At 64.0% G+C, this 45,124-nt stretch carries 51 protein-coding genes, 1 tRNA gene, 1 pseudogene and 1 riboswitch (1 of these 54 only partly in view); of the genes and pseudogenes, 34 read left to right on the top strand and 19 right to left on the bottom strand.

Annotated features, from left to right (window positions below; genetic code table 11):
* From FJ978_RS28585 to FJ978_RS28570, 4 genes and pseudogenes are all read right to left on the bottom strand, one after another.
* Positions 1-664, bottom strand: a pseudogene (locus tag FJ978_RS28585) (cobaltochelatase subunit CobN); the annotation flags it as partial.
* A gap of 18 nt (positions 665-682) precedes the next feature.
* Positions 683-1,735 (bottom strand): cobalamin biosynthesis protein CobW, encoded by a 1,053-nt coding sequence (cobW, locus tag FJ978_RS28580; RefSeq protein WP_013894805.1) that lies wholly within the window; start codon positions 1,733-1,735, stop codon positions 683-685.
* A 2-nt stretch (positions 1,736-1,737) separates the two neighbouring features.
* Positions 1,738-2,166 carry a DUF1636 family protein gene (locus FJ978_RS28575; RefSeq protein WP_140576010.1) on the bottom strand — a complete coding sequence of 143 codons (429 nt, stop codon included), beginning with the start codon at positions 2,164-2,166 and terminating at the stop codon, positions 1,738-1,740.
* 38 nt (positions 2,167-2,204) lie between these two features.
* Positions 2,205-2,410: riboswitch (cobalamin riboswitch) on the bottom strand.
* Between the two features lie 29 nt (positions 2,411-2,439).
* Positions 2,440-3,639: a winged helix-turn-helix domain-containing protein gene (locus FJ978_RS28570; protein ID WP_140576008.1), complete on the bottom strand. Its 1,200-nt coding sequence runs from the start codon at positions 3,637-3,639 to the stop codon at positions 2,440-2,442.
* 333 nt (positions 3,640-3,972) lie between these two features.
* Here FJ978_RS28570 and FJ978_RS28565 point away from each other — a divergent pair, with 333 nt between their 5' ends.
* The 18 genes from FJ978_RS28565 to FJ978_RS28480 all read left to right on the top strand — a co-directional run bounded on the left by FJ978_RS28565 (position 3,973) and on the right by FJ978_RS28480 (position 22,725).
* Positions 3,973-4,338 (top strand): NADH-quinone oxidoreductase subunit A, encoded by a 366-nt coding sequence (locus tag FJ978_RS28565; protein ID WP_010910112.1) that lies wholly within the window; start codon positions 3,973-3,975, stop codon positions 4,336-4,338.
* Positions 4,329-4,910 carry an NADH-quinone oxidoreductase subunit B gene (locus FJ978_RS28560; protein ID WP_013894808.1) on the top strand — a complete coding sequence of 194 codons (582 nt, stop codon included), beginning with the start codon at positions 4,329-4,331 and terminating at the stop codon, positions 4,908-4,910. The genes FJ978_RS28565 and FJ978_RS28560 overlap by 10 nt, the downstream gene beginning before the upstream one ends.
* A gap of 4 nt (positions 4,911-4,914) precedes the next feature.
* Positions 4,915-5,517, top strand: a complete 603-nt coding sequence (locus FJ978_RS28555; protein ID WP_013894809.1) for an NADH-quinone oxidoreductase subunit C — start codon at positions 4,915-4,917, stop codon at positions 5,515-5,517.
* Positions 5,518-6,708: an NADH-quinone oxidoreductase subunit D gene (locus FJ978_RS28550; RefSeq protein WP_013894810.1), complete on the top strand. Its 1,191-nt coding sequence runs from the start codon at positions 5,518-5,520 to the stop codon at positions 6,706-6,708.
* Complete coding sequence (locus FJ978_RS28545; protein WP_140576006.1) at positions 6,709-7,989, top strand: NADH-quinone oxidoreductase subunit E; 1,281 nt, start codon at positions 6,709-6,711, stop codon at positions 7,987-7,989.
* Positions 7,990-7,999: 10 nt separating this feature from the next.
* Entirely contained in the window at positions 8,000-9,304 is a 1,305-nt protein-coding gene (nuoF, locus tag FJ978_RS28540) for an NADH-quinone oxidoreductase subunit NuoF (protein ID WP_013894812.1), read from the top strand.
* A gap of 77 nt (positions 9,305-9,381) precedes the next feature.
* On the top strand, positions 9,382-10,071 hold the full coding sequence (locus FJ978_RS28535) for an NADH-ubiquinone dehydrogenase (protein ID WP_140576005.1): 690 nt from the start codon (positions 9,382-9,384) through the stop codon (positions 10,069-10,071).
* A 73-nt stretch (positions 10,072-10,144) separates the two neighbouring features.
* Positions 10,145-12,226: an NADH-quinone oxidoreductase subunit NuoG gene (nuoG, locus tag FJ978_RS28530; protein ID WP_140576003.1), complete on the top strand. Its 2,082-nt coding sequence runs from the start codon at positions 10,145-10,147 to the stop codon at positions 12,224-12,226.
* A 2-nt stretch (positions 12,227-12,228) separates the two neighbouring features.
* Positions 12,229-13,272, top strand: coding sequence for an NADH-quinone oxidoreductase subunit NuoH (gene nuoH / locus FJ978_RS28525; protein WP_013894815.1), 1,044 nt, complete (start codon positions 12,229-12,231; stop codon positions 13,270-13,272).
* Complete coding sequence (locus FJ978_RS28520; protein ID WP_140576001.1) at positions 13,272-13,544, top strand: hypothetical protein; 273 nt, start codon at positions 13,272-13,274, stop codon at positions 13,542-13,544. Before nuoH ends, FJ978_RS28520 begins: the two co-directional genes overlap by 1 nt.
* A complete protein-coding gene (gene nuoI / locus FJ978_RS28515) occupies positions 13,532-14,023 on the top strand; it encodes an NADH-quinone oxidoreductase subunit NuoI (protein ID WP_013894817.1) in 492 nt (163 codons plus the stop codon). Before FJ978_RS28520 ends, nuoI begins: the two co-directional genes overlap by 13 nt.
* A 235-nt stretch (positions 14,024-14,258) precedes the next feature.
* Entirely contained in the window at positions 14,259-14,879 is a 621-nt protein-coding gene (locus FJ978_RS28510) for an NADH-quinone oxidoreductase subunit J (protein ID WP_013894818.1), read from the top strand.
* 1 nt (position 14,880) lies between these two features.
* Complete coding sequence (gene nuoK / locus FJ978_RS28505) at positions 14,881-15,189, top strand: NADH-quinone oxidoreductase subunit NuoK (protein ID WP_013894819.1); 309 nt, start codon at positions 14,881-14,883, stop codon at positions 15,187-15,189.
* Positions 15,190-15,199: 10 nt separating this feature from the next.
* Entirely contained in the window at positions 15,200-17,173 is a 1,974-nt protein-coding gene (gene nuoL / locus FJ978_RS28500) for an NADH-quinone oxidoreductase subunit L (protein WP_140576000.1), read from the top strand.
* Entirely contained in the window at positions 17,173-18,678 is a 1,506-nt protein-coding gene (locus FJ978_RS28495; protein WP_023779181.1) for an NADH-quinone oxidoreductase subunit M, read from the top strand. The genes nuoL and FJ978_RS28495 overlap by 1 nt, the downstream gene beginning before the upstream one ends.
* A gap of 18 nt (positions 18,679-18,696) precedes the next feature.
* Positions 18,697-20,133: an NADH-quinone oxidoreductase subunit NuoN gene (gene nuoN, locus FJ978_RS28490; protein ID WP_013894822.1), complete on the top strand. Its 1,437-nt coding sequence runs from the start codon at positions 18,697-18,699 to the stop codon at positions 20,131-20,133.
* A 5-nt stretch (positions 20,134-20,138) separates the two neighbouring features.
* Positions 20,139-20,960 (top strand): biotin--[acetyl-CoA-carboxylase] ligase, encoded by an 822-nt coding sequence (locus tag FJ978_RS28485; protein WP_140575998.1) that lies wholly within the window; start codon positions 20,139-20,141, stop codon positions 20,958-20,960.
* 94 nt (positions 20,961-21,054) lie between these two features.
* A complete protein-coding gene (locus tag FJ978_RS28480) occupies positions 21,055-22,725 on the top strand; it encodes a ribonuclease J (RefSeq protein ID WP_013894824.1) in 1,671 nt (556 codons plus the stop codon).
* A gap of 9 nt (positions 22,726-22,734) precedes the next feature.
* Here the strand turns inward: FJ978_RS28480 and FJ978_RS28475 are convergent, their stop codons facing one another.
* On the bottom strand, positions 22,735-23,598 hold the full coding sequence (locus tag FJ978_RS28475) for an MBL fold metallo-hydrolase (RefSeq protein WP_140575997.1): 864 nt from the start codon (positions 23,596-23,598) through the stop codon (positions 22,735-22,737).
* 158 nt (positions 23,599-23,756) lie between these two features.
* Here FJ978_RS28475 and mce point away from each other — a divergent pair, with 158 nt between their 5' ends.
* From mce to FJ978_RS28445, 6 genes are all read left to right on the top strand, one after another.
* Positions 23,757-24,161: a methylmalonyl-CoA epimerase gene (mce, locus tag FJ978_RS28470; protein ID WP_140575995.1), complete on the top strand. Its 405-nt coding sequence runs from the start codon at positions 23,757-23,759 to the stop codon at positions 24,159-24,161.
* Positions 24,158-24,442, top strand: coding sequence for a DUF1467 family protein (locus FJ978_RS28465; protein WP_010910093.1), 285 nt, complete (start codon positions 24,158-24,160; stop codon positions 24,440-24,442). Before mce ends, FJ978_RS28465 begins: the two co-directional genes overlap by 4 nt.
* A 642-nt stretch (positions 24,443-25,084) precedes the next feature.
* Positions 25,085-26,413 (top strand): proline--tRNA ligase, encoded by a 1,329-nt coding sequence (proS, locus tag FJ978_RS28460; protein WP_140575993.1) that lies wholly within the window; start codon positions 25,085-25,087, stop codon positions 26,411-26,413.
* The gene (locus FJ978_RS28455) at positions 26,410-27,696 is read left to right on the top strand and encodes a lipoprotein-releasing ABC transporter permease subunit (RefSeq protein ID WP_140575991.1); all 1,287 of its coding nucleotides are present in this window, start codon (positions 26,410-26,412) and stop codon (positions 27,694-27,696) included. The genes proS and FJ978_RS28455 overlap by 4 nt, the downstream gene beginning before the upstream one ends.
* A complete protein-coding gene (locus FJ978_RS28450; protein ID WP_181176831.1) occupies positions 27,693-28,376 on the top strand; it encodes an ABC transporter ATP-binding protein in 684 nt (227 codons plus the stop codon). The genes FJ978_RS28455 and FJ978_RS28450 overlap by 4 nt, the downstream gene beginning before the upstream one ends.
* A gap of 682 nt (positions 28,377-29,058) precedes the next feature.
* Positions 29,059-30,309, top strand: coding sequence for a site-2 protease family protein (locus tag FJ978_RS28445; RefSeq protein ID WP_140575988.1), 1,251 nt, complete (start codon positions 29,059-29,061; stop codon positions 30,307-30,309).
* Positions 30,310-30,329: 20 nt separating this feature from the next.
* Here the strand turns inward: FJ978_RS28445 and lipB are convergent, their stop codons facing one another.
* Positions 30,330-31,073 (bottom strand): lipoyl(octanoyl) transferase LipB, encoded by a 744-nt coding sequence (gene lipB / locus FJ978_RS28440; RefSeq protein WP_140575987.1) that lies wholly within the window; start codon positions 31,071-31,073, stop codon positions 30,330-30,332.
* 234 nt (positions 31,074-31,307) lie between these two features.
* Here lipB and FJ978_RS28435 point away from each other — a divergent pair.
* Positions 31,308-31,392, top strand: a tRNA-Leu gene (locus FJ978_RS28435).
* Positions 31,393-31,537: 145 nt separating this feature from the next.
* Positions 31,538-32,917, top strand: a complete 1,380-nt coding sequence (locus FJ978_RS28430; protein WP_140575985.1) for a DUF6538 domain-containing protein — start codon at positions 31,538-31,540, stop codon at positions 32,915-32,917.
* On the opposite strand, the gene FJ978_RS28425 is transcribed toward FJ978_RS28430, so the two are convergent.
* The 13 genes from FJ978_RS28425 to FJ978_RS28365 all read right to left on the bottom strand — a co-directional run bounded on the left by FJ978_RS28425 (position 32,902) and on the right by FJ978_RS28365 (position 40,049).
* Positions 32,902-33,123 (bottom strand): hypothetical protein, encoded by a 222-nt coding sequence (locus FJ978_RS28425; protein ID WP_140575984.1) that lies wholly within the window; start codon positions 33,121-33,123, stop codon positions 32,902-32,904. The genes FJ978_RS28430 and FJ978_RS28425 overlap by 16 nt on opposite strands.
* 5 nt (positions 33,124-33,128) lie before the next feature.
* Positions 33,129-34,094 carry a hypothetical protein gene (locus tag FJ978_RS28420; RefSeq protein WP_140575982.1) on the bottom strand — a complete coding sequence of 322 codons (966 nt, stop codon included), beginning with the start codon at positions 34,092-34,094 and terminating at the stop codon, positions 33,129-33,131.
* Position 34,095: 1 nt separating this feature from the next.
* Positions 34,096-34,485, bottom strand: a complete 390-nt coding sequence (locus FJ978_RS28415) for a hypothetical protein (RefSeq protein WP_140575981.1) — start codon at positions 34,483-34,485, stop codon at positions 34,096-34,098.
* Complete coding sequence (locus tag FJ978_RS28410; protein ID WP_140575979.1) at positions 34,476-34,841, bottom strand: HNH endonuclease signature motif containing protein; 366 nt, start codon at positions 34,839-34,841, stop codon at positions 34,476-34,478. The genes FJ978_RS28415 and FJ978_RS28410 overlap by 10 nt, the downstream gene beginning before the upstream one ends.
* The gene (gene ssb, locus FJ978_RS28405) at positions 34,841-35,362 is read right to left on the bottom strand and encodes a single-stranded DNA-binding protein (protein ID WP_140575978.1); all 522 of its coding nucleotides are present in this window, start codon (positions 35,360-35,362) and stop codon (positions 34,841-34,843) included. Before ssb ends, FJ978_RS28410 begins: the two co-directional genes overlap by 1 nt.
* 1 nt (position 35,363) lies before the next feature.
* Positions 35,364-35,633, bottom strand: coding sequence for a hypothetical protein (locus tag FJ978_RS28400; RefSeq protein WP_140575976.1), 270 nt, complete (start codon positions 35,631-35,633; stop codon positions 35,364-35,366).
* Positions 35,633-35,890 (bottom strand): DUF2312 domain-containing protein, encoded by a 258-nt coding sequence (locus FJ978_RS28395; RefSeq protein ID WP_140575974.1) that lies wholly within the window; start codon positions 35,888-35,890, stop codon positions 35,633-35,635. Before FJ978_RS28395 ends, FJ978_RS28400 begins: the two co-directional genes overlap by 1 nt.
* A gap of 12 nt (positions 35,891-35,902) precedes the next feature.
* Entirely contained in the window at positions 35,903-37,057 is a 1,155-nt protein-coding gene (locus FJ978_RS28390) for a DNA polymerase III subunit beta (RefSeq protein WP_140575972.1), read from the bottom strand.
* On the bottom strand, positions 37,054-37,596 hold the full coding sequence (locus tag FJ978_RS28385; RefSeq protein WP_140575970.1) for a hypothetical protein: 543 nt from the start codon (positions 37,594-37,596) through the stop codon (positions 37,054-37,056). The genes FJ978_RS28390 and FJ978_RS28385 overlap by 4 nt, the downstream gene beginning before the upstream one ends.
* A complete protein-coding gene (locus tag FJ978_RS28380; RefSeq protein WP_140575968.1) occupies positions 37,596-38,270 on the bottom strand; it encodes a hypothetical protein in 675 nt (224 codons plus the stop codon). The genes FJ978_RS28385 and FJ978_RS28380 overlap by 1 nt, the downstream gene beginning before the upstream one ends.
* The gene (locus FJ978_RS28375) at positions 38,267-38,860 is read right to left on the bottom strand and encodes a hypothetical protein (protein ID WP_140575966.1); all 594 of its coding nucleotides are present in this window, start codon (positions 38,858-38,860) and stop codon (positions 38,267-38,269) included. The genes FJ978_RS28380 and FJ978_RS28375 overlap by 4 nt, the downstream gene beginning before the upstream one ends.
* Positions 38,861-38,966: 106 nt before the next feature.
* On the bottom strand, positions 38,967-39,182 hold the full coding sequence (locus FJ978_RS28370; RefSeq protein ID WP_140575965.1) for an Arc family DNA-binding protein: 216 nt from the start codon (positions 39,180-39,182) through the stop codon (positions 38,967-38,969).
* Positions 39,183-39,551: 369 nt separating this feature from the next.
* Positions 39,552-40,049: a helix-turn-helix transcriptional regulator gene (locus tag FJ978_RS28365; RefSeq protein ID WP_181180439.1), complete on the bottom strand. Its 498-nt coding sequence runs from the start codon at positions 40,047-40,049 to the stop codon at positions 39,552-39,554.
* Here FJ978_RS28365 and FJ978_RS28360 point away from each other — a divergent pair.
* From FJ978_RS28360 to FJ978_RS28325, 8 genes are all read left to right on the top strand, one after another.
* Positions 40,032-40,394, top strand: coding sequence for a helix-turn-helix transcriptional regulator (locus FJ978_RS28360; RefSeq protein ID WP_181180438.1), 363 nt, complete (start codon positions 40,032-40,034; stop codon positions 40,392-40,394). The genes FJ978_RS28365 and FJ978_RS28360 overlap by 18 nt on opposite strands.
* 147 nt (positions 40,395-40,541) lie before the next feature.
* On the top strand, positions 40,542-41,024 hold the full coding sequence (locus FJ978_RS28355) for a hypothetical protein (RefSeq protein WP_246678218.1): 483 nt from the start codon (positions 40,542-40,544) through the stop codon (positions 41,022-41,024).
* Positions 41,025-41,561, top strand: a complete 537-nt coding sequence (locus FJ978_RS28350; protein ID WP_140575957.1) for a DUF1643 domain-containing protein — start codon at positions 41,025-41,027, stop codon at positions 41,559-41,561.
* Positions 41,558-41,902: a hypothetical protein gene (locus tag FJ978_RS28345; protein ID WP_140575955.1), complete on the top strand. Its 345-nt coding sequence runs from the start codon at positions 41,558-41,560 to the stop codon at positions 41,900-41,902. The genes FJ978_RS28350 and FJ978_RS28345 overlap by 4 nt, the downstream gene beginning before the upstream one ends.
* The gene (locus tag FJ978_RS28340; protein WP_140575953.1) at positions 41,899-42,468 is read left to right on the top strand and encodes a hypothetical protein; all 570 of its coding nucleotides are present in this window, start codon (positions 41,899-41,901) and stop codon (positions 42,466-42,468) included. The genes FJ978_RS28345 and FJ978_RS28340 overlap by 4 nt, the downstream gene beginning before the upstream one ends.
* Entirely contained in the window at positions 42,465-43,811 is a 1,347-nt protein-coding gene (locus tag FJ978_RS28335) for a primase-helicase zinc-binding domain-containing protein (protein WP_140575951.1), read from the top strand. Before FJ978_RS28340 ends, FJ978_RS28335 begins: the two co-directional genes overlap by 4 nt.
* The gene (locus tag FJ978_RS28330) at positions 43,811-44,299 is read left to right on the top strand and encodes a TrmB family transcriptional regulator (protein WP_140575950.1); all 489 of its coding nucleotides are present in this window, start codon (positions 43,811-43,813) and stop codon (positions 44,297-44,299) included. The genes FJ978_RS28335 and FJ978_RS28330 overlap by 1 nt, the downstream gene beginning before the upstream one ends.
* Positions 44,296-45,124, top strand: the 5' portion of a protein-coding gene (locus tag FJ978_RS28325; protein WP_140575948.1) for a DEAD/DEAH box helicase. Its footprint extends 566 nt past the window's final position; 829 of the gene's 1,395 nt are visible here — the first part of the coding sequence; it begins with the start codon at positions 44,296-44,298; its stop codon lies beyond the right edge, outside the window. The genes FJ978_RS28330 and FJ978_RS28325 overlap by 4 nt, the downstream gene beginning before the upstream one ends.

Here is a 45,124-nt window from a genome sequence, read left to right as displayed (position 1 = left end):
GGGGGGTCGGTACGCCCGGGGGCGACGGTTCGTGGAGTCGGCGCGCTCCGGAGAGGACCCCACCCCCGGCCTGCGGCCGGACCCTCCCCTCGAGGGGGAGGGGGACGACGCCGCGACTTGGTTCATAGTAGCCGGCTTTTGGAACTTCGATCGGCTCGACAATTTCCGCATCCTGCCCAGTCAGCCGTGCCAGCCTCTGCACCAGTGCGCTCATGTTGGCCGGGCCGCCCTCGCGGAAATAGCCGAGCAGGCTATCCAACTCCTCGCGCGGCAGCGTCGAGGCTTCGATCAGCCTGAGATCCTCGTCGTGGCTCTCACCCGGCAGCAGCGCCAGTTTTATGCCGTGCGCGCGGGCGGTCGCGGCAAGCTGGTCGCAGCCGTAGCGCCACCAGTCGTACCCGCCGAGTATGCGCACCAGGATGATCTTGGCGTGGCGGGCGACACTGTCGATCCAGAGGTCGACAGACATGGGATGGCGCAGGTCGCGCAGTGCGGCGAGCCGCATCGAAGGCAGGCGGCCGGCATCGGCCTTCCATGCCGCCGCCAGTCCGGCGAGGTCGCTGTCGGTGAAGGAAAGCGCCACGATATCCGCCGGCGTCTGCCGCAGATCGACCGGCTCGGCGAGGTCGTCGAGCGAGGCGGAGGTCGTGGTGAGGATATGCATCGCGGCCCGTGTCCGAGATCAGCCGGCGAGTATGCGTTCGATCGCCGGGCGATTCAGCCCCTTGAGACCGATGACCACAAGGCGCGAACGACGATCGTCCTCGGCCGTCCAGGCGCGGTCATAGTAATGATTGACGCGCGGGCCGACGGCCTGCAGCAAGAGCCGCATCGGCTTGCCGCCGACCTCGACGAAACCTTTGACGCGCAGCACGTTTTCCTGCTCGGCGGCGTTGGCGACGCGCTTTGCCAGCTCGTCGGGATTGGCGATCGACGGAATGTCGACGATGAAGGTGTCGAAGTCGTCATGCTCGTGGTCGAACGCACCGTCATGATGGGATTTGCGGTTCTCGATGTCGTCCTCGACGGCGAGGCCGAGACCGAGCAGCACGGAGGGATCGACCTTGCCATGCGAGGTCGGCACGATCTTCACGGCGCGGGCGGAGTGTTCGTTGATGATGGCATTGGCGCGGGCTGAGCCTGCGGCGTCCATCAGGTCGCTCTTCGACAGGATGATCAGGTCGGCGCAGGCGATCTGGTCCTCGAACACTTCCTCAACCGGGTCGTCATGGTCGAGGCTCTCATCCTGAGCGCGCTGCGCCTGCAGCGCGTCCATGTCGTTGGCGACGCGGCCTTCGGCCAGCGCCGGGCCATCGACCACGGCGATCACGCCGTCGACCGTGACGCGGCTTTTCACCGTCGGCCACTGAAACGCCTGGACCAGCGGCTTGGGCAGAGCGAGGCCCGAGGTCTCGATCAGGATGTGGTCGACCTTCGGCGACAGCGCCAGGATCTGGTCGAGCGCCGGCACGAAATCGTCGGCCACGGTGCAGCAGATGCAGCCATTGGCCAGTTCGACGATGTTTTCCTCCGGGCAGGTGTCGATGCCGCAGCCCTTCAAAATCTCGCCGTCGATGCCGATGTCGCCGAACTCATTGACGATGATGGCAATGCGTTTGCCGCCGGCGTTTTCCAGGAGATGGCGGACGAGCGTCGTCTTGCCGGCGCCGAGAAAGCCGGTGACGACGGTGCAGGGAACGCGGGAAAGGTTGGCGGACGAATCTGGAGCGGTCATGGTCAGTCCTTCAGCATGTCGAGAGGAGGGATGCGAGCAACGAGGCCGCGCTTGAGGCTATCGGGCCGGCCACGCCATGGGATGAGGCCGTCGGTGGAAGTGGCGAAGAGCTTTGCGCCGGCGACAAGGTCGGCGCCGCTGGTCGTGGTCAGATCGCCGAAGACATAGCTCCAACAGCCATCGCGCAGGATCGCGGCGCTCAGCCGGCGCTTGCAATTGCCGAGGCATTCGACGGTGCGGACGCGGATATCTTCGCCCGAGGCGGCGTTGCGCGTATCCTCAGCCAGCAGTTCGCCGGCGCGGGGGTGGGCGTCGGAACCGGTTTCGTCACGGCACGAGGCGCAGACGATCACGGTGACGCCGGCCAAGGCATCGCTGTCGGCGGACGAATTGTCCGCTGTGCCAGCCGAAAAACTGCTGTTCTGGTCCAAAAACCGGGCTCCTTGCCCGGAAACCCGCCGGGCGATCGGATTATGTTGTCGCAGACGGCAGGTCTCCTGGCTCGCGGGTCATCGCCTTGGTTAGCCGCCTTCCCGGGAATTCCCAGTGGCTTTCGGCCTTGGCTCGTCGCTTACAGTTGCGGGGACAGCCGCGGATTTGAGATTTTCATCCCGCACCGCATTCCCTCTTAGCCCCTCTCATTGAAGAGAAGAGACCGTCTGGAGCGGATTTAGGCTGTTGCGGGCAGGACTGTCAACGCGGGCCTACGACATGGCGATGTCGGCAAGTGACTGTCCGAGGTCGCCAGCGGGCGTCACTTCCATGCGCTCAAGCCCGAGCCAGCCCTGCATTTGCTTCAATTCCTCGAAAAGCTGGGCGGCGGTTTCCGCTGGCGCCTTGGGCTCGGCATAGGCCGCGTGGACGCGTAGCACACTCGCCGGCCGATCGGCCTTGAGGTCGACGCGCGCCACGATCCTGTCGCCGAGCAGGAAGGGCAGGACGTAGTAGCCATATTGGCGCTTTTCGGCCGGCGTGTAGATCTCGATGCGGTAGTGAAAATCGAACAGCCGTTCCGAGCGCGAGCGTTCGAAGACCACAGGATCGAACGGGGCCAGCAAGGCACGGGCGTCGATTTTCCTGGGCAGACGTGCATCCTTGTGCAGGTAAGCGGGCTTATCCCAGCCTTCGACGCGCACAGGCAGCAGCTCACCGAGTTCGACCAATTCCTCCAGGCGGCCCTTCATGTCGGCGGGGGACAGGCGGAAATAATCTCGCAAATCGCCTGATGTCGCCACGCCATGGGCGCGGGCGGAGATGCGCAGCAATTCGCGGTGCGCGTCCTCGGCGGCCGGTACGGGCAGATCGAGGATCGCCTGCGGCAGCACGCGCTCGGGCAGGTCATAGAAGCGCTCGAATCCGCGGCGGTGCGCCGTGGTGATGCGCCCGGCCCAGAACAGCCATTCGAAGGCATGCTTGGCATGGCTCCAGCCCCACCAGCCGCCCGAGCCTTTCTGGCCTTCCAACGCCGAAGCGGCGATCGGGCCGCGCGCGACGACCTCGCGGTAGATCTCTTCTATATAGGCGGCGTGCTCACGGCCCCATTTGGCCAGCCCCAAATACATCTCTTTGCCTTGCTCGGCGCGCTGCATGCGCCAGCGCATCAGCGGCCAGGTCTCCACCGGCAGGAAGGAGGCCTCGTGCGCCCAGTATTCGAACACCGTGCGCTTGCGGGTGACGGCGGCGTTGTCGAGCAGAGCGAGCGGGTAGGGGCCAAGGCGCGAATAGAGCGGCATATAATGCGCGCGCACCACCGCGCTGACGGAATCGATCTGCAGCAGGCCGGTGCGGGACAGAACGCGGGCGAAATGACGGCGGTCGGGCGTGCCATTGGGGCGGGGGTCGAGAAAGCCTTGAGCGGCGAGCGCGATGCGCCGGGCGGTGGCAAGCGAGATCTTTTCCTTCATTCGGATGCGACTCTTGTAACTCGATGACCGTCGTTTGATGGGTGATTCCTGCCCATGCTAGCAGGGTTTTGGCGGCATCCATGTCAGGAGAGATAAGTGGAGTAGAAAGCGAAGGAAATCGAACAGGAGCGTATCGGACCAGTTTCTCCGTATATGCCGTCCAGCACCGCCTTTTGAACAAGGTTTGACTTGCTTCGCTGGAAGTGCTGCGCTAACCCTCGCCGCGTTGCAGCATAGGCCCCTTAAAACGGTTCAGCGGTTAAACTGTCACGCTTCCGCATTAAGGTCCGGTGCTGTAATCAAAATGGATTGGCGCCAACGGAAAGCCGCTGCATGAACGCACTTCTCAGTTCGTACCTGCCCATCGTCCTGTTCATCGGCGTGGCGCTGGTCGTCGGCCTGGCGCTGCTGGCCGCACCGTTCCTGGTGGCGTACCGCAACCCCGATCCCGAAAAGCTTTCCGCCTACGAGTGCGGTTTCAACTCGTTCGACGACGCCCGCATGAAATTCGACATCCGCTTCTACCTGGTGTCGATCCTGTTCATCATCTTCGACCTGGAAGTGGCCTTCCTGTTTCCCTGGGCGGTGTCCTTCTCGAAGATCGGCATGCTCGGTTTCTGGTCGATGATGGTGTTTTTGGCAGTGCTGACCATCGGCTTTGCCTATGAATGGAAAAAAGGAGCGCTGGAATGGGATTGAACGACAGTTCAGGCACCCTCGTCGCGCCGAAGCCCAAGGGTATCATCGATCCCAACACCGGCAAGCCGGTGGGACAGGACGATCCCTTCTTCCTCGAAATCAACAACGAGCTTGCCGACAAGGGTTTCCTGGTCACCTCGACCGAGGCGCTGATCACCTGGGCGCGCAGCGGCTCGCTGATGTTCATGACCTTCGGTCTGGCGTGCTGCGCGGTCGAGATGATCCATACCTCGATGCCGCGTTATGACTCGGAGCGGTTCGGCGTCGCGCCGCGCGCGTCGCCGCGCCAGTCCGACATCATGATCGTCGCCGGCACGCTGACCAACAAGATGGCGCCGGCGCTGCGCAAGGTCTACGACCAGATGCCGGAGCCACGCTACGTCATATCGATGGGCTCCTGCGCCAATGGCGGCGGCTACTATCACTATTCCTATTCGGTGGTGCGCGGCTGCGACCGCGTCGTGCCGGTGGACATCTATGTGCCCGGCTGCCCGCCGAGCGCCGAAGCCCTGCTCTACGGCATTCTTCTGCTGCAGAAGAAGATCCGCCGCACCGGCACTATCGAACGGTAAATCCATGGCCGCATCCCTTAGCGAACTGTCGACCTATCTCGGCGAGAAGCTGCCTGGCCGCTTCAGTGACGCGGTGCTTGCCTATGGCGAGCTTACCGTTCACGTCGAGCCGCAAAACCTGGTCGAGGTGGTAACCTTCCTTCGCGACGACGCACGCTGCCAGTTCATTTCTATCATCGATGTCTGCGGTGCCGATTATCCGTCGCGGGCCAAGCGCTTCGACGTCGTCTATCATCTATTGTCGCCGAGGCAGAATGTGCGCATCCGCGTCAAGGTGCAGGCCGACGAGGAGACGATGGTGCCGTCGATCACCGGCGTCTTTCCTGGTGCCGACTGGTTCGAGCGCGAGACCTACGATCTCTATGGCGTGCTGTTCTCGGGCCATCCCGATCTGCGCCGCCTGTTGACCGACTACGGCTTCGAAGGCCATCCGCTGCGCAAGGATTTCCCGCTGACCGGTTTTGTCGAAGTGCGTTACGACGACGAAGCCAAGCGCGTCATCTACGAGCCGGTCGAGCTCAAGCAAGAATTCCGCAATTTCGATTTTTTGTCCCCGTGGGAAGGTACGGACTACGTGCTGCCGGGTGACGAGAAGGCAAAGCAGTAAATGGCTGAAACCTCCGTCCGCAATTTCAACATCAACTTTGGACCGCAACACCCTGCGGCGCACGGCGTTTTGCGCCTTGTTCTCGAACTCGACGGCGAAGTCGTCGATCGCGTCGATCCGCATATCGGGCTCCTGCATCGCGGCACGGAAAAGCTGATCGAGGCCAAGACCTATCTGCAGGCGGTTCCTTATCTCGACCGGCTCGATTATTGCGCGCCGATGAACCAGGAGCATGCCTTTGCGCTGGCTGCCGAGCGTCTGCTTGGCATCGAGGTGCCGAGGCGCGGCCAGTTGATCCGCGTGCTCTACTGCGAAATCGGCCGCATCATGTCGCATATCCTCAATGTGACGACGCAGGCGATGGACGTCGGCGCGCTGACGCCGCCGCTGTGGGGCTTCGTCGAGCGCGAAAAGCTGATGGTGTTCTATGAGCGCGCCTCCGGCTCGCGCATGCATGCCGCCTATTTCCGCCCCGGCGGCGTCCACCAGGACCTGCCGCGCCAGCTGGTCGAGGATATCGGCAAGTGGATCGACCCGTTCCTGAAGTCGCTCGACGATCTCGACAAGCTGCTGACCGGCAACCGCATCTTCAAGCAGCGCAATGTCGATATCGGCATTGTTTCGCTGGCCGATGCCTGGGCCTGGGGCTTTTCCGGCGTCATGGTGCGCGGCTCGGGCTCGCCTTGGGATTTGCGCAAGTCGCAACCCTATGAATGCTATTCGGAAATGGATTTCGACATTCCGATCGGCAAGAACGGCGACTGCTTCGACCGTTACCTGGTGCGCATGGAAGAGATGCGGCAGTCCGCGAAGATCATGCGCCAGTGTGTCGATCTCCTGCTCGGCAAGGAAAGCACCGGACCGGTGTCGAACCTCGACGGCAAGGTGGTGCCGCCGAAGCGCCAGGCGATGAAGCGCTCGATGGAAGCGCTCATCCACCACTTCAAGCTCTACACCGAGGGCTATCGCGTGCCGGCCGGCGAAGTCTATGCGGCCGTCGAGGCGCCGAAGGGCGAGTTCGGCGTCTACCTGGTCTCCGACGGCACCAACAAGCCCTATCGCTGCAAGCTGCGCGCGCCCGGCTTCGCGCATCTGCAGGCCATGGATTTCCTGTGCCGCGGCCACATGCTGGCCGACGTCACCGCCGTTCTTGGCTCCCTCGACATCGTGTTTGGTGAGGTCGATCGCTAAATGTCAGTCCGCCGTCTCGCAGAAGCCAGCGTCCAGCCAGCCTCCTTCGCCTTCAACCGGGCGAATGCGGCCGTAGCGAAGCAATGGATCAAGAAATACCCGAAGGGCCGGGAGCAGTCGGCGATCATCCCGCTTCTGATGATAGCGCAGGAGCAGGAAGGCTGGGTCACCAAGGCCGCGATCGAGACGATTTCGGACATGCTCGGCATGCCGCGTATCCGCGGTCTCGAGGTCGCGACCTTCTACACGCAATACCAGCTCAATCCCGTCGGCACGCGCGCGCACATCCAGGTCTGCGGCACCACGCCCTGCATGCTGCGCGGTTCGGAAGCGCTGATGGATATCTGCCGGTCCAAAATCCATCACGACCAGTTCCACACCAACGACAAGGGCACCTTGTCGTGGGAGGAGGTCGAGTGCCTCGGCGCCTGCGTCAACGCGCCGATGGTCATGGTCTTCAAGGACACGTTCGAGGACCTGACACCCGAAAGGCTGGCCGAAATCATCGATCTCTATGATGCGGGCAAGGGCGCCTCGGTGGCGCCGGGACCGCAGAACGGCCGCGCCGGCTCGGAGCCGGCCTCTGGCCTCACCACGCTGAAGAGCGAAAAGGCGATCCTCAAGTCGACCCGCGACCGGGAAGCCCGGGAGGCCGCAAAGGCCGCCAAGGCGGCGCCCGACGCGATCATCGCGGCGCCGGTTCCGGCACCCGCCACCGCCCCTGTCGCGCCGTCCAATGCCAGCAAGCCGAAGACCGATGCGGCCGAGACCAGCCCGGCATTGAAGACACCCTCGAAGACCAAGGTGGCGCCGGCGGCGGAGAAGGCGGCGAGCGTTTCGGCGCCTCGGCATTCGGCCGTCAATGCCAACAAGGCGGCCCCCGAGGTCGAGAAGGTTTCCAAGCAGCGCAGTGGGCCGATCGCCAAGGCCGAGCCGGTCACCGCCTTCAAGGCGCCGGAGGCCAAGGTGCCCATGGCAAAGCCGGCAAAGCCATCGCTTGAGGACAAGAACCGTCCGGCGGGCATCGACAGGCCGGCCGCGGTCGACGACCTCAAGCTGATCTCCGGCGTCGGTCCGAAGATCGAGGGCATCCTGCATACGCTGGGCATCTTCACCTTCGCGCAGGTCGCGTCGTGGAAGAAGGCCGAGCGCGAGTGGGTCGACGGCTATCTTTCCTTCCAAGGCCGCATCGACCGCGATGACTGGGTCAAGCAGGCCAAGGCGCTCGCCAAGGGCGGTGTCGCCGAATACATCCGCGTTTTCGGCAAGAAGCCGGTCTGAGGGACGAAAAATGCTTCAGGACAAAGACCGCATCTTCAACAACATCTACGGCCTGTTCGACAAGTCGCTGGCCGGCGCGATGGCGCGCGGCGCCTGGGACAACACGCCCGGCATCATCGCCAAGGGGCGCGAGTGGATCGTCAACGAGATGAAGGCGTCGGGCCTGCGCGGCCGTGGCGGCGCCGGCTTCCCGACCGGCTTGAAATGGTCGTTCATGCCCAAGCAGAGCGACGGCCGGCCGAGCTATCTCGTCGTCAATGCCGATGAATCCGAGCCCGGCACCTGCAAGGACCGAGACATCCTGCGCAACGATCCGCACACGCTGGTCGAGGGCTCCTTCATCGCCGGCTTCGCCATGGGGGCGGTCGCCGCCTATATCTACGTACGCGGCGAGTTCATCAGGGAACGCGAGGCGCTGCAGCGCGCCATCGACGAGGCCTATGAGGCCAAGCTGATCGGCAAGAACAACACGTCGGGCTACGATTTCGACATCTACATGCACCACGGCGCCGGCGCCTATATATGCGGCGAGGAGACAGCACTCCTCGAAAGCCTCGAAGGCAAGAAGGGCCAGCCCAGGCTGAAGCCGCCATTCCCCGCCAATGTCGGCCTCTATGGCTGTCCGACGACCGTCAACAATGTCGAGTCGATCGCGGTGGCGCCGACCATCCTGCGCCGCGGCGCGGCCTGGTTCTCGTCCTTCGGCCGGCCCAACAATGTCGGCACCAAGCTGTTCTGCATCTCCGGCCACGTCAACAATCCGTGCACTGTCGAAGAGGCGATGTCGATCCCGTTCCGCGAACTGATCGAGACGCATTGCGGCGGTATTCGCGGCGGCTGGGACAATCTCTTGGCGGTCATCCCGGGCGGCGCCTCGGTGCCGCTGGTGCCGGCCGAGCAGATCATCGACACGCCGATGGATTTCGACGCGCTGCGCGACCTGAAGTCCGGTCTCGGCACGGCGGCCGTCATCGTCATGGACAAGTCGACCGATGTGGTGAAAGCGATCGCGCGGTTGTCCTATTTCTACAAGCATGAGAGCTGCGGCCAGTGCACGCCGTGCCGCGAAGGCACCGGCTGGATGTGGCGGGTGATGGAGCGGCTGGTGCGCGGCGAGGCGCAGAAGCGCGAGATCGATATGCTGCTCGACGTCACCAAGCAGGTCGAGGGCCACACGATCTGCGCACTGGGCGACGCGGCGGCATGGCCGATCCAGGGCCTGATGCGGCATTTCCGCGGCGAGGTGGAGCGGCGCATCGACGAGTTTTCCCGCAACGCGCACCGGGCTGAGCCGGTGATGGTGGCTGCGGAATAAATTTGTGACCGCGGGCGAAAGCCCGGGACGAGACGAACGGGGCGGGGCGAACGAAGAAACGACCAGGAGAACTTTCTATGGCGCCGTATTCGTACCCATTGATGCCCAATTTGGACCAGATCGAGAAGATGAACCAGGACCTGACCAGGATGATGCCGAAGGAGATGGCCAGCGCCGTCAACCTTTTCGCGCATCCTGTCGCGGGTGCCGCTGCGATGTCGGCCTTGAGCCTCGGGCTCGCCAACCACGCGTTCGGCGTCTGGCTGGGCGCGCTTTCGGGGGCCGCCGAGGCATCACAGCGCCTCATGCAGCCGCTGATCGAGGATTTCGAGACGCGCGTCGAAGGATTCGAGGACGCGAACTCTTCGTCCACCAAGGCGCGGGCGACGGCGAAGACCATGATTGCCGAGGCGCAGTCCTTCGCGCAGGAAGTCACCAACATTGCCGCCAAGGAAGCCGCCACCGCGGCGCCGGTGGCCAGTGCCGGCCCGGCAACGGGCGACGTCCCCGACGCATTGTTGCCCGAGGATTTCCGCCAGCCCAAGGCCATGGACAAGCCGGCGAAGCCGTCGGACTTGAAAGCGATATCGGGCATCGGGCCGAAGCTCGAGAAAGTTCTGAACGGGCTCGGCATCTGGACGTATGCCCAGATCGCGGCCTGGTCGCCACAGGAGATCGCCTGGGTCGACGACTATCTGTCGTTCAACGGCCGCATCGGCCGTGACGATTGGACTGCCCAGGCAACTGTGCTGTCCGCGAAGAAGTGAATGAAATGTCGGGCGCTGCGTCTGTCGCGCCCGGGAAATTAGATTGCGGGAAATCCGCAGGGGTTTGAGGCGAATGGCAAAGCTCAAGGTCGACGGGAAAGAGATCACTGTACCCGACCACTATACGCTGCTGCAGGCGGCGGAAGACGCGGGCGCGGAAGTGCCGCGCTTCTGCTTCCACGAGCGGCTGTCGATCGCTGGCAACTGCCGTATGTGCCTGATCGAGGTCAAGGGCGGGCCGCCCAAGCCGCAGGCCTCCTGCGCCATGGGCGTGCGCGACCTGCGCCCGGGCCCCAATGGCGAGCCGCCGGAGATCTTCACCAACACGCCGATGGTCAAGAAGGCCCGGGAAGGCGTGATGGAGTTCCTGCTGATCAACCATCCGCTCGACTGCCCGATCTGCGACCAGGGCGGCGAATGCGACCTGCAGGACCAGGCGATGGCCTTCGGCGTCGATTCCTCGCGCTATCACGAGAACAAACGCGCGGTCGAAGACAAATATATCGGCCCGCTGGTCAAGACGGTGATGAACCGCTGCATCCACTGCACGCGCTGCGTCCGCTTCACCACCGAAGTCGCCGGCATTTCCGAACTCGGCCTGATCGGCCGTGGCGAGGATGCCGAGATCACCACCTATCTCGAAAGCGCGATGACATCGGAGCTGCAGGGCAATGTCATCGATCTCTGCCCCGTCGGCGCGCTGACGTCCAAGCCGTTCGCCTTCCAGGCGCGGCCGTGGGAGCTGACCAAGACCGAATCCATCGATGTGATGGATGCCGTCGGCTCGGCGATCCGAGTCGATAGCAGAGGCCGCGAGGTGATGCGCATCCTGCCGCGCGTCAACGAGCAGGTGAACGAGGAGTGGATCTCCGACAAGACCCGCTTCATCTGGGACGGCCTGCGCACGCAGCGTCTCGACCGGCCCTATGTGCGAAAAGACGGAAAGCTGGTTCCGGCAAGCTGGGCCGACGCGTTCGCCGCTATCAAGGACGCTGTGTCGAAGACGACGCCCGAGAAGATCGGCGCCATCGCGGGCGATCTGGCCGCGGTCGAGGAAATCTACGCGCTGAAGCTGCTGATGGCTTCGCTCGGCTCCAGGAACACCGATTGCCGCCAGGATGGCGCCGCGCTCGACCCGGCGCTCGGCCGTGCCAGCTACATCTTCAACCCGACCATCGAAGGCATCGAGCAGGCCGATGCGGTGCTGATCATCGGCGCCAATCCGCGCTTCGAGGCCTCGGTGCTGAATGCCCGCATCCGTAAGCGCTGGCGGGTCGGCAATCTGCCGGTCGGCGTCATCGGCGATATCGGCGACACCCGCTACGAGTACGAACTGCTCGGTGCCGGTCCGGATTCGCTGAAGGATCTGGCTGACGGCAATGGCAAGTTCTTCCAGACGCTGAAGAAGGCCACGCACCCACTGATCATCATCGGCCAGGGCGCATTGGCACGCGCGGACGGTGCTGCCGTGCTCGGCCAGGCAGCCAAGCTCGCCACCGCGGTGAACGCCGCACGGGCCGACTGGAACGGCTTTGCCGTGCTGCACAATGCGGCTGGGCGCGTTGGCGGCCTGGATCTCGGCTTCGTGCCGGGCGAGGGCGGCAAGAACGTCGCCGGCATGCTCGGCGAGACGGACGTGCTGTTCCTGCTCGGCGCCGACGAGATCGACATGAGCAAGACCGGCGGCGCCTTCGTCGTCTATATCGGCACCCATGGCGACGCCGGCGCGCACCGCGCCAATGTCATCCTGCCGGCGGCCGCCTACACCGAAAAGTCGGGCACCTATGTCAACACGGAAGGGCGCGTGCAGCAGACCAACCGCGCCGGCTTCGCGCCGGGCGATGCGCGCGAGGACTGGGCGATCCTGCGGGCGCTGTCGGACGTGCTGGGCAAGAAGTTGCCGTTCGATTCGCTGCCGCAACTGCGCGCCAAGCTCTATGGCGAATACCCGCATCTGGCCCGCATCGACCAGGTCGCGGCCGGCAATGCCGAGGACATCGCCGGGGTGGCGAAGCTCGGCGGGCGGCTGAACAAGGGCGCCTTCACCTCGCCGGTCAAGGATTTCTACCTGACCAACCCGATCGCGCGGGCGTCCGCCGTGATGGCGGAATGCTCGGCACTGGCCAAGAGCGGCTTCAAGCAGGCGGCGGAATAAGCATGGACACCTTCTTCTCCTTCTACGTGCTGCCGGCGCTGCTGATCCTGCTGAAATCAGTGGTGCTGATCGTCGTGCTGCTGATCTTCGTCGCCTACATCCTCTATGCTGACCGCAAGATCTGGGCAGCGGTGCAGTTGCGTCGCGGGCCGAACGTCGTCGGCCCCTGGGGCACGCTGCAGGCCTTCGCCGACCTGTTGAAGTTCGTCTTTAAGGAACCGGTCATCCCGTCAGGCGCCAACAAGGGCGTGTTCCTCCTGGCGCCGCTGGTGTCGGCGGTGCTGGCGATCTCGGCCTGGGCGGTCATTCCCGTCAGCCAGGGCTGGGCGATCGCCAACGTCAATGTCGGCATCCTCTATGTCTTCGCCATCTCCTCGCTCGAGGTCTACGGCGTGATCATGGGCGGCTGGGCGTCGAACTCGAAATATCCGTTCCTCGGCGCGCTGCGCTCGGCGGCTCAGATGGTGTCCTACGAGGTCTCGATCGGCTTCGTGATCGTCACGGTGCTGCTCACCGCCGGATCGCTCAACCTCAGCGATATCGTGCTGTCGCAGCAGGGTGGAATTGGCACGCGGCTTGGCTTGCCCAACACCTTCCTCGACTGGAACTGGCTGGCGCTGTTCCCGATGTTCATCATCTTCTTCATCTCGGCGCTGGCCGAGACGAACCGGCCGCCCTTCGACCTGGTCGAAGCCGAATCGGAGTTGGTCGCCGGCCACATGGTCGAGTATTCGTCGACGCCGTTCCTGCTGTTCTTCCTCGGCGAATATGTCGCGATCGTGCTGATGTGCGCGCTGGCCACCATCCTGTTCCTCGGCGGCTGGCTGCCGCCCTTCGACTTCGCGCCCTTCACCTGGGTGCCCGGCGTCATTTGGTTTGTGCTGAAGGTCTGTTTCGTGTTCTTCGGCATCTCCATGGTCAAGGCCTTCGTGCCGCGCTACCGCTACGACCAGCTGATGCGATTGGGCTGGAAGGTGTTCCTGCCGATTTCGCTCGCGATGGTCGTGATCGTCGCCGCCTTCCTCAAGTTCACGGGGATGGCGTGATGTCTAATTTCGCGATCCTGGCAGTTGGGGCCGCTTTGGGTGTTCTGCTGGCGTGGCTTGGGTTACGCAAGGCCCCGCCATCCTCGCCGAACTTCTCCAAGCATACCAAATGGAATGGTGTGCCTCTTTCCGTCGGGGAAAGGCAGATGCGCGAGGTTCTGCTGCGTAACGTCAGCTTGGCAGACTATCCGCATTTAGGTGTTGTTTTGTATGGCCTCGTAGGCGCCTTTCTTGCGCTGTATTTCTTTGGGAGTGGCGAATGGGTGCACTAACTCAAGCCGCAAAATCGCTGCTGCTGCAGGATTTCGTCAGCGCCTTTTTCCTGTCGATGCGCCAGTTCTTCGCGCCGAAGGAGACGATCAACTATCCGCACGAGAAGGGGCCGGTGAGCCCGCGCTTCCGGGGCGAGCATGCCTTGCGCCGCTATCCCAATGGCGAGGAACGCTGCATCGCCTGCAAGCTGTGCGAGGCGATCTGCCCGGCGCAGGCGATCACCATCGAGGCCGGCCCGCGCCGCAATGACGGCACGCGCCGCACCGTGCGTTACGACATCGACATGGTGAAGTGCATCTATTGCGGCTTTTGCCAGGAAGCCTGCCCGGTCGACGCCATCGTCGAGGGGCCGAATTTCGAGTTCGCGACGGAGACGCGCGAGGAACTCTACTACGACAAGGACAGGCTGTTGGCGAATGGCGACCGGTGGGAGCGCGAACTGGCGCGCAACATCTCGCTGGACTCGCCCTACCGCTGATATCGACGCGTGGACGGGGCGAGGGGCCTCGTCCAAAGGATGATCCCGAAAAGTTGCGGACTTTTCGGACCAGATCATCCTCCGGATTAAAAGAGTGTCGCATGTTTCTGTCGATCGGGCCTTTCAACCCGATCGGAACATGCGATAGGACACAACGAAACTTGCGGCCGGAGGCGGCGGCAAAAATCGAACAGGACGGTTGTCCTGTTTCGGATAGGAACCCGGGGGATCCCCAATGCTGAGTGGACTAGAGGCGGCCTTTTTCTACCTCTTCGCCTTTGTCGCGGTGGCATCGGCGTTCATGGTCATTTCGTCGCGCAACCCCGTGCATTCGGTGCTGTTCCTGATCCTGACCTTCTTCAACGCCGCCGGCCTCTTCATGCTGACCGGCGCCGAGTTCCTGGCAATGATCCTGCTCGTCGTCTATGTCGGCGCGGTGATGGTGCTGTTCCTGTTCGTCGTCATGATGCTCGACGTCGACTTCGCCGAGATGAAGGAAGGCGCCCTGCAATACGCACCGATCGGCGCGCTGGTCGGGCTGATCCTGGCGGCGGAACTGATCGTGGTGCTGGGCGGCTACACCTTCGCGCCGCAGCTCGCCTCGACGGTCGCCAAGCCGATTCCCGATCTCGCGGCGCGTTCGAACACGGCCGCGCTCGGCGACATCCTCTACACCGACTACCTCTACTACTTCCAGATTTCGGGCCTCATCCTGCTGGTTGCCATGATCGGCGCCATCGTGCTGACGCTGCGCCACAAGGAAGGGGTCAAGCGGCAGTCGATCGCAGCCCAGGTCGGCCGCACGCCGGCGACCGGCATGGAAATCCGCAAGGTCAAGTCGGGCGAAGGAGTCTGAAATGGTCGTCGGCATCGCACATTATCTGACCGTATCGGCGATCCTGTTCACGCTCGGCGTGTTCGGCATCTTCCTGAACCGCCGCAACATCATCGTCATCCTGATGTCGGTCGAACTGATCCTGCTCGCGGTCAACATCAACTTCGTCGCCTTTTCGGCGGCTCTCGGCGATCTGGTCGGCCAGGTGTTCGCGCTGTTCGTGCTGACGGTCGCAGCGGCCGAAGCCGCCATCGGACTTGCCATTCTCGTCGTCTTCTTCCGCAACCGCGGCTCGATCGCGGTCGAAGACGTGAACATGATGAAGGGTTGACGGAATCACCATGTATCAGGCCATCGTCTTCCTTCCACTGCTCGGCTTCCTGATCGTCGGCCTGTTCGGCACGTCGCTCGGCGCCAAGGCGTCCGAATACATCACCTCCGGCTTCCTCGTGATTTCGGCCGTGCTGTCGTGGGTCGCCTTCTTCAGCGTCGGCTTCGGCCATGGCGAGGTGTTCACCGTGCCGGTGCTGCACTGGATCCAGTCCGGCGGCCTCGACGTATCCTGGGCGCTGCGCATCGACACGCTGACGGTGGTGATGCTGGTGGTGGTCAACACCGTGTCGGCGCTGGTTCACATCTATTCGATCGGCTACATGCACCACGATCCGAACCGGCCGCGCTTCTTCGCCTACCTGTCGCTGTTCACCTTCGCCATGCTGATGCTGGTGACCGCCGACAACCTCGTGCAGATGTTCTTCGGCTGGGAAGGGGTGGGGCTGGCGTCCTACCTGCTGATCGGCTTCTGGTACAAGAAGCCGTCGGCCAATGCCGCCGCCATCAAGGCCTTTGTCGTCAACCGCGTCGGCGATTTCGGTTTCGCGCTCGGCATCTTCGGCGTGTTCGTGCTGTTCGGCTCGGTCAACCTTGGCACCATCTTCGCCAATGCGGCGACCTTCGTCCCCGCTGAAGGCGCGCCGCAAGGAGCGGCCGTGCTCACCTTCCTCGGCCATGCGCTCGACAAGCAGGCGGCAATGACCGTCGTCTGCCTGCTCCTGTTCATGGGCGCCATGGGCAAGTCGGCGCAGGTGCCGCTGCACACCTGGCTGCCGGACGCCATGGAAGGCCCGACACCGGTCTCGGCGCTCATCCATGCCGCCACCATGGTGACGGCCGGCGTGTTCATGCTGGCGCGGCTGTCGCCGCTGTTCGAGCTGTCGCATTCGGCGCTGACGGTGGTGACCTTCATCGGCGCCTTCACCGCCTTCTTCGCGGCGACCGTCGGTCTCGTCCAGAACGACATCAAGCGGGTCATCGCCTATTCGACCTGTTCGCAGCTCGGCTACATGTTCGTGGCGCTCGGCGTCGGCGCCTATGGCGCCGCGATCTTCCACCTGTTCACACACGCCTTCTTCAAGGCGTTGCTGTTCCTCGGCTCCGGTTCGGTCATCCATGCCGTCTCCGACGAGCAGGACATGCGCAAGATGGGTGGCTTGAGAAAGCTGATCCCGACCACCTACTGGATGATGGTGATCGGCACGCTGGCGCTGACCGGCGTCGGCATCCCGGTGACCGTCATCGGCACCGCTGGCTTCTTCTCCAAGGACGCCATCATCGAGACCGCCTTTGCCAGCCACAATTCGGTCGCCGGCCTTGCCTTCGTGCTGCTGGTCATCGCCGCCGGCTTCACCTCCTTCTACTCCTGGCGGCTGATCTTCATGACCTTCCACGGCAAGCCGCGGGCGAGCCACGAGGTGATGCACCATGTCCATGAATCGCCGCCGGTGATGTTGGTGCCGCTGTTCATCCTGGCCGCCGGCGCGCTGTTTGCCGGCATCATCTTCCACAATTCCTTTATCGGCGAAGGCTATGCCGAGTTCTGGAAGGCGTCGCTGTTCACGCTGCCGGACAACAACATCCTGCACGAAATCCATGAGCTGCCGCTGTGGGTCGAGCTGTCGCCCTTCATCGCCATGCTGATCGGCTTGGCGCTGGCCTGGAAATTCTACATCCGCTCGCCGGAAATGCCCGTCAATCTGGCCGCCCAGCATCGCGGGCTCTACGCCTTCCTGCTCAACAAGTGGTACTTCGACGAGCTCTACGACTTCCTGTTCGTGCGGCCGGCCAAGCGCCTTGGTTCCTTCCTGTGGAAGACCGGCGATGGCACCATCATCGACGGGCTTGGGCCGGATGGCATTTCGGCGCGCGTCGTCGACGTCACCAACCGCGTCGTCAAGCTGCAGACCGGCTACCTCTATCACTATGCCTTCGCCATGCTGATCGGCGTTGCCGCATTCGTCACCTGGATGATGCTCTGATGACCGCCTGGCCAATCCTCTCGCTGGTCACCTTCCTGCCGCTGGTTGGTGTGCTGCTGATCCTGTTCATCAATGATGACAGCGAGAACGCACGTCGCAACATCCGCGCCATCGCGCTGTTGACGACGACGTTCACGTTCATCATCTCGCTGTTCATCTGGACCGGCTTCGACAATTCGCAGGCCGGCTTCCAATTCGTCGAGAAGGCCGCCTGGCTCGATTCCGGCATCTCCTACCATATGGGTGTCGACGGCATTTCCATGCTGTTCGTCATCCTGACGACGTTCCTGATGCCGCTTTGCATCCTGGCGTCGTGGGAATCGATCGAGAAGCGCGTCAAGGCCTACATGATCGCCTTCCTGCTGCTCGAGACGCTGATGATCGGCGTGTTCTGCGCGCTCGATATCGTGCTGTTCTACGTCTTCTTCGAAGCCGGCCTGATCCCGATGTTCATCATCATCGGCGTCTGGGGCGGCAAGCGGCGCGTCTACGCCTCGTTCAAGTTCTTCCTCTACACGCTCGCCGGCTCGGTGCTGATGCTGCTCGCCATCATGGCGATGTTCTACCAGTCTGGCACGACCGACATTCCGACCCTTCTGACGCACAGCTTCCCGGCCAACATGCAGACTTGGCTATGGCTCGCCTTCTTCGCCTCCTTCGCGGTGAAGATGCCGATGTGGCCGGTGCACACCTGGCTGCCGGACGCGCACGTCGAGGCGCCGACGGCCGGCTCGGTCATCCTGGCCGCCATCCTCTTGAAGATGGGCGGGTACGGTTTCCTGCGCTTCTCCTTGCCGATGTTCCCGCTGGCGTCCGAGATGTTCGCGCCGCTGGTGTTCACGCTCTCCGTCGTCGCCATCATCTACACCTCGCTGGTGGCGCTGATGCAGGAGGACATGAAGAAGCTGATCGCCTATTCGTCGGTCGCCCATATGGGCTTCGTCACGATGGGCATCTTCGCCATGAACCAGGAGGGCGTGCAGGGCGCAATCTTCCAGATGCTCAGCCACGGCCTCGTTTCGGGCGCGCTGTTCCTGTGCGTCGGTGTCATCTACGACCGCATGCACACACGCGAAATCGATGCCTATGGCGGCCTCGTCAACAACATGCCGAAATACGCCACCGTGTTCATGGTCTTCACCATGGCCAATGTCGGCCTGCCCGGCACGTCAGGCTTCGTCGGCGAGTTCCTGACCATGCTGGGCGTGTTCCGGGTCAACACCTGGGTCGCGTTCTTCGCCGCCACCGGCGTCATCCTGTCGGCCGCCTACGCGCTCTGGCTCTACCGCCGGGTGATCTTCGGCGCGCTGACCAAGGATAGCCTGAAGGGGCTGCTCGACCTGTCGCCGCGCGAGAAGGCCATCATCTACCCGTTGGTGGTGCTGGTCATCTTCTTCGGCGTCTATCCCGCTCCGGTCTTCGACGCGACGGCCCAATCGGTCAAGTCGCTCGTCACCAATGTCACCGCATCCATCGGCGCCGCGCAGACCGCGGCGGCGAACTGACCAGAGGTTTTGCGAACCATGACGCCGGACCTTCTCTCCAGCCTGTCGCTCTCGACGCCCGAGCTGATCCTTGCCATCGGCGCGCTCGCGCTGCTGATGGTCGGGGCCTATTCGCGCGCCAACACCGCCAACACGGTGACCGGCCTTGCCGTCGCCGTGCTGGTGATATCCGGCGCCTGGCTGATCTTTTCCACGGGGCAGGGCAGCGCCTACGGCAACGCCTTCGTCCAGGATTCCTTCGCCCGCTTCATGAAGGTGCTGGCGCTGGTCGGCTCGGCGGTGACGCTGGTGATGTCGATGCGCTTTGCCAAGGCGGAGCGTTTCGACAAGTTCGAATATCCGGTGCTGATCCTGCTTTGCACCCTGGGCATGATGCTGATGATCTCGGCCAACGGCATGATCGGGCTCTATCTCGGCCTCGAACTGCAGTCGCTGGCGATCTACGTGCTGGCGGCGATCAACCGCGACAATCTGCGTTCGACCGAGGCCGGCCTGAAGTACTTCGTGCTCGGCGCGCTGTCGTCGGGCATGCTGCTCTATGGCATCTCGCTGGTCTACGGCTACACCGGCAACACCGGCTTCCAGGAGATCGCGACCGCACTCGGCGGCGGCGAGCGCCAGCTTGGCCTCGTCGTCGGGCTCGTCTTCGTGCTGGCCGGCCTTGCCTTCAAGATCTCGGCGGTGCCGTTCCACATGTGGACGCCGGACGTCTATGAGGGCGCGCCGACACCGGTGACCGCTTTCCTCGCGGCAGCGCCGAAAATGGCGGCAATGGCGCTGATCGTGCGCGTCACCATGGGTGCGTTCAAGCCGATCGCCGCCGACTGGCAGCAGATCATCGTCTTCATCTCGATCGCCTCCATGGCGCTCGGCGCCTTTGCCGCCATCGGCCAGACCAACATCAAGCGCCTGATGGCCTATTCCTCGATCGGCCATATGGGCTACGCGCTGGTCGGCCTTGCCGCCAACAGCCAGGCCGGCGTGCGCGGCGTCGCCATCTACATGCTGATCTACCTGGTGATGACGCTCGGCACCTTCGCCTTCATTCTCGCCATGCGGCGCAAGGAAGGCAATGTCGAGCAGATCAGCGACCTGGCCGGCCTGTCGTCGACCAATCCTATCATGGCGACGATCCTGACCATCCTGATGTTCTCGCTGGCCGGCATCCCGCCGCTCGCCGGCTTCTGGGGGAAGTGGTATGTCTTCCTCGCCGCCATCAACGCCAACCTCTATGCGCTGGCGATCATCGGCGTGCTGGCCTCGGTGGTGGGCGCCTATTACTATCTGCGCATCATCAAGATCATGTGGTTCGACGAACCGGTCGGTGGTTTCGTGCCGATGGCCACGGAATTGCGCGTCGTGCTCGGCGTCTGCGGTGCCTTCGTGCTGTTCTATGTGCTGATCGGCGGGCCGATCGGCACCTATGCCGAAGCCGCCGCCAAGACGTTCTTCTAGACGGCATGGTATTTCGGCTGGCTCCAACCTCGGCGTCGGAAGGCTTCCGGCTCGAGGCGCATGACAGCGTCGGCTCCACCAACGCGTTGGCGCTGGATCATGCCCGGGCAGGCGACCCAGGCAGGCTGTGGGTCGTTTCCAAGAGGCAGGAAAGCGGGCGCGGGCGGCGTGGCCGCGTCTGGGCGACGCCGGAAGGCAATCTGGCGGCGACATTGCTCGTCCTCACCGGCGGCGAACTTCGCCTTGCCGCGACACTCGGCTTCGTTGCCGGCCTAGCGCTTGCCGATGCGCTCGACGCCGTGGTGCCGAAGGGCCGCATCGCCATCGGCCTCGACGGCGCCAGCCAGGGCCAAAACCGTTTCGAGCTGAAATGGCCGAACGATGTGCTGGCCTCCGGCGCCAAGCTTGCCGGCATCCTGCTGGAATCCGCTGTGTTGGACGGCGGGCGTTTCGCGGTCGCGGTCGGCATCGGCGTCAATGTTGTGGCGCATCCGCAGGATTTGCCGTATCCCGCGACATCGCTTCACGCATTGGGCGCGGCATGCGATGCCGAAACGCTGTTCCTGGCGCTGTCGGATGCCTGGAGCGAGAATGCCCGGCTTTGGGATGAAGGGCGCGGCCTTGCCGCCATCCGGCGGCGCTGGCTGGCACGCGCGGCGGGCCTTGGCGGTGAGGTTGCTGTCAGAATTGACGGTAATGTGGTGCGTGGCGTGTTCGAGACCATTGACGAGGACTGCCGTTTCGTGATCCGCGACGATGACGGGTCTGTTTTGACGATCGCCGCCGGCGATGTGCATTTCGGCGCGGTCGCATCCGCGCGGGTATAGTTTTGTTTTTACGCAATTCCGGTGGGAAAGCCGTTACACACTTTTCCTGGAATTGCTTCAACGGCTTGGCCTGAGGGCCAGGAAGGGAAAAATCATGGCGAAAGCGGAAAACGCCGAACTCGTCTTCGTGCCGCTCGGCGGCGTTGGCGAGATCGGCATGAACTTCGCCCTCTACGGCTATGGCCCGCCGAGCGCGCGCGAATGGATCATCATCGATGTCGGCGTCACCTTTCCCGATGCGGCGCATCCGGGCGTCGACCTGATCCTGCCCGACACGCGCTTCATCGAGGAGAACCTCGCCAACCTGCGCGGTATCATCATCACCCATGCGCATGAGGACCATTACGGCGCGCTGCTCGACACCTGGCCGAAGCTGAAGGCGCCGGTATGGATGACGCCGTTCAGTGCCGGGCTGCTGGAAGCCAAGCGGCAAGGCGAACAAGGTGCACCGAAAATCCCGCTGACGATCTACCGGGCGGGCGAGAAGTTCACCGTCGGCCCGTTCGAGATCGAGGCCATTCCGGTGGCACACTCGATTCCCGAGCCGATGTCGCTGGCGATCACCTCGCCGGCCGGCACCGTCATCCACACCGGCGACTGGAAGATCGACCCGGAACCGACGATCGGGCCGAAGACCGACGAAGCGCGCTTCCGTGCCTATGGCGACAAGGGCGTGCTGGCGCTGATCTGCGATTCGACCAACGCGCTGCGCGAAGGCGAGTCGCCTTCGGAAGTCGCAGTGGGCGAGGGTCTCAAGGGCGTCATCCAGGCCGCCAAGGGCCGCGTCGCCGTCACCACATTCTCCTCCAATGTCGGGCGCATCGTCTCTATCGCCAGAGCCGCACGCGATGCCGGCCGCCAGTGCCTGGTGCTCGGCCGCTCGCTGAAGCGCGTCATCGATGTGGCCGGCGAGCTCGGCTACATGGACGGCCTGCCGGAGTTCATTGCCGAGGAGGATTTCGGCTTCATCCCGCGCGAAAACCTGGTCATCATCTGCACCGGCAGCCAGGGCGAGCCGCTGGCAGCCCTTGCCAAGCTGTCACGCGACGAGATGAAATCGGTATCGCTGACGGCGGGCGACACGGTGGTGTTTTCCTCGCGCACCATTCCCGGCAACGAAAAGGCGATTCTCGAGATCAAGAACCGCCTCATCGATCTCGGCATCAAGATCATCGAGGACGGCGACGCGCTGGTGCATGTCTCGGGCCATCCCCGCCGCAGCGAACTGCGCAAGATGTATGAATGGGTGCGCCCGCAGATCGGCGTTCCCGTGCATGGCGAGGCCGCGCATCTGGTGGCGCAGGGATCGCTGATGTCGACCTCCGGCATCGGCCAGGTGGCGCAGGTGCGCGACGGCGACATGCTGCGGCTCGCTCCCGGTCCCGCCACGATCATCGATCAGGTGCCGTTCGGCCGCATCTACAAGGACGGCAATTTGATCGGCACCGACCAGGCGATGGGCATTCGCGACCGGCGCAAATTGTCCTTTGCCGGCCATGTCGCGGTCAATGTCGTGCTCGACGACAAATATGAACTGGCCGGCGATCCCGACCTGGTCGCCATCGGGGTCGCCGAGGCCGATGCCCGTGGCGAGACGCTGGAAGACCTGATGATCGATGCGGCCGTCGGCGCGGTGGATTCGATCCCCCGCCAGCGCCGAAAGGACCTCGACCTGGTGCAGGAGGCGGTACGGCGCGCGGTGCGCGGCGCCGCCAACGAGGCCTGGGGCAAGAAGCCGCTGGTGACGGTGTTCGTCACAAGGTGAAAATGGCAGCTACACGTTGAGCTGATAGCTGACCGGAAGCCAGCGAAAAGAACCGTTCGCCGATTCGATGTAACCCAGGCCTGGAAATGGCATGTGGTGGCCAGCGACCAGCAGGCGCTGATCCGCGGCCATCTTCAGCAGCCGCTTGCGCGTCTCGACCGCCTGTTGCTTGTCATCATCGAAATCGGCATGCCAATCCGGCTGCTGGACAGACACGACATAGTGCAGGAAGGCGTCGGACCAGATCAGCAATCGCTGGCCGCCGCTTTCGACGAGAAATGCCAGGAGGCCGGGGGAGTGACCGGCGGCGTCGATTGCAGTGACGCCGGGCAGCACCTCATCTCCGGGTGCTAGGAATGTTGCCTGGTCGGCCAGCCCGGTGCAAATCTGCCTGAACAGATCACGGTTGGCCAATCTGGCCTCGCGGACCGCTGTTGCCTCGGTCCAGAAAGCGAATTCGGCCGCGCCGAACACATAGCGTGCTCGACGGAAAACGGGTTCGCCATTCCTGACGAGCCCGCCGATATGATCCGGGTGGCCGTGCGTGATGACCACCACATCAATGTCGTCCGCCCCGAGCCCAAGGTCTTGCAAACAGTCGAGGAGTGAACTGTCCTCGTCTCCGCATCCGGTGTCGAAAAGGATCTTTTCGGAACCGGTGTCGACGAGCGTCGGGATGAAACAATGCTCGTATCGGTCCTGGTCAATGAAGTTCGAGGCCATGAGCTTGAGCGCCGCGCCTGGCGATTGTCCAGCTGCGAAGGCCGATGCGAGGTTGTCGCGGACATCGACGGCATCGAGCAAGGCGGCAACTTTGAATGACCCAAGATCGAAAGGAAAGATGCGGGCGCGGGCAGGGCGGATATCGGACATTGCCGTTTGTACTTTGCGGCTGGCGATCGGAACAGCCTCGATCGTGATTTGGAAGAATGATCATCGAAGTGCGACAGTGCGCGCCTCGTGAATGGCTATTGATATCAGTCGATTTGACGTATGACGCAGTCACTGGAAAGAGGAGTGATCGCTCGCACATGCTCGGACGGCTGAACCATGTCGCGCTCGCGGTGCCGGATCTGGCGGCGGCAATTGCTGCTTACCACAATACGCTTGGCGCCGCAGTGAGCGAGCCGCAGGCGCTGCCGGAGCATGGCGTTACCGTGGTGTTCGTCAATGTCGGCAACACCAAGATCGAATTGCTGGAGCCGCTTGGCGAGGGCTCGCCGATCGCCGCGTTCCTGGTGAAGAACCCGTCCGGCGGCATGCATCATCTCTGCTACGAGGTCGACGATATCCTGGCCGCGCGTGACCAGCTCAAGGCCGCCGGCGCCCGCGTGCTCGGCGACGGCAATCCGAAGCTGGGTGCGCATGGCAAGCCGGTGCTGTTCCTGCACCCGAAGGATTTTTTCGGCACGCTGATCGAACTGGAGCAATCATGAGCTGGGTTTCGTTCACCGCGCTGTTTTTCGCGACCTGGTGGGTGGTGCTGTTCGCCGTGCTGCCGTTCAGCGTGAGGACGCAGGACGATGATCACGACGTGACGCTGGGCACCGTGCCGAGCGCGCCGCGCGGGCCGCATATGCTGCGCGCCGTGATCCGCACGACCATCGCCACGGCGATCCTGATGGGCATTTTCTATGGCCTGACGCACGGGCTGGGATACAGCCTCAACGACATCCCGCACATCGTGCCGGATTTCGGCCAGACCCCAGCGAAGTAGATCGCCCGGCAAGGCTGCTTAGCCGACATCGGAGCGGTGCGGATGGGCTTGAAATGCCACCACGCCCCGCGCTGACGCTGGGTCATGTAAGCTGGCAACTCGCCGCTCTAACCAGATGATTGCACAAAAAAAATGCAAGGCACGAGGCCTTGCAATTAAACGCGTCCGATCTGTTTCCGGTTTCCGGCGGCAGCGAGTAACCGCGCCTAGATCGCATCCTCCCAAGACTTTGACCGCGTAGGAGAGCAGATTTGTCTCCGCCCTCTCGGTTATCGCGGGACATTAGCCTAAGCCGAATGAAAATGTCACGAAGAATTTTGCCTCGAAACAGGCATTCTCGTGCTGCACTGCACAATAGTATGGCATGCTTTGCTTTCGAAACGACCAGCAGTGTCCAAGGGAGCCTTTACGGCATGTTCTGCATTGACGCGCGCAAAGAATTGGAGGCCAAATCCGAAGTGGTTCAGCGCGCTCGATTGCCAGCGCGGCCTGACCCGGGAACCAAGGGATTCCGGGCCGGAAGGCGTTGATGTGCGGCTATGGCCGGGTTTCCATTCCGCCATGAAATGGCTATGAAGCCGGGGCAAGCAAACCTGCGTCGCGCCGATTCTGGTGCGGCCGTTCTCATTCACGGACCAGTCCATGCGTTTGTCGCGCTATTTCCTGCCTATCCTCAAAGAAAATCCGCGCGAGGCCGAGATCGTCTCGCACCGGCTGATGCTGCGTGCCGGCATGATCCGCCAGCAGGGGCAGGGCAGTTTTTCCTGGCTGCCGCTCGGCAAGCGGGTGCTGGACAAGGTCTGCCAGATTATCCGTGAGGAGCAGAATCGCGCCGGCGCGCTGGAAATCCTGATGCCGACCATCCAGTCGGCCGATTTGTGGCGCGAAAGCGGCCGCTATGACGATTACGGCAAGGAGATGCTGCGCATCAAGGACCGGCAGGACCGCGACATGCTCTACGGTCCGACCAATGAGGAAGTGGTCACCGAAATCGTCCGCGCCTACGTCAAGTCCTACAAGGACCTGCCGCTTAATCTCTACCACATCCAGTGGAAGTTCCGTGACGAGGTGCGGCCGCGCTTCGGCGTCATGCGCTCGCGCGAATTCCTGATGAAGGACGCCTATTCCTTCGACCTCGATTTCGAGGGCGCCAAGGCGGCCTATAACAGGATGTTCGTGTCCTATCTCAGGACCTTCACGCGCATGGGGCTGCAGGCTATCCCGATGCGGGCCGATACCGGGCCGATCGGCGGCGATCTCAGCCACGAATTCATCATCCTGGCCGACACCGGCGAGAGCCAGGTCTATTGCGATCGCGATTATCTGTCGCTCCAGGTGCCCGGCGAAAACACCGACTTTGCCAATGACGGCGAGATCGCCGACATCGTCAAGACGTGGACGACGCCTTACGCCGCCACCGACGAGATGCATGACGAAGCGGCGTGGGACAAGCTCGGCGAAGCCGACCGTGTCTCGGCGCGGGGCATCGAGGTCGGCCACATCTTTCATTTCGGCGACAAATATTCCAAGCCCATGGGCGCCAAGGTGACCGGCCCCGACGGCAAGGATCATTTCGTCTCCGGTGGCTCCTACGGCATCGGCCCGTCGCGGCTGGTCGCCGCGATCATCGAAGCCAGCCACGACGAGAACGGCATCATCTGGCCGGAAGCCGTGGCGCCTTTCGACATCGGCGTGATCAACATGAAGGCGGGCGATGCCGACTGCGACCGCGTCTGCGACGAGCTTTATGCCGCCTTTGCCGACGCCGGCAAGGATGTGCTCTACGACGACACCGACCAGCGGCCGGGCGGCAAGTTCGCCACCGCCGACCTGATCGGCCTGCCCTGGCAGGTGATCGTTGGGCCGCGTGGCGTCGCCGCTGGCGAGGTCGAAATCAAGAATCGCAAGACCGGCGAGCGCGAGACGCTGCCGATCGCTGAGGCGAAAAAACGCTTCGGTGCCGCCGCATGAGCGAGGCGGCCGCGGCAAGATCGGCGGGCGCCGGTCCCTTTTCCATCTTCGAACGTACGGTCGCATGGCGCTACCTGCGTTCGCGGCGCAAGGAGACCGTGATCTCGGTCATCGCCTCGATCTCCTTCCTCGGCATCATGCTGGGCGTCGCGACGCTGATCGTGGTGATGGCCGTGATGAACGGGTTCCGCGCCGAGCTGTTGACGCGGATTCTCGGCGTCAACGGCCATTTGATCGTGCAGCCAATCGATTCGCCGCTCGAGGATTACGCCCAGGTCGCCGGCCGCATCAACGGGGTGCCCGGCGTCAAATACGCCATCCCGCTCATCGACGGCCAGGTGCTGGCGCAAGGCAATGTCGGTGGCGGCACCGGTGCGCTGGTGCGTGGCATACGCGCTGAGGATCTCGGCAAGATCGCCATCGTCGCCAACAACATCAAGCAGGGTTCGCTCGCCGATTTTGACAGCGGTGAGGGCGTCGCCATCGGCAAGCGCATGGCCGAGAATCTCGGCCTGACGCTGGGCGACACCATCACGCTGATCTCGCCCGATGGCGACGTGACGCCGATCGGCACGACGCCGCGCATGAAGGGTTACAAGATTTCGGCGATCTTCGAAGTCGGCATGTCGGAATATGATACCTCCATCGTCTACATGCCGTTCTCCGAGGCGCAGCTCTATTTCAACATGGACGGACGCGCGCAGACGATCGAGATCTATGTAGACAATCCGGACGATGTCGATGCGCTGAAACCGCAGGTGGAAGCGGCGGCGCAGCGGCCGATCGATATGGTCGACTGGCGCCAGCGCAACGAGACCTTCTTTTCCGCCCTACAGGTCGAACGCAATGTCATGTTCATGATCCTGACGCTGATCGTGCTGGTGGCGGCCCTCAACATCATTTCCGGCCTGATCATGCTGGTGAAGGATAAGGGCCACGACATCGCCATCCTGCGCACCATGGGCGCCTCGCGCGGCGCCATCTTGCGCATCTTCCTGATGACGGGGGCTGCGATCGGCGTCACCGGCACGCTCGCCGGCGTGCTGCTCGGCGTCGTCATCTGCACCAATATCGAATCGATCCGCCAGTTCTTCTCCTGGATGACCGGCAAGGTGCTGTTCAACCCCGAACTCTACTTCCTCAGCCAGCTGCCGGCAAAGATGGACCCGCGCGAGACGACCTATGTCATCATCATGGCGCTCGGCCTGTCCTTCCTGGCAACGGTGTTTCCAGCATGGCGGGCGGCTCGCCTCGATCCGGTCGAAGCCTTGAGGTACGAATAGTGGCCGAGGTCATTATCGAGCTGAAGAGCGTCGAGCGGCACTATGTCCAGGGGCCGCGCAAGCTCACCATCCTGAACGGCGCCGATTTTGCGCTGCGGCGCGGCGAGATGGTGGCGCTGGTGGCGCCGTCGGGCACCGGCAAGTCGACGCTGCTGCACACGGCGGGCCTGCTGGAACGCCCCGACGCCGGTGACGTCATCCTGTCCGGCCGGGCCTGCGGGCGGCTGTCCGACGATGAACGCACCTCGATCCGCCGCAACGATGTCGGCTTCGTCTACCAGTTCCATCATCTGCTGCCGGAGTTTTCCGCGCTGGAAAACATCATGATGCCGCAACTGATCAAAGGGCTGAGCCGCGAGGAAGCGTCGGAGCGCGCCGCGCAGCTGCTCGACTACATGCAGATCGGCAAGCGCGCCTCGCACCGGCCGGCCGAGCTGTCGGGCGGCGAGCAGCAGCGCGTCGCCATCGCGCGCGCGGTCGCCAATGCGCCGCTGGTGCTGTTGGCAGACGAGCCGACCGGCAATCTCGATCCGGTTACCGCCTCTTACGTCTTCGAGGCGCTGGAGGCGCTGGTCCGGCAGTCGGGCCTCGCCGCGCTGATCGCCACCCACAATCACGAGCTGGCATCGCGCATGGACAGGCGCGTCACGCTGGCCGACGGCAAGGTGGTGCCGCTTTAGGGGCACCACGCTGCAGGGGCGAGCCCACCCTGGACACCTCCATCGAGAGTTTCCGCGGATATAGTTGTCGTCAGGGATTGTGATCTCTTCGAGAGTCGCTCGGGCTCAGAACCGCCAGTGAGCATGCAGTGCGATCAGGGTGGAAGAGATCGCGATCATCGCCAGGATGAGCAGCCAGGTTACAAAGTTGCGAGGGAGGCGCCACCGGCGGCCTTGTCTCATGCGCTTTCGCCAGCGATCGGCTTGATTGGCGCCTTTGTGTTGCCCCACATCCATCACTCGGTAGTCGCACGGCTTACCACTATTGTCTCGGCCGAGATTGAGTGCAAGCAGGCGCCGCCTGTTGATAGGTGCCGCGCCGTCAACCTTTTCTTAACCCTGCCGATTTGATCGCTCGAAGATTCCGGCCGCTGGCGGATTCTGCTCGTTGACTTTGAAACAAAATTAGAACAAATTGCGAACATATCAACAACAGGAGAGAGTTATGACCGATCTGGTTCAGGATGTCGTCTCGCTGGTTTGCATGAGTGCGTTTCTCGTTTCCATGGCGATCTGGATCGGAGCCATGTGATTTGGCGGCTTTCGCCGCCGCAGTTCCGGCGGGCGCGAGGCCGCCCCGCCGTTAAGCCTTTCTTGCCGCCGTGACGTTAGGGTTCTCCATCAAGGCAGGAGCAACGTCCAGGTGTCGCCCATCATCACCGCCATTCTGGTGGTCAGCAATCTCGGGCTGATCTTTCTGCTGATTACCGTGCCGCTTGGTTTGCGCACGGTCAGGTTCAGCCGCGTGGTCGCCATGGACCGGCAGCGCCTCTGGCAGGCGCTGTGGCCGCTCGGCAGCGATGCCGGCTGGTCCGGCGAGATCCTGTCGGCGCAGGCGTTGGACGGGGAGGGCGAGGCCCGCATCATGCTGTCGTGGGAAGGCCGCGACGGCAAGCCGATCGAGCGCAGGTCGAGGCTTGAAAACGTCGTCGAAGGCAGCAGCTTCACAATGCGCGTCATCGAGGACACCGCTCTCGATGGCTCGTTCTGGAAGGATTATAGCGAGACCACGGATCTCGTTTCGGAAGGCGGCGGCACGCGGGTGACGCTCGGCCGGACCGACCGCTACCGTGGCGTCGCCTTCCTGGTGTTCCGTTATTTCGCCATGCGCCGCGAACTTTCCAAGCTGCAGCGCTGGGCGGTCACCGGGCAGTATCGCAAGGGCGGCTGGTTCGAGCATCCGCTGAGCCAGGTCGGTTTCGCCGTGCTGTCGGCACTGATCCTGTGGCCGTTCTTCGGGCTGCACCTCGGCGGGCTGGCGCTGGCCTCGATCCTGACGTCGGTCGTGGCCTTGCACGAACTCGGCCACATGGCGGCGTTCCGCCTCATGGGCCACCGCAAGGCACGGATGATCTTCATCCCGCTGCTCGGCGGCATCGCCATTGGCGGCCGGCCCTACAACAGCCGTTTCGAGGTGGCCTTCGTGGCGCTGATGGGGGCGGGGTTCTCCGCCTTCCTGGTGCCTATCGTCATTGCCGCCAGCGTGTTTGCCGGCGGCGAGGGGCACAAGGCCGCCGCCGCGCTGCTGGCGGCGCTGGCCGGCTGTGCCGCCCTGTTCAACATCGCCAATCTGGTGCCGGTGTGGAAGTTCGACGGCGGCCAGGTGCTGCGCCAGATCTGCCCGGGGTCGATCGTGCTGGCGCTGGCCTCGTTCTTCCTGCTGTCCGCCTTCCTGGCGCTCGGCCGGCAGGCTGGCTTCTCGTCAGGGTTCCTGATCGTCGCGGGAGCGGTCTTTTCGATCCTCAGCCTGCTGACGGTGGGCAGCGGGATAAAGCCGCGTCACGAACTGGAGCCGATCCGCATCGTCGACCGCTTCGCCATCGCCGGCGCGCTGCTGGCGGTATTCGTCATCCATGGCTGCGGTGTGTTATGGGCGTCGGCGCAGCTCATCTGAGCCGCCCCGGATTGAAAGGCTCAACCGGCCTTGCGGGCCGCTTTGACAGGCAACGCGATGGCCGGGCCGAAGACATCCTCGAAGGCGGATTTCAGCGCCAGATCGAGGTCGGCCATGCCAACGGGAAGGCCGAGGTCGACGAGGCTGGTGACGCCATGATCCTGGACGCCACACGGCACGATGCCGCTGAAATGGGAGAGCTCCGGCTCGACATTGATGGCGATGCCGTGAAAGCTCACCCAGCGCCGCAGCCGGATGCCGATGGCCGCGATCTTGTCTTCGGCCGGAGAGCCGTCCGGCAGTGCGGGGCGATCGGGCCGCACCACCCAGACGCCGACCCGATCCTCACGGCGTTCGCCGCGCACATTGAAGGCGGCGAGCGTGCCGATGATCCACTGTTCGAGCGCCGCGACGAAGGCGCGCACATCCTCGCGGCGCCGCTTCAGGTCGAGCATCACATAGGCAACCCGCTGGCCCGGCCCATGATAGGTGTATTCGCCGCCGCGTCCTGCCGAAAAGACCGGAAAGCGGTCAGGCTCGATCAGGTCCTCGATGCGGGCACTGGTGCCGGCGGTGTAGAGCGGCGGGTGTTCGACCAGCCAGACCATTTCGCCGGCGGCACCACTGCGGATCGCCTCGGCGCGCGCCTCCATGAAGGCAAGCGCGTCGGGATAGGCGGTGAGGCCGGGCTCGAGGCGCCATTCGACCGGCGCTGACCCGGGCAGGGGCAGGAATGACGTGGCGATCTGGCTGCGTTCTGTCATGGCGTGTCGCTTTTTGCCCATGCATACCATAGCCCAAGACCGCCTTGCACTTCCGGGCGACATGCATTTGCTTCCATATGGCCTCAAACGGGCAAAACGTCCAGTTCCGGCCCAGTTTTCCAATCCTGTGGACCGTTATGCCAATCGCTTGAGATTATTGCTCGCGGCGCACTTGTTTCGCCGGAAACGATTTGCTACACGCCGCGAGCCGGTCGGTTCCGGCTCCTACCACGTGCGGTCGTGGCGGAATTGGTAGACGCGCAGCGTTGAGGTCGCTGTGGGGCAACCCGTGGAAGTTCGAGTCTTCTCGACCGCACCATTACTTCTCCCGAAATCATGCCATAGCGCTTTGATTTCATTAGAGAAAACAAATTTCGATTTCTCCGGCCTTGCGGGTTTTGACCGTTTTGTGCCACTAATCGTGCCACACAGCTAGCCACGACAGGCTTTTTGCAGGTGCGTGCATGGGTCGAAATCGAACCCGGATTGATCCCGACAGATATCTCACCCTGCGCCAGGGAAACTATCACTACAAGCGCCGCGTGCCGGTTACGATCGCCCATCTCGACGAGCGGGCGCCGCATGTGCGCGCCTCGCTGAAGACCGACGATCGCAACCTGGCGCGGCGCAAGCGCGATCTGCTCGAGGCGGCCGACGATGCGCTGTGGGCCTCGCTGATCACCAAGGGCGTCACGGATCCGGCGCGCCGGCGCTACGAGGCGGCGGTCAAGCGGGTCGAGGCGCTGGACTTCACCTTCCACGGTGCGGCCTATTTCGAGCAGCCGGAAGCCTTCGACGACCTTGTCGATCGGTTGCGCCATGTGCTGGCCTCCGGGCAGGAGGACCAGATCACGGCGTTGCCGCTGATTGGCGCCGTCGAGGTGCCGAAGACCAAGGTCAGCGACGCCTTCGATATTTACTGCAAGGAGATCGTGGCCGACGAGCTGACCGGCAAGAGCCAGGTGCAGAAGGACCAGTGGAAGAAGGTCAAGCAGCGCGCCGTCAGCAATTTCATCAAGCTGAATGGCGACATCGCGATGGAAGAGATCACCGTCGATCATGCCAAGAAGCTTTACCGGCACTGGCTTGCCCGCATCCTGGCGCGCAGTTCCAGCGACCCGCAGGCCGTGAAGCCCGCCGGCGCGTCGGCCGGCAATCGCGACGTCGGCAACATGCGCGTGCTCCATGAGGCCTATTTCAAATACCAGGGCGATTCGCGTCGGGAAAACCCGTTCGACGGGCTTGGCTTCTCCAACAGGATCAAGAAGCCGCGGCCGCCGATCCCGACCGACTGGATCCGCGACACCGTGATGAAGCCGGGTGCGCTTGCCACGCTCAACGAAGAGGCGCGCGGCATCCTGCTGATCCTGATCGAGACCGGCGCGCGCCCCAGCGAAATCTGCAACCTCGAGCCGCTCGCCATCCGGCTGTCCAACAAGGTGCCGCACCTGTCGATCGAACCGCGCGAGGATCCCGACAATCCGCGCGAGATCAAGACGGATTCGTCGCGGCGCCTGGTGCCGCTGGTCGGCGTCGCACTTGCCGCGGCGCAGCGCCACAAGGCCGGCTTCCCGCTCTACCGCAACCGCGAGAACGACCTGTCGGCGACGCTGAACAAGTTCCTGCGCGCAAATGCCCTGCTGCCGACCAGGGCGCACACGGTCTATTCGTTCCGGCATTCGTTCGAGGATCGCATGAAGGAAGGCGGGCTCGACGACGAGCTGCGGCGGCTGCTGATGGGCCATACGGTCGATCGCCCCAAATATGGTTCCGGCGGCTCACTCGACTGGCGGCGCCGGGAGCTGATGAAGATCGCGCTGCCGTTCGATCAGTCCATCGTGTGATTGGGCGAGCGCGCCAGGCGTGCCTGCGCTGCGGCGAGGATCGTGTTGGTCTCGACACGCTTGTCGCGCTCGCGCTCCAGCGCCCGCCAGATCGGCGTCATCAGCTCCGCCTGGCGCGGGAATTTTCCCATGAGCCTGGCGACGAGGTCGAGAAAACTCTCGATCTCGTCGATGGTAACCGGCTTGCGTTTGGCGGCGCGCGACATCGGTTCTACGCGACCTCGACCGGCTTGCCATCGACCAGGCGGTAGAACTGGTCCGGCTTGATGCCGTCAGTTCCCACGATCCCCGCCCATGCATGCAGGATCTCGCCCGACATCGCGCGCTCGACCAGGAACAGCGCGCAGCCATCCTTGCCGCGCGCTTTGCCTTCAAAGCCAGATGCGGTGGCAGCGCCCTGTTCGCCCGATGCGGTGGCAGCGCCCCAATCGCCCGATGCGGTGGCAGCGCCCCAATCGCCCGATGCGGTGGCAGCGCCCTGTTCGCCCGATGCGGTGGCAGCGCCCTGATAACTGGATGCGGTGGCAGCGCCCTGCGTGCCCGATGCGGTGGCAGCGCCCCGCGTACCCGATGCGGTGGCAGCGCCCCGCGTACCCGATGCGGTGGCAGCGCCCCGTTCTCCAGATGCGGTGGCAGCGCCCCGCGTACCCGATGCGGTGGCAGCGCCCCAATCGCCCGATGCGGTGGCAGCGCCTCGTTCGCCGGATGCGGTGGCAGCGCCCTGATAACCCGATGCGGTGGCAGCGCCTCCGATGTCGTCGGTGTTGACGCGCTCGCTGGCGGCGGCCGTGTAATTGCCGTCGACCGGCTTGGCCCGATCGATGACCCATTTGGCCGCGTCGAGGATCAGCTGCGTCAGGCCGATCTCCTTGCCGATGGTCAGTATCTCAGCGGCAGTCTTTTCGCCGCCATCGTCGCTGTCCATCTGGCCGGAGATCTCGACCTGGCAGATGCGCGTGCCGGCCGGCGCGTAATATTTGAACAGTGCCAGCGGATGACCGGTGATGGCATGAAATCCGCTCTCGCAGGCCTTGACCTTGCCGTCGTGCCTGTAGGTCTTGCCGCTCTCGAACTGGAAAAACTTGCCTTGCGGCGTGCAGGCGAGATCCTCGTTAAAACCCTTGTAGGCGAGGATCGGGGCGGTGCTGGCAATGTCGGGTTTCTTGGTGCGGGCCATGTCAGATGTCCTTCCAGGGGCAGGGCTCGCCAGGTGCGGCGCGGAAGAACGCGACGATCAGCCGATGCAGAGCGGGTGCATTTTCAGGCAGCCGGGCAAGGCCGGTGCCCAGCCCATCGGTCGGCACGTAGACTGTCAGGCCCCGGTTGAGGGCAAGTGCTACGTCGCCGAGATCGTCGACGACGGTGGCAAGCGCCAGCGGATCATCGGCGCGGTAGTAGTGGCCTGGGGCATAGAGCGTGGCGACGCCGATCGCGTTGGGCTCGCCGCGCATGGAAGCCGCCTGGCCGCCAAGCCCGACGCGCTCTGCGTTGTCGCCGAACACGAAGCGCGCCCGCGGCTCCGCCTGCAGCATGTCGCGGGTGATCCACGAGAGGTATTTTACGGGCATGCTTGCCTCCTGGTTTTCAGCGCCTGGTCGCGGCGCTTCTGGTTCTGTTTATGGGTCACCATTTCGAGGTGGTCGTCGCGGATACAGCGGCGGGTGCGGCAGAGATGGTCGAGTTGCTTCTTGCCGGGGATGAAGCCGTGCTCGTTGGTCCAGTTGACGATGTGGACGGCGACCGTCTGGCCATCGAGCGACATGCGGGGATAGCCGCCGCCGCGCCCGGTTCCCGAATCCGGGCCGGTCCAGACATGGCACGGCGAAGGGCGGCCGGCGGCGTCGACATAGCCTTTATCGACGATCTCGACGCAGACCATGATCCTGGCGCGGATCGCCTCGCGGCGGGGCAGCGGCGCGTTCATCAGAATGGGATCTCGTCGTCGAGTTCGCGCGAGCCACGCCCGGACTGCGGCGTTCTGTCCGCAAAGGATTGGCGGGTGCGTTCCTCAATCGCGCGGCGATCATCGGTCTCGCGCGAGCGCTGGCTGCCATAGTCGTCGGCGCCCTCGGCGCCGGGCGGGCGGTTGGAGGGCAGCTTGTCGAGCATCTGGATCTCGCCGCGAAAGCGGTTCAGCACCGTCTCAGTGGTGTAGCGGTCGATGCCGTCCTGGCCGGCCCATTTGCGGGTCTGCTGCTGGCCCTCGACATAGACCTTCATGCCCTTCTTCAGGTATTTTTCCGCGACCTCGGCGAGCTGCGTGTTGAAGACGACGACCGAATGCCATTCGGTGCGTTCCTTGCGCTCGCCGCTGTCCTTGTCCTTCCAGCTTTCCGACGTCGCCATGCGAAACGAGACGATCGGGTCGCCGGCCTGGCTGCGGCGGATCTCGGGATCGGCGCCAAGATTGCCGACCAGGATGACCTTGTTGACGCTGCCAGCCATTTTATTCGGTCCTCACGCTGTCGCCTGCCGTCTCGCTCCGGACGGGACGGGCTTCGCCCGACGCCCGGTCGGGCTTGCCGCCTTCGGCGGATGGAGTTTCGTTTTCGTCGGGTAGGCAGATGACCACGCGCTTGATGACGCGGTTCGGCCTGTTGCGATCGGGGGAGAGATTCGCGGCGCTGAACTCGGCGATCGACATCGTGCTGTCGACGGCTTCCAGTTCGCCCTTGGGGGAGAAGATGCCATAGAAGTCTTCGGCGACGATCAGCATCACACCATCCCCAGCGCGGCCATGTAGAGGTCGAGGATGGATTCGGCTTCCTGCCGCTCGGCCTGGTCCTTACGGCGCAGCGCCACGATGGTGCGCATCGCGGGTACGTCGAAGCCGGTGCCTTTGGCCTCGGCGTAGACTTCCTTGATGTCGTCACCGATCGTGTTGCGTTCCTCCTCCAGGCGCTCGATGCGCTCGATGAAGGCGCGCAGCTGGCCGGCCGCAACGGTCTGCGAAGTGTCGGTGTCGTCGGACATGAAAGCCTCCGGTTAAAAGCGCATTTGCATAAGGAGAAAAGAAGAACGGTCGTTGTCGGGCAGCATGCGCACGCCGATGGCGTTGCCCTCGATCGGCGCGAAGGTGACCTTGGTGCCGCCGGCGGCGGCCAGCGCGTCGCGGATGTAGCGGCAGTTGACGACGATCGGATCGCCGGAGCCTTCGACCTCGCAGTCGATCAGATCCTCGGCGTCGGCGTCGTTGCCCTTGATCTCCAGCTTGAGGCCGCCGTCGACCGGCGTCATGCGGATCGGCCGCGCGGTCTCGGCCTTGCCCTTGCCGTCCTTGCGCGGCAGCACCAAGAGCCGGCCGATCGCAGCGTCGAGCGCCTTGGCGGCGACCGATATGCGGAATGCGCCCGGCGCCTGCAACAGCCTGGCATAGTCGGCGAAGGCGGCGTCGATCAGCTTCGAGGTGACGCGGATCGCCTCGCCCTCGACGGTGACGATGCCCTTGGCACCCGAGAGCGTGACCTCGCTTTCGTCGCCGTCGAAGATGCGGATCAGTTCCTTGACCGTGCGGTCGGGAATGGTGATGCCCTGGTGACCTTCCTGACGCTCGGCGAAGCCGCCGGTCAGTTCCGGCGCCTCGACGCCGACCGTGTGGACGCGGTGGCCGTCGGTGGCCGCGGTGCGCAGCGCACTGGCACCGTCCTCGCCGACGGCGACGTGCAGCAGCACGCCCTGGATGAAATGGCGGGTTTCGTCCATCGCACTCACGCAGGTGCGCAAGAGCTCGACCAGTTCGTTGGCGCGGATCGCCATGCTCCAGTCCTGCGCGCCGGCGCCGATCAGGAAGAAATCGGCGCCGGGCAGGATCGGCATGGTCAGCCGGCCCTTGCCGTGGCGGGCGACGACGGTCTTCATGTCGTCGGCGAAATCGAGTGTGCCCGCATCGTCGCCCGATCCATCGCGCGAGATGAAGAACTCCAGGACCGCGCGTGGAATGGCGGCGACGATTGATGCGCCTTCGCAGGGGATGGTGGCGCAGGCCTCGATGTCGAGGTCCGACATGGTCAGGGTCAGCTTTTTCCTGGCGACCTCCATCCGGGCATGGTCAAGGATCTCGATGTTGCGCGAGCCGCCGGGGATGTTGCGGATCGCCTTGGCGGCTTCGGCGAAGGCGGCGACGGAGAACTTGATTGTCATGGGTTTTGCCTCACGCTCGATTCCGCGCTGTCGCGCGGCGCTCCGGCAGGGCGGGCGACGAGGCCCGACGGCCGGTCGGCCTTGCCGCCTTCGGCGGGAAAGGTCAGCGCGCCCTGACCACGGATCCCGGCCAGCATGTGCTCGGCGGCCGGCGAGAGGAATTGATGCTCGGGGTACATGTCGCGCAACAGGTCGAGCGCATCGGCGACATTGCGCGCAGCGATCATTTCCTGGAGACGGTCGAGATCGCCCGAGTGGTAGCCAAGCTTTTCACGCAGATCGTCGATCTTGCCCTGCGCCTTTTCCAGATCGTTGAGCGTGGAAGACAGCTTGCCTTCCCACTCCAGCCGTTCCGTCTCGACGTCGCGTTCAAAGACGACCGTGCGATCCTGAATTGCCCAATCGATCACCTGGTCGCACAGAAAATTCCAAAGCTTGCACTTTTTGAGGGTCGACAAAGCCAGCTCGGAATCGAGACCATCAATGTCGCGCGCGATGTCGGCGGCGATGGCCTGTTGTTCCTGCGGAGTATGATGCATCACACCCTCCTGGCGTTGGGGCAGAGCGTGGCCAGGCGCTCGCGATAGGCTTCCGCAGCCTTGGCCACCGGCCATGCGGACAGCCGGCCGCGCATGGCGATCGGCCTGGCGGCGTCGATCGCGGTGCCCCAGCTTTTCGGCGCCGGCATCAGCAATTGCCGCTGCTCGGTCGCCAGCATGCGCAGGTCGAAATCGGCGATCACCGCGCGATAGGTTTTTCCCGGTGGCGGCATGCCGGCGGCGCGCCAGATCGCCATGTCGAGGCGGGCCTTGGCGGTGGCGATCAGCGTCTCGACCATGCCATGCGCCGAGCCGCCATAGAGTTCGTCGGCGATGACGGCCAGCCACTTGGCCACCGGCGTCGTCATGTCGCCGAAGACATATTCATGCGCGTCGTGCAGCAGGAAATAGGCCGCGATGTTGGCGTCGCGGGTTTCCTCCATCGCGGCGTCGGCGCCGATGACGCAGTGCTGCGCCACCGAATAGGTGTTGCCGGGCACCGCGCCGCCGAAGCGGCAGATGCGCGCTAGGCCCTCGGCGACGTCGCCATGCAGGTCGATGTCGAGCGCGGTGAAGCCGGACATCGGAAAGGCGCGCCCGGTGATGGTCTGCTTGAAGACGTCTGCGTCACGCAACGCGCTTGGCATTCTCATGAGGTCGCGGGTCTCGCTCATGCGTGCTCACCCCGATGCACGGTCGCCTTCTGTTCGGCGGCGACGGCGTAGATGACGCGGTTGGCCTCGCGATCGAGCAGCGGCAGGCGGCGCAGGAAGGTTTTCAGCGCGGCCAGGCAGCGCTCGGATTGCGACCACCAGGGGTCGAGCTTGAAGGCGGCGCGCGCCTGGCAGAAGCGGCGCCATTCGACGGCCGCCGCGTCTTCACTGGCTTCATCCAGCCCGCCGGTCTTCGGCATGATGTGCGCCGCCGAGGCGATCGCCTTCTCGATGATCTGCTGCAGCCGGTCGCCGGTCGGCGCGATCTCGCGGATGAAGGTCTCGGCGAGGATCAGCTTGGCCTCGGTCAGATGGGCGATGATCTCGCCGACCGAGAAGCCGAGCATCGACAGATCCTTTTCGGTGGCGCCTTCGCCGCAGCCGGCGATTTCGCGGATGGCGTCGGCAAGTTCGAGCGCGCGGGCATTTCTCCCGCTGCCGGCTTCGGGGTGATCGACGCGGCGGGCGTCGGAAAAGCGCTGGCCCGGTTTGCCGGCGAGGCTGGCAGGGATCGGCGCGGCGGTTTCGGATTGACTGCGGGTTTGATGCACGGCGCGCCTCCATCGGGTTGATGCAGGCGGATAATATGCGCAAACGGATAACTGTCAATCTGAAAAAATGCGCAAACGGATAAAACCTTTTCGTGAAGAGGGCGGGTTAGTCCAGCTGGCCCTTGTCGAGTATGGCAATGACTTCCGCCAGCAGGTCGAGCGCGCGCTTGCGGTCGGCGTCGTCGGCGGAAAACGTGCGCTCGATCCTGGCCGCGACTTCGGCGTTCATGCTGCGCCCGCTTTCGGCCGCCGAGACCTTGAGTTGCCTCACCAGCGAGGCCGTCAGGCGGATGTGGATGGTGATGCGGTCAGGGCTCGTCATGCCCGACCTTATGGACAAAAAGCCGGCCGCCGGAAATCAGTCCACCGGTGCTATAAATGTCCCACGCGTGCTATATGTTCTCCCCGCTATTCACAGGCAGATTATTACAGGTTGAAATATCCTGTTAAGCTCGCGCGAATGGTTCTATTCGTACAATTGTACCAAAATGAGACGCCGAGTGAGGATCGGCGCGGTTGACAAGGGGGGAAGGAAATTGTTCCTAATCGGGTCTGCTCGGGATTTCAGAAATGATCCACTACATGCCACGTGACAAGACGTGCGGCGAGGACGCGATGGAGGCGCTGCGCGCCATTGCGAGTGGACCCATGGACCCGGCGATGCGCATCGAGCGCGATGCCGCCGCGATCGCTAGCGCGATGAGGATGATTCACGGCGGGGCGTGGCGCTTTGAGATCGATCATCAGCATCAGATCGTTCTGATCCGGCCGTGTTAACCCTGATCGCGTTGGAAATGACGGTCAGGGCGACGTTGATATCGGTTTCCGTGAGCCCGGCGATCCGACGCAGCACGGCCAGGATTTCCGCTTCGCCGCGAATCGGCTCGTCGGTGCGGCCGTTTTCAACGACCTGGCTGTAAAGCGCATTGATGCGGTCGCGGCGATCGCCGCGCGGTTCCGATCCCGCCAGCCAACGGTTGACCGTCGACTGGCCGACCTCCAGCAGCTCGGCGAGCTTCTGCTGCTTCCAGTCCGTCGTCGCCATGATGGCGCGGATCTTCTCCTCGATCTTCATGGCGCGGACGCTGCCACGGGCGGCGGATAAAGAAAAATCCGCATGCGCATATTTTTCGGCTTGCATGTTATCCGTTTGCGCATAATATGCGTTGCCATGAGTGCCATCAGACATATTCGCCTCCATATATTCGGGGTGACCCAGGCTGAATTCGCAGCCCTGGCCGGCGTGACGCAGGCCAGCGTGTCGCGGTGGGAGGCCGGAGTGGCGCCGTCACTCGACGACATGCGGGCGATCCGCGAGGCGGCCATCGCACGCGGCATCGCCTGGGACGATGCCTGGTTTTTCGCCGTTCCCGGCGAGGCGGTGGCGGCTGAACCGGTCGGTGAGCCGCAGCGGGCCGCCGCCGGGCACTGCAACGATTTCGACGCCGCGCCCCCGGGCGTCGCGGCCGGTCCCGACGCCTCCCAAGCCGGGGCCGGCCTTTCCAATCAGCGAAATCAGGAAATGGCGGAATGAGCAGGGCACTGTTGCCTCCATAGCGGCGTTTGACTTCGCCCAGATCACCACCACCGCAGCCTTCCCGCCACGGGAAACCCGGCCGGGATTTCCCGGTGGGGGAAAAACAACAATGCCTTTGCGAGGGGGACATTCATGGAGACGACCATGCCCAGTGCCTGGTTCTACCGACTGAAGGCGGCGCAGCGCGATCTGATCGAACGTTGCGGCGGCATCGTGCGCACCGGCGAAAAGTGCTCGGCCTCGAAAACCGAGGTCGGCCGCTGGAACAATGACGGCTATCCCGACCTGATGCCGCTGTCGGCGGTCATACAGCTCGAAGCCGACTGCTCGATGCCGCTGGTGACGGCGGTGCTCGCCGAACTCAACGGACGGCGGCTGGCCGACACGGTCGACGCCGTCGAGCTCGCCAACGCCTCGATGATGGCGAGCCACGCCGAGGTGGTCGTGCAGGCCGGCGAACTGATGGCCAAGGGCGCGCTCGCCTTCGCGGACGGCCGCCTGACGCCCGCCGAGGCAGCCGGCATCGACCGCCAGTGCTCGGTGCTGGAGCGCGCCGTGTCCGAATTGCGGCTCGCCGCCGCATCCGCGCGCGTCGGCGGACTGTCGGTGGTCGGAGGCACGAAGTAGGTGACCCTCGCTGAACGGATCGCCGCCGACCCCTACGAAGGCGCATGGATGTCCGATGAGGAGGATCCGGTCTATCGCATGGCCCTTTGGCGGATATGGGACCGCGGCAAGCCGCTGCTCCTGGTCGGCATGCTCAACCCGTCGACGGCCGGTCGTCGCAAGAATGACCCGACGATCAACCGACTGTTTCATTTCGCGAGGGCGAACGGTTTCGGTGGCTTCATCGTCGTCAATGCCTATGCCTTCAGGGCTAGCCATCCGCAGGTCATGTTTGCCGCCGCCGATCCGATCGGCCCGCTCAACCGTGCCGCGATCGACGAAGCCTGCCGCCTGTGTGCGACCGCGCTGTTGGCCTATGGCGCCGGCGCCAGCGAGGGGGGACATCGCCTGTGGCTTCAGATCTCAAGCCGGATCGACAACGTAGTTTGCCTCGGCACGTCGCAGGATGGCTCGCCGAAGCATCCGATGGCGCGCGGAAAGCATCGCATTCCTGACGATGCCAGGTTTCAGCCGTTCCAATACAGGGGCGCCGCATGACCCGCCGCCCGCTGCATTCCATCGCTGGCGCTCTTGCCGTGTCAGCCATGCTCGCCGGCCTGGTGCTCGCCGGCACGCACGGCCGCGCATGGCCGCACGACGCGCCGTCTGGCTGGACCTATCCCTTCAGTTGCTGTTCCGGCGTCGACTGCCGCGAGGTGCCTGACGCCGAGGTGATCGAGGGCGCGCGCGGCTACGAGATCCGCCAGACCGGCGAGCTGATCCCGATGAGCGATCCCAAGGTCAAGCCAAGCCCCGATGGCCGCTTCCACTGGTGCAGCGTCATGGGCCGCGACGACAGCCGCACCATCTGCCTGTTCGTGCCGGGAAGGGGATCATGATGAAAGACCGTTTCATCGGCCAGCACACGATCTATGGCGTCGATGGCGAGCACGCCACGCCTTACATGACGCGCATCTGGATCGGTAGGTTACGCCTGCACATCTTTCATCGCGGCGATGCCGACTCCGATCCACACGATCATCCCTGGGATTTCTGGACGTTCCCGCTGACGTCCTACGTAGAGGAAGTTGTGACCGACGCGGAAGCGGTTGATTGCGACATCAACCTGTTGCCGGGCATTGCGCTGAAAACCGGCTTCTCTCGCAAGCGCCAGATTGTAAGGGCGCTGCATCTTCATTTCAGGCCGGCAACCCATACCCATCGCGTACTTGGGCGTTGGTCTGGCCGGCTTCTCTATGATTGGGTTGGGAGGGATCGCACCGATGCGCCTATGCCCTTGGGCGATCCCGGCAAAATCATAACCATAGTTTGGCAGGGCAGGATCCGGCGCAAGTGGGGCTTCCTGCGCAATCGCGATGGGATGTGGTGCTGGACGCCCTGGAAAGAATACGTCTTCGGCGGCGGCAAGCATGCGCCGTGCGAGCGTCCGGGGCGAGCGAAATGATCCCCGCCGAGATCGTCGCGCGCGCGCGAGACATGTCGATCGTCGACGTGGCGCTGGCGCTTGGGGCGGCGGCGGGCTGCAAGATCGACGAGCGCGGCGTGCCGTGCCCGTGCTGCGGCGGGCGCGACCGGTTCTCGCTCGACAAGGGCAAGAACGTCTTCCTGTGCCGCGCCTCCAGCGCTGGCGGCGATCCGATCGCGCTGGTGCAGCATGTGCATCAATGCAGCTTCACTGATGCGATCGAGCAGCTGACCGGCGAAAAGCCGATCGCGGCCGCCAGACGGGCGCCGGCGCAGAGCGATGACGACAAGAACGAATGGCGCGAGAAGGCGCGGCTGCGCGCCTGGAAGATCTGGCAAAACGGCGCGCCAATCGAGCCGGAGCGGGGCGGCCATTGGCTGCGCGACTATCTGGCGCTGCGCGCCATCCCTTTCCCCTCCTGGCGCATCAAGGCGCTGCGCGAAATGTCGAGCCTTGCCTACTGGCACCGCTCGAAGGCCGGTGACGAGTTCAAGGTGATCCACACCGGGCCGGCAATGCTGGCGGCGATCACCGGGCCGGCCACTCCTGAATACCCAACGGGCCATTTCATCGGCGTGCACCGCACCTGGCTCGATCTTTCGCGCGCCAACGGCAAGGCGGCGATATCGGACCCGGCGACCGGCGACCTGCTCGACGCCAAGAAGGTCGAGGGTAGCCAAAAGGGCGGCAAGATCGTGCTGCGCGAACCGTTGACCGAACCGATGGGCGGCGTCTGCGTGCTGGGCGAAGGCATCGAGACGGTGCTGTCCTGGGCGGCGCTTCATCCCGATCAAGGCGCGACGCTGCTCTGCGGCCTGAACATCGGCAACATATCAGGCAAGGCGGCCGAGCAGATCCCGCACCCGTCGCTGACCATGACCGACCGGATCGGCCGCAAGCGGCGGCAGAAGGTCGGCGGCCATGAGCCTGACCTTTCCGATACCGACTGCCTGCAGATCCCCGCCGACGATTTCGAGCGGCTGATCCTGCTCGGCGACGGCGACAGCGACCGCTTCACCACGCAAGCCGCGATGATGCGCGCCCGCAACCGCTTCGAGCTGACCGGCCACGATGCCGCGATCGACTGGGCGCCGGACGGGATGGATTTCAACGATGTGCTGCGGGACAGGGCGCGACTGATCTCCCCACTCGAGGGGGAGATGTCGGCAAAGACGACAGAGGGGGTCGCTGGACATCAAGCGCTGGCGCCATCTGGCCCTGAACCGGTCGAACCGACCCCTTCTGCCCTGCCGGGCATCTCCCCCTCAAGGGGGGAGACTGATTGCATCGACGCCGGCGCCAAGACCGGGAGGGCGGCTTGATGGGCGGGTCGCTGTCAGCGCCGGAACCAGCCGGCATCTGGTATCGCTTCTCGGTCAAGTGCGACCGGCCGACCAATGCGGCCATCGAGATGGCGGCGAAGGCTGCCGGTGTTTCGGCATCGGTCTTCGTCCAGCGCCATTTCGAGGTCATCCTTGACGATCCGGAGCGCGTGGTTCCGGTCATCGTCGCTCCACCGCTTGTGCCCAAAATAGCCCGCAGCGCGCGCGCCGATGTCGACCTGTCCGCCAGCCTCGGTATCACCATGTCGGCGCTGCGCGTCTATCGCGCGCTAGATGAACGGGTCGATCGCGCGCGCAACGTCGCGATCACCAATTCCGATCTGGCCGATGCCGCAGGCGTCGCGCGGCCACGCGTGCCCGACATGGTGGCGTCGCTGAGGCTTCGCGGCCTGGTGCAAACCTTCGATCGCAAATGGGCGCGCGCCGCGACCCGCTATCACGTCTTCTCGATCGGGGACGACCGATGACGCTGCAATCCTATCACGATTTCCTGGCCCAGAAACGCGTGGCCGATGTCGCCAGCGGGCTGGTCGACCTGCCGGACCTGCCGGCGTTCCTGTTTCCGCACCAGCGCGACATCGTGCGATGGTCGCTGCGCCGGGGCAGGGCGGCGGTGTTTGCCGGAACCGGACTTGGCAAGACGCTTATGGAGCTGGTCTGGGCGCGCGTCGTGTCCAACCATACCAGCAAGCCGGTGCTGCTGTTCGCGCCGCTGGCGGTCGGGCCGCAGCATGAGGACGAGGCGAAGAAATACGATCTGCTGGCCCGCGTCGTCACCCGTGACGGCGTCGTCGACGAGACCGCGATCACCAATTACCAGAAGCTCGACCTGTTCGACCTCTCCCGTTATGGCGGCATCGCGCTGGACGAAAGCTCGATCCTGAAAAGCTTCGACGGCCACTACCGCAACCGGCTGATCGAGATCGCCAGGCCGATCCCGTTCCGGCTCGCGGCCACGGCGACGCCGGCGCCGAACGACTTCATGGAGCTCGGCAGCCATGCCGAATTCCTCGGCGTGATGAGCTATTTCTCGATGCTCGCCACCTTCTTCACCCATGACGGGTCGGAGACGAAAAGCTGGCGGCTGAAGGGCCATGCCGAAAACGAGTTCTGGCGCTGGATGGCGTCGTGGGCGGTGATGCTGCGCAAGCCGTCCGACCTCGGCTACAGCGACGACGGCTATGAACTGCCGCCGCTGACCAAGCGCTTGCATGTGGTCGAGACCGGCTCGCATTGGGACGATGGCGGGCAGTTCTCGCTGCTGCCGGTGCAGGCGAAAACCCTGCAGGAGC

It is taken from the genome of Mesorhizobium sp. B1-1-7, from assembly GCF_006442705.1.
GTDB classification, from domain to species: Bacteria; Pseudomonadota; Alphaproteobacteria; order Rhizobiales; family Rhizobiaceae; genus Mesorhizobium; species Mesorhizobium opportunistum.
The sequence above is the reverse complement of the archived record's forward strand: the minus strand, read 5'-3'. Positions and strand labels throughout refer to the sequence as shown.

What these genes read in the sequence shown, in the direction of transcription:
- cobW (WP_013894805.1), bottom strand. Translation starts at nt 1,735, where the DNA reads ATGACCGCTCCAGATTCGTCCGCCAACCTTTCCCGCGTTCCCTGCACC.
- FJ978_RS28570 (WP_140576008.1), bottom strand. Translation starts at nt 3,639, where the DNA reads ATGAAGGAAAAGATCTCGCTTGCCACCGCCCGGCGCATCGCGCTCGCC.
- FJ978_RS28565 (WP_010910112.1), top strand. Translation starts at nt 3,973, where the DNA reads ATGAACGCACTTCTCAGTTCGTACCTGCCCATCGTCCTGTTCATCGGC.
- FJ978_RS28560 (WP_013894808.1), top strand. Translation starts at nt 4,329, where the DNA reads ATGGGATTGAACGACAGTTCAGGCACCCTCGTCGCGCCGAAGCCCAAG.
- FJ978_RS28555 (WP_013894809.1), top strand. Translation starts at nt 4,915, where the DNA reads ATGGCCGCATCCCTTAGCGAACTGTCGACCTATCTCGGCGAGAAGCTG.
- FJ978_RS28550 (WP_013894810.1), top strand. Translation starts at nt 5,518, where the DNA reads ATGGCTGAAACCTCCGTCCGCAATTTCAACATCAACTTTGGACCGCAA.
- FJ978_RS28545 (WP_140576006.1), top strand. Translation starts at nt 6,709, where the DNA reads ATGTCAGTCCGCCGTCTCGCAGAAGCCAGCGTCCAGCCAGCCTCCTTC.
- nuoF (WP_013894812.1), top strand. Translation starts at nt 8,000, where the DNA reads ATGCTTCAGGACAAAGACCGCATCTTCAACAACATCTACGGCCTGTTC.
- FJ978_RS28535 (WP_140576005.1), top strand. Translation starts at nt 9,382, where the DNA reads ATGGCGCCGTATTCGTACCCATTGATGCCCAATTTGGACCAGATCGAG.
- nuoG (WP_140576003.1), top strand. Translation starts at nt 10,145, where the DNA reads ATGGCAAAGCTCAAGGTCGACGGGAAAGAGATCACTGTACCCGACCAC.
- nuoH (WP_013894815.1), top strand. Translation starts at nt 12,229, where the DNA reads ATGGACACCTTCTTCTCCTTCTACGTGCTGCCGGCGCTGCTGATCCTG.
- FJ978_RS28520 (WP_140576001.1), top strand. Translation starts at nt 13,272, where the DNA reads ATGTCTAATTTCGCGATCCTGGCAGTTGGGGCCGCTTTGGGTGTTCTG.
- nuoI (WP_013894817.1), top strand. Translation starts at nt 13,532, where the DNA reads ATGGGTGCACTAACTCAAGCCGCAAAATCGCTGCTGCTGCAGGATTTC.
- FJ978_RS28510 (WP_013894818.1), top strand. Translation starts at nt 14,259, where the DNA reads ATGCTGAGTGGACTAGAGGCGGCCTTTTTCTACCTCTTCGCCTTTGTC.
- nuoK (WP_013894819.1), top strand. Translation starts at nt 14,881, where the DNA reads ATGGTCGTCGGCATCGCACATTATCTGACCGTATCGGCGATCCTGTTC.
- nuoL (WP_140576000.1), top strand. Translation starts at nt 15,200, where the DNA reads ATGTATCAGGCCATCGTCTTCCTTCCACTGCTCGGCTTCCTGATCGTC.
- FJ978_RS28495 (WP_023779181.1), top strand. Translation starts at nt 17,173, where the DNA reads ATGACCGCCTGGCCAATCCTCTCGCTGGTCACCTTCCTGCCGCTGGTT.
- nuoN (WP_013894822.1), top strand. Translation starts at nt 18,697, where the DNA reads ATGACGCCGGACCTTCTCTCCAGCCTGTCGCTCTCGACGCCCGAGCTG.
- FJ978_RS28485 (WP_140575998.1), top strand. Translation starts at nt 20,139, where the DNA reads ATGGTATTTCGGCTGGCTCCAACCTCGGCGTCGGAAGGCTTCCGGCTC.
- FJ978_RS28480 (WP_013894824.1), top strand. Translation starts at nt 21,055, where the DNA reads ATGGCGAAAGCGGAAAACGCCGAACTCGTCTTCGTGCCGCTCGGCGGC.
- FJ978_RS28475 (WP_140575997.1), bottom strand. Translation starts at nt 23,598, where the DNA reads ATGTCCGATATCCGCCCTGCCCGCGCCCGCATCTTTCCTTTCGATCTT.
- mce (WP_140575995.1), top strand. Translation starts at nt 23,757, where the DNA reads ATGCTCGGACGGCTGAACCATGTCGCGCTCGCGGTGCCGGATCTGGCG.
- FJ978_RS28465 (WP_010910093.1), top strand. Translation starts at nt 24,158, where the DNA reads ATGAGCTGGGTTTCGTTCACCGCGCTGTTTTTCGCGACCTGGTGGGTG.
- proS (WP_140575993.1), top strand. Translation starts at nt 25,085, where the DNA reads ATGCGTTTGTCGCGCTATTTCCTGCCTATCCTCAAAGAAAATCCGCGC.
- FJ978_RS28455 (WP_140575991.1), top strand. Translation starts at nt 26,410, where the DNA reads ATGAGCGAGGCGGCCGCGGCAAGATCGGCGGGCGCCGGTCCCTTTTCC.
- lipB (WP_140575987.1), bottom strand. Translation starts at nt 31,073, where the DNA reads ATGACAGAACGCAGCCAGATCGCCACGTCATTCCTGCCCCTGCCCGGG.
- FJ978_RS28430 (WP_140575985.1), top strand. Translation starts at nt 31,538, where the DNA reads ATGGGTCGAAATCGAACCCGGATTGATCCCGACAGATATCTCACCCTG.
- FJ978_RS28425 (WP_140575984.1), bottom strand. Translation starts at nt 33,123, where the DNA reads ATGTCGCGCGCCGCCAAACGCAAGCCGGTTACCATCGACGAGATCGAG.
- FJ978_RS28420 (WP_140575982.1), bottom strand. Translation starts at nt 34,094, where the DNA reads ATGGCCCGCACCAAGAAACCCGACATTGCCAGCACCGCCCCGATCCTC.
- FJ978_RS28415 (WP_140575981.1), bottom strand. Translation starts at nt 34,485, where the DNA reads ATGCCCGTAAAATACCTCTCGTGGATCACCCGCGACATGCTGCAGGCG.
- FJ978_RS28410 (WP_140575979.1), bottom strand. Translation starts at nt 34,841, where the DNA reads ATGAACGCGCCGCTGCCCCGCCGCGAGGCGATCCGCGCCAGGATCATG.
- ssb (WP_140575978.1), bottom strand. Translation starts at nt 35,362, where the DNA reads ATGGCTGGCAGCGTCAACAAGGTCATCCTGGTCGGCAATCTTGGCGCC.
- FJ978_RS28400 (WP_140575976.1), bottom strand. Translation starts at nt 35,633, where the DNA reads ATGCTGATCGTCGCCGAAGACTTCTATGGCATCTTCTCCCCCAAGGGC.
- FJ978_RS28395 (WP_140575974.1), bottom strand. Translation starts at nt 35,890, where the DNA reads ATGTCCGACGACACCGACACTTCGCAGACCGTTGCGGCCGGCCAGCTG.
- FJ978_RS28390 (WP_140575972.1), bottom strand. Translation starts at nt 37,057, where the DNA reads ATGACAATCAAGTTCTCCGTCGCCGCCTTCGCCGAAGCCGCCAAGGCG.
- FJ978_RS28385 (WP_140575970.1), bottom strand. Translation starts at nt 37,596, where the DNA reads ATGCATCATACTCCGCAGGAACAACAGGCCATCGCCGCCGACATCGCG.
- FJ978_RS28380 (WP_140575968.1), bottom strand. Translation starts at nt 38,270, where the DNA reads ATGAGCGAGACCCGCGACCTCATGAGAATGCCAAGCGCGTTGCGTGAC.
- FJ978_RS28370 (WP_140575965.1), bottom strand. Translation starts at nt 39,182, where the DNA reads ATGACGAGCCCTGACCGCATCACCATCCACATCCGCCTGACGGCCTCG.
- FJ978_RS28360 (WP_181180438.1), top strand. Translation starts at nt 40,032, where the DNA reads ATGAGTGCCATCAGACATATTCGCCTCCATATATTCGGGGTGACCCAG.
- FJ978_RS28365 (WP_181180439.1), bottom strand. Translation starts at nt 40,049, where the DNA reads ATGTCTGATGGCACTCATGGCAACGCATATTATGCGCAAACGGATAAC.
- FJ978_RS28355 (WP_246678218.1), top strand. Translation starts at nt 40,542, where the DNA reads ATGCCCAGTGCCTGGTTCTACCGACTGAAGGCGGCGCAGCGCGATCTG.
- FJ978_RS28345 (WP_140575955.1), top strand. Translation starts at nt 41,558, where the DNA reads ATGACCCGCCGCCCGCTGCATTCCATCGCTGGCGCTCTTGCCGTGTCA.
- FJ978_RS28340 (WP_140575953.1), top strand. Translation starts at nt 41,899, where the DNA reads ATGATGAAAGACCGTTTCATCGGCCAGCACACGATCTATGGCGTCGAT.
- FJ978_RS28335 (WP_140575951.1), top strand. Translation starts at nt 42,465, where the DNA reads ATGATCCCCGCCGAGATCGTCGCGCGCGCGCGAGACATGTCGATCGTC.
- FJ978_RS28330 (WP_140575950.1), top strand. Translation starts at nt 43,811, where the DNA reads ATGGGCGGGTCGCTGTCAGCGCCGGAACCAGCCGGCATCTGGTATCGC.